Annotated in this window: 52 protein-coding genes (2 of these 52 running past the window's edge); 12 read left to right on the forward strand and 40 right to left on the reverse strand. The window is 46.3% G+C overall.

All coding sequences use genetic code 11. The features are described from left to right. From NSU16_RS15640 to NSU16_RS15680, 9 genes are all read right to left on the reverse strand, one after another. A protein-coding gene (locus NSU16_RS15640; RefSeq protein WP_010331703.1) for a YuzF family protein crosses the window boundary here: on the reverse strand, positions 1-202 show its 5' portion. The gene continues 35 nt to the left of window position 1, outside the view; 202 of the gene's 237 nt are visible here — the first part of the coding sequence; its start codon is at positions 200-202; the stop codon falls past the left edge of the window. Positions 203-378: 176 nt separating this feature from the next. Next, complete coding sequence (locus NSU16_RS15645) at positions 379-909, reverse strand: HD domain-containing protein (RefSeq protein ID WP_010331704.1); 531 nt, start codon at positions 907-909, stop codon at positions 379-381. Between the two features lie 197 nt (positions 910-1,106). Beyond that, positions 1,107-1,838: a (S)-benzoin forming benzil reductase gene (locus tag NSU16_RS15650; RefSeq protein ID WP_229149099.1), complete on the reverse strand. Its 732-nt coding sequence runs from the start codon at positions 1,836-1,838 to the stop codon at positions 1,107-1,109. A 63-nt stretch (positions 1,839-1,901) separates the two neighbouring features. Then, positions 1,902-2,354, reverse strand: a complete 453-nt coding sequence (gene essA, locus NSU16_RS15655) for a type VII secretion protein EssA (protein ID WP_229149100.1) — start codon at positions 2,352-2,354, stop codon at positions 1,902-1,904. 31 nt (positions 2,355-2,385) lie between these two features. Beyond that, positions 2,386-5,613: a type VII secretion protein EsaA gene (esaA, locus tag NSU16_RS15660; RefSeq protein ID WP_339191432.1), complete on the reverse strand. Its 3,228-nt coding sequence runs from the start codon at positions 5,611-5,613 to the stop codon at positions 2,386-2,388. After that, positions 5,610-10,097 (reverse strand): type VII secretion protein EssC, encoded by a 4,488-nt coding sequence (gene essC, locus NSU16_RS15665; protein WP_339191434.1) that lies wholly within the window; start codon positions 10,095-10,097, stop codon positions 5,610-5,612. The genes esaA and essC overlap by 4 nt, the downstream gene beginning before the upstream one ends. 60 nt (positions 10,098-10,157) lie before the next feature. After that, the gene (gene essB, locus NSU16_RS15670) at positions 10,158-11,513 is read right to left on the reverse strand and encodes a type VII secretion protein EssB (protein WP_339191435.1); all 1,356 of its coding nucleotides are present in this window, start codon (positions 11,511-11,513) and stop codon (positions 10,158-10,160) included. 14 nt (positions 11,514-11,527) lie between these two features. After that, positions 11,528-11,767, reverse strand: a complete 240-nt coding sequence (gene yukD, locus NSU16_RS15675) for an ESX secretion system protein YukD (protein ID WP_010331710.1) — start codon at positions 11,765-11,767, stop codon at positions 11,528-11,530. 69 nt (positions 11,768-11,836) lie between these two features. After that, positions 11,837-12,130: a WXG100 family type VII secretion target gene (locus NSU16_RS15680; RefSeq protein ID WP_003220661.1), complete on the reverse strand. Its 294-nt coding sequence runs from the start codon at positions 12,128-12,130 to the stop codon at positions 11,837-11,839. A 498-nt stretch (positions 12,131-12,628) separates the two neighbouring features. Between NSU16_RS15680 and NSU16_RS15685 the strand changes: the two genes are divergently transcribed. The 3 genes from NSU16_RS15685 (at position 12,629) to NSU16_RS15695 (ending at position 15,881) form a co-directional block, all read left to right on the forward strand. Then, complete coding sequence (locus tag NSU16_RS15685; RefSeq protein WP_029441141.1) at positions 12,629-13,852, forward strand: PucR family transcriptional regulator; 1,224 nt, start codon at positions 12,629-12,631, stop codon at positions 13,850-13,852. Positions 13,853-13,953: 101 nt separating this feature from the next. After that, positions 13,954-15,090, forward strand: coding sequence for an alanine dehydrogenase (ald, locus tag NSU16_RS15690; protein ID WP_010331712.1), 1,137 nt, complete (start codon positions 13,954-13,956; stop codon positions 15,088-15,090). 113 nt (positions 15,091-15,203) lie between these two features. Continuing rightward, positions 15,204-15,881, forward strand: coding sequence for a YukJ family protein (locus NSU16_RS15695; RefSeq protein WP_268447263.1), 678 nt, complete (start codon positions 15,204-15,206; stop codon positions 15,879-15,881). Between the two features lie 51 nt (positions 15,882-15,932). Here the strand turns inward: NSU16_RS15695 and NSU16_RS15700 are convergent, their stop codons facing one another. From NSU16_RS15700 to NSU16_RS15735, 8 genes are all read right to left on the reverse strand, one after another. Then, positions 15,933-16,142 (reverse strand): MbtH family protein, encoded by a 210-nt coding sequence (locus NSU16_RS15700; RefSeq protein ID WP_044158967.1) that lies wholly within the window; start codon positions 16,140-16,142, stop codon positions 15,933-15,935. Positions 16,143-16,155: 13 nt separating this feature from the next. Then, a complete protein-coding gene (locus NSU16_RS15705) occupies positions 16,156-23,295 on the reverse strand; it encodes an amino acid adenylation domain-containing protein (protein ID WP_339191437.1) in 7,140 nt (2,379 codons plus the stop codon). An 18-nt stretch (positions 23,296-23,313) separates the two neighbouring features. Beyond that, positions 23,314-24,249, reverse strand: a complete 936-nt coding sequence (locus NSU16_RS15710) for an isochorismatase (protein WP_339191439.1) — start codon at positions 24,247-24,249, stop codon at positions 23,314-23,316. Between the two features lie 25 nt (positions 24,250-24,274). After that, complete coding sequence (locus NSU16_RS15715; RefSeq protein ID WP_326218271.1) at positions 24,275-25,894, reverse strand: (2,3-dihydroxybenzoyl)adenylate synthase; 1,620 nt, start codon at positions 25,892-25,894, stop codon at positions 24,275-24,277. A 28-nt stretch (positions 25,895-25,922) separates the two neighbouring features. Then, entirely contained in the window at positions 25,923-27,119 is a 1,197-nt protein-coding gene (gene dhbC / locus NSU16_RS15720) for an isochorismate synthase DhbC (protein ID WP_339191440.1), read from the reverse strand. 25 nt (positions 27,120-27,144) lie between these two features. Then, on the reverse strand, positions 27,145-27,930 hold the full coding sequence (locus NSU16_RS15725) for a 2,3-dihydro-2,3-dihydroxybenzoate dehydrogenase (protein ID WP_339192702.1): 786 nt from the start codon (positions 27,928-27,930) through the stop codon (positions 27,145-27,147). A gap of 187 nt (positions 27,931-28,117) precedes the next feature. Then, the gene (gene besA, locus NSU16_RS15730) at positions 28,118-28,987 is read right to left on the reverse strand and encodes a ferri-bacillibactin esterase BesA (RefSeq protein ID WP_168748655.1); all 870 of its coding nucleotides are present in this window, start codon (positions 28,985-28,987) and stop codon (positions 28,118-28,120) included. A 212-nt stretch (positions 28,988-29,199) separates the two neighbouring features. After that, the gene (locus tag NSU16_RS15735; protein WP_268447257.1) at positions 29,200-29,796 is read right to left on the reverse strand and encodes a sulfite oxidase-like oxidoreductase; all 597 of its coding nucleotides are present in this window, start codon (positions 29,794-29,796) and stop codon (positions 29,200-29,202) included. 100 nt (positions 29,797-29,896) lie between these two features. Between NSU16_RS15735 and NSU16_RS15740 the strand changes: the two genes are divergently transcribed. Then, positions 29,897-30,499: a biotin transporter BioY gene (locus NSU16_RS15740; RefSeq protein WP_339191444.1), complete on the forward strand. Its 603-nt coding sequence runs from the start codon at positions 29,897-29,899 to the stop codon at positions 30,497-30,499. Positions 30,500-30,570: 71 nt separating this feature from the next. Here the strand turns inward: NSU16_RS15740 and NSU16_RS15745 are convergent, their stop codons facing one another. Beyond that, positions 30,571-31,899 carry a Na+/H+ antiporter family protein gene (locus NSU16_RS15745; protein ID WP_268471529.1) on the reverse strand — a complete coding sequence of 443 codons (1,329 nt, stop codon included), beginning with the start codon at positions 31,897-31,899 and terminating at the stop codon, positions 30,571-30,573. 144 nt (positions 31,900-32,043) lie between these two features. Beyond that, the gene (locus NSU16_RS15750) at positions 32,044-33,546 is read right to left on the reverse strand and encodes a leucyl aminopeptidase (RefSeq protein WP_339191446.1); all 1,503 of its coding nucleotides are present in this window, start codon (positions 33,544-33,546) and stop codon (positions 32,044-32,046) included. Between the two features lie 155 nt (positions 33,547-33,701). Here NSU16_RS15750 and NSU16_RS15755 point away from each other — a divergent pair, with 155 nt between their 5' ends. Next, positions 33,702-34,178 carry a divergent PAP2 family protein gene (locus NSU16_RS15755; protein WP_044158979.1) on the forward strand — a complete coding sequence of 159 codons (477 nt, stop codon included), beginning with the start codon at positions 33,702-33,704 and terminating at the stop codon, positions 34,176-34,178. A gap of 33 nt (positions 34,179-34,211) precedes the next feature. On the opposite strand, the gene NSU16_RS15760 is transcribed toward NSU16_RS15755, so the two are convergent. The 4 genes from NSU16_RS15760 to NSU16_RS15775 all read right to left on the reverse strand — a co-directional run bounded on the left by NSU16_RS15760 (position 34,212) and on the right by NSU16_RS15775 (position 36,884). Further along, the gene (locus NSU16_RS15760) at positions 34,212-34,871 is read right to left on the reverse strand and encodes a 3D domain-containing protein (RefSeq protein WP_081720740.1); all 660 of its coding nucleotides are present in this window, start codon (positions 34,869-34,871) and stop codon (positions 34,212-34,214) included. A 103-nt stretch (positions 34,872-34,974) separates the two neighbouring features. Further along, complete coding sequence (locus NSU16_RS15765; RefSeq protein WP_010331727.1) at positions 34,975-35,295, reverse strand: YuiB family protein; 321 nt, start codon at positions 35,293-35,295, stop codon at positions 34,975-34,977. Positions 35,296-35,345: 50 nt separating this feature from the next. Then, entirely contained in the window at positions 35,346-35,489 is a 144-nt protein-coding gene (locus NSU16_RS15770; protein WP_024122716.1) for a YuiA family protein, read from the reverse strand. Between the two features lie 174 nt (positions 35,490-35,663). Beyond that, complete coding sequence (locus NSU16_RS15775; protein ID WP_339191447.1) at positions 35,664-36,884, reverse strand: NAD(P)/FAD-dependent oxidoreductase; 1,221 nt, start codon at positions 36,882-36,884, stop codon at positions 35,664-35,666. Between the two features lie 330 nt (positions 36,885-37,214). Between NSU16_RS15775 and yumC the strand changes: the two genes are divergently transcribed. Then, a complete protein-coding gene (gene yumC, locus NSU16_RS15780) occupies positions 37,215-38,213 on the forward strand; it encodes a ferredoxin--NADP reductase 2 (RefSeq protein WP_010331730.1) in 999 nt (332 codons plus the stop codon). A gap of 40 nt (positions 38,214-38,253) precedes the next feature. Here yumC and NSU16_RS15785 read toward each other — a convergent pair whose 3' ends face one another. Then, positions 38,254-38,394, reverse strand: a complete 141-nt coding sequence (locus NSU16_RS15785; RefSeq protein WP_010331731.1) for a hypothetical protein — start codon at positions 38,392-38,394, stop codon at positions 38,254-38,256. Between the two features lie 277 nt (positions 38,395-38,671). Between NSU16_RS15785 and guaC the strand changes: the two genes are divergently transcribed. Continuing rightward, the gene (gene guaC / locus NSU16_RS15790; RefSeq protein ID WP_268448416.1) at positions 38,672-39,652 is read left to right on the forward strand and encodes a GMP reductase; all 981 of its coding nucleotides are present in this window, start codon (positions 38,672-38,674) and stop codon (positions 39,650-39,652) included. Positions 39,653-39,700: 48 nt separating this feature from the next. Here the strand turns inward: guaC and NSU16_RS15795 are convergent, their stop codons facing one another. The 4 genes from NSU16_RS15795 to NSU16_RS15810 form a co-directional block, all read right to left on the reverse strand. Beyond that, a complete protein-coding gene (locus NSU16_RS15795; protein ID WP_010331733.1) occupies positions 39,701-40,063 on the reverse strand; it encodes an iron-sulfur cluster assembly accessory protein in 363 nt (120 codons plus the stop codon). Positions 40,064-40,141: 78 nt separating this feature from the next. Further along, positions 40,142-40,996, reverse strand: coding sequence for a diaminopimelate epimerase (gene dapF / locus NSU16_RS15800; protein ID WP_229149119.1), 855 nt, complete (start codon positions 40,994-40,996; stop codon positions 40,142-40,144). Between the two features lie 122 nt (positions 40,997-41,118). After that, a complete protein-coding gene (locus NSU16_RS15805) occupies positions 41,119-42,333 on the reverse strand; it encodes a NupC/NupG family nucleoside CNT transporter (RefSeq protein WP_010331735.1) in 1,215 nt (404 codons plus the stop codon). A gap of 136 nt (positions 42,334-42,469) precedes the next feature. Further along, positions 42,470-42,706, reverse strand: coding sequence for a YuzB family protein (locus NSU16_RS15810; RefSeq protein ID WP_010331736.1), 237 nt, complete (start codon positions 42,704-42,706; stop codon positions 42,470-42,472). Positions 42,707-42,969: 263 nt separating this feature from the next. On the opposite strand from NSU16_RS15810, the gene NSU16_RS15815 reads away from it, so the two are divergent. Then, complete coding sequence (locus NSU16_RS15815; protein WP_010331737.1) at positions 42,970-44,037, forward strand: NAD(P)/FAD-dependent oxidoreductase; 1,068 nt, start codon at positions 42,970-42,972, stop codon at positions 44,035-44,037. A 20-nt stretch (positions 44,038-44,057) separates the two neighbouring features. Here NSU16_RS15815 and NSU16_RS15820 read toward each other — a convergent pair whose 3' ends face one another. After that, positions 44,058-44,384 (reverse strand): YuzD family protein, encoded by a 327-nt coding sequence (locus NSU16_RS15820; RefSeq protein ID WP_339191450.1) that lies wholly within the window; start codon positions 44,382-44,384, stop codon positions 44,058-44,060. 101 nt (positions 44,385-44,485) lie between these two features. Here NSU16_RS15820 and NSU16_RS15825 point away from each other — a divergent pair, with 101 nt between their 5' ends. Continuing rightward, positions 44,486-44,821: a NifU family protein gene (locus NSU16_RS15825; RefSeq protein WP_173400510.1), complete on the forward strand. Its 336-nt coding sequence runs from the start codon at positions 44,486-44,488 to the stop codon at positions 44,819-44,821. 39 nt (positions 44,822-44,860) lie between these two features. Here NSU16_RS15825 and NSU16_RS15830 read toward each other — a convergent pair whose 3' ends face one another. The 5 genes from NSU16_RS15830 to yutH all read right to left on the reverse strand — a co-directional run bounded on the left by NSU16_RS15830 (position 44,861) and on the right by yutH (position 51,450). Continuing rightward, positions 44,861-46,837, reverse strand: a complete 1,977-nt coding sequence (locus NSU16_RS15830; RefSeq protein WP_339191451.1) for a S9 family peptidase — start codon at positions 46,835-46,837, stop codon at positions 44,861-44,863. Between the two features lie 109 nt (positions 46,838-46,946). Then, entirely contained in the window at positions 46,947-47,876 is a 930-nt protein-coding gene (gene thrB / locus NSU16_RS15835) for a homoserine kinase (protein ID WP_229149122.1), read from the reverse strand. Beyond that, a complete protein-coding gene (gene thrC / locus NSU16_RS15840) occupies positions 47,873-48,931 on the reverse strand; it encodes a threonine synthase (protein WP_106019930.1) in 1,059 nt (352 codons plus the stop codon). Before thrC ends, thrB begins: the two co-directional genes overlap by 4 nt. Positions 48,932-48,936: 5 nt before the next feature. Continuing rightward, positions 48,937-50,232 carry a homoserine dehydrogenase gene (locus NSU16_RS15845; RefSeq protein WP_268447252.1) on the reverse strand — a complete coding sequence of 432 codons (1,296 nt, stop codon included), beginning with the start codon at positions 50,230-50,232 and terminating at the stop codon, positions 48,937-48,939. Between the two features lie 204 nt (positions 50,233-50,436). Then, positions 50,437-51,450 (reverse strand): spore coat putative kinase YutH, encoded by a 1,014-nt coding sequence (yutH, locus tag NSU16_RS15850; protein WP_339192703.1) that lies wholly within the window; start codon positions 51,448-51,450, stop codon positions 50,437-50,439. A gap of 153 nt (positions 51,451-51,603) precedes the next feature. Between yutH and NSU16_RS15855 the strand changes: the two genes are divergently transcribed. Continuing rightward, positions 51,604-52,104, forward strand: a complete 501-nt coding sequence (locus NSU16_RS15855; protein ID WP_024122730.1) for a phosphatidylglycerophosphatase A — start codon at positions 51,604-51,606, stop codon at positions 52,102-52,104. Between the two features lie 27 nt (positions 52,105-52,131). Here the strand turns inward: NSU16_RS15855 and nucF are convergent, their stop codons facing one another. From nucF to NSU16_RS15870, 3 genes are read right to left on the reverse strand one after another with little or no spacing between them, the layout of a single operon-like run. After that, entirely contained in the window at positions 52,132-52,902 is a 771-nt protein-coding gene (nucF, locus tag NSU16_RS15860; protein WP_168748664.1) for a 5' nucleotidase NucF, read from the reverse strand. Between the two features lie 28 nt (positions 52,903-52,930). Then, positions 52,931-53,365, reverse strand: a complete 435-nt coding sequence (locus tag NSU16_RS15865) for a DUF86 domain-containing protein (protein ID WP_010331745.1) — start codon at positions 53,363-53,365, stop codon at positions 52,931-52,933. Positions 53,366-53,389: 24 nt separating this feature from the next. Then, positions 53,390-53,665 (reverse strand): YutD family protein, encoded by a 276-nt coding sequence (locus tag NSU16_RS15870; RefSeq protein WP_003228682.1) that lies wholly within the window; start codon positions 53,663-53,665, stop codon positions 53,390-53,392. A gap of 112 nt (positions 53,666-53,777) precedes the next feature. Between NSU16_RS15870 and NSU16_RS15875 the strand changes: the two genes are divergently transcribed. Further along, positions 53,778-54,407, forward strand: coding sequence for a YhcN/YlaJ family sporulation lipoprotein (locus NSU16_RS15875; RefSeq protein WP_268447251.1), 630 nt, complete (start codon positions 53,778-53,780; stop codon positions 54,405-54,407). Positions 54,408-54,422: 15 nt separating this feature from the next. Here the strand turns inward: NSU16_RS15875 and lipA are convergent, their stop codons facing one another. Then, entirely contained in the window at positions 54,423-55,319 is an 897-nt protein-coding gene (lipA, locus tag NSU16_RS15880) for a lipoyl synthase (protein ID WP_339191454.1), read from the reverse strand. A 237-nt stretch (positions 55,320-55,556) separates the two neighbouring features. Here lipA and lytH point away from each other — a divergent pair, with 237 nt between their 5' ends. Then, a complete protein-coding gene (lytH, locus tag NSU16_RS15885) occupies positions 55,557-56,537 on the forward strand; it encodes an L-Ala--D-Glu endopeptidase (RefSeq protein WP_229149126.1) in 981 nt (326 codons plus the stop codon). 27 nt (positions 56,538-56,564) lie between these two features. On the opposite strand, the gene yunB is transcribed toward lytH, so the two are convergent. Together yunB and NSU16_RS15895 are read right to left on the reverse strand one after the other, a co-directional pair. Continuing rightward, positions 56,565-57,332 carry a sporulation protein YunB gene (yunB, locus tag NSU16_RS15890; RefSeq protein WP_010331749.1) on the reverse strand — a complete coding sequence of 256 codons (768 nt, stop codon included), beginning with the start codon at positions 57,330-57,332 and terminating at the stop codon, positions 56,565-56,567. A gap of 71 nt (positions 57,333-57,403) precedes the next feature. After that, positions 57,404-57,671: the 3' portion of a YunC family protein gene (locus NSU16_RS15895; RefSeq protein WP_010331750.1), read on the reverse strand. It continues 38 nt past the right edge of the window; 268 of the gene's 306 nt are visible here — the last part of the coding sequence; the start codon falls outside the window, past its right edge; it ends in the stop codon at positions 57,404-57,406.

The raw sequence follows: 57,671 nt of genomic DNA on the forward strand, positions 1-57,671 counted from the left end.
CCATGTGCTGGATACTGATTAAAAAAACAGAATTTCGGGCTGCTTCAATGATGATATGGTCTGGTTTTACATCAATCAGTCTGCCTCTGACCGTGTCTCGTACTGTTTGAATAATGAATTTTGAGCCGATGAGCTTTTTAATGGTCTGATAGACATAAGGATCGACTAATGAGACCAGTTGCGGACTACCTTGGTTGGCCATACTTCAATCCCCTTTATATGTTTTATCTCAGCTTATGCCACGGGTAAGGATAATGACACAGGCTTACCGGATAACACCAGGGGATGCGGAGACGATTGGGGAGTGTGGGTGTAAGGAAATGGTGATGAAACGGAGACAGCGAAGAAAATAGACGCTGTTCCGAATACAGGCGGGATCTATACAGGCTTTTTGATAGAAGACTGGGCTTGGTCGATTAAGCGGTCCAGCTTTTCTATTTTTTTCAGTGCGATTGCTTCGTCAATTTGTCGGTAATGATGATGGCCGCCAGGTTCTTCATCAAGTTCGTCCGCTTTTTTGACAATCTGCTGCAGCGTATTTTTATCGAGTTCACCTTCAGGCAGATAAGAATCGGTATGAAGCAAAATGGCAAGGGCAATCTCTTTTGCTGCTTTCGGTTCTTCACCAAGACGAATCAAGAGCTTATGCGCCCGTTCCGCCCCTTTAATGGCATGGATGTCATTTCTTCTGTATTTTTCATAATCCCACTTTCCGTCTGTATACCATTCATAATGGCCGATGTCATGCAGCAATGCCGCTTTTGTGGCTAAATCAGGGCTGATGTCAGCCTTTACAGACAGCCTGTATGCATGATAGGCGCAGGCAATCGCATGAGCCACGCCTGAACGCTGTAAATATTTTTGTGCAATTGGATGGGTGAAGACATCCATTAATGTAACCTTTCTCATGGAAACCCCTCCTTTAGATATTTTTAGAATCCTAACATAATTTGAGGAGAAACTCAATTCTTATGTCATATCATTTTCGTTTACTTTTCATGTTTGTTATACCCTAAAAGCAGAGTTTCAGTCAGTATATGCAGCCGGACTCCAGAACGCTTAAGCTATCGCCTTTTTATATAAAAAAAGAGCAGATTCACTCTGCTCTATAAAAACTCTTTTATATCATATATGCGCCCGTTTTCCGCGCCTGTCTCTAATAAAGAAAGCAGCGTGCCGGCAATAAAGGCCGGACTGCGAAGGCTTCCTGTTTCATTCAATTTCCGGAACCGCTCGATGTCGTGAAAATCCTTTTTCGATGATGCACGGATGACGGCCTGCATGTCAGTGTCCATGACACCCGGTGAGAAAGAAATCATGTTCATCGGCCGTTCTTCGTCCTCCTGTTCAAATCCGAATGTTCTCGTAAACATATCAAGTCCGGCTTTTGAGCTGCAATATGCGCTCCACCCCTTGTATGGGTTTTTGGCCGCGCCAGAGGTAATATTGACGATTGTTTTTCTGCCGCTGTACAGAGCAAACTGTTTTGTAAACAGCTGGCTTAGGAGCACGGGCGCGGTCAGATTAAGCTGATAATGGTGCTGCAGCTCTTCTAGAGACGCTTCTCCGGCGCGTTTGATCGGCGTTACCATTCCGGCGTTATTGATCAGTGTGATGGCTGAATAATCAGCTGGATTGATGGATGAAAGCAATGTTTTGAATTGCTGTTCAGCCTCTGTGAGATTGATCAGGTCAATCTGATGCTGTGTCAGTTTCTCATGTGAAACATCTGTTGTTGTTCTGGACAGGGCATGGACTTCATGGCCTTTTTCTAAAGCCTGTAATGCAATGGCTTTCCCCAGTCCTTTTGACGCCCCGGTGATGATATAAAGTTCCATTGGAAACCTCCTCCTTCCGTTCTTATTGTACGGACCGCTTTTAAGCAAAACAAGCGCGGGCGCTTACGCCTTTTTATTATCCTGCACGATAACCTTTGGTATGAGAAAAACAATGCCTGCGATCCCGAGCAGAATCAGCACAATATAGATGATCGGAAGCAGGAGTGAAGATGATTCTTTTTCTTCCATTTCCGTTGATGACGCTTTTGTGATCGGTTTTTCGGAAAATGTAATCCCCAGCTGTTTAGATTGAGCCGCGATGGTGTTGGAGCCCTCGGCATCTGTTGTTGTAAACAAATCCTTTATCAGCTCGGCATCCCGATCCTTCGGTTTTTCAAAGGTGATGTCCTTTTGTTCCTCAGGCAGTTCTGTTTTCTCCTCATAGGAAGAATCTTCATGCAAATAATTCGTATCGATTTCAATGTCTTTCTTCTCATATTGGTTTGGCGCGACATCCGTATTTTCTTCGGTTTCGGCAGCAGCGGCAGAGGGTATGAAAAGGGAAAAGGAGAGCATACATATCATGATCCCCTTTTCCAAGCTGCGATTACGCTTCATACGTTTCATCGCTTTCCGCTGTTTTTTCTGCTATCAAGCGAATGACAAGCGGCAGAGCCGCTGCAATCAACGTAATGATCAGCAGAACCGATATTCCCATTGTAAACAAATGCCCTGTTCCGTACTGGATGTCGATGTATACCTTAGACACCGGATCTTCAAATGTGAAGTTCGGCATAATTAAGTCAATAAGCGGCGCAACATAGAATAAAATCATTGCCGCTGAAGCAACCCATCCAGGAATTGATCCGAATCGGAATGCCGCCCGGATAAAGGCAGAGCTTGCGACCAGCAATAAAATCGTAAATACAGACCACTTAATCGTCTGATCGTCCGGCAGTGAATAAATATTCAAACCGAACAAGCTGATCATCAAGCCGACAAGGATATTCAGAATTCCGAAAAGCGCTCCTTTGACGAGCAGCGGCGCATTCTGATAATACGAGCTGAAATATCCGATTAACAGACTGCTGATCAAAATAATAACCAGGATGACAACCGGCGGCACCGTCTGAATTTTTTCTTCCGGAACCTGACCGCTGATTTTGAGCGGATTTGCCAAGTAATCATATACATAGCCGTTGTTTTGGCCATCTACTAATGTATTGCCCAGAATGCCGTATACGTCACTGCGTACAAGCTTCGTGGAGGCAACATTTTTACCCCAGTTGTTATTTAATGTGTCAGCTTTCGTCTGTACATCATTTACACTTTGCTGCATGTTGGTTGTGTAATCAATAATGCCTGACTGGCGTTCCGATAATGAGCCCATCATGTCTGACATTTGCAGCACTTCCTGGCCGACCGTATCTTGCACGCTCAATGCCATTGTGCCTGACAGACCATCATTATTGAACGTTGCAGATTCCTGCGCTGCACCGGTTACAAGCTGTTCTGACGCTTTAGACGCACTCTCAGAGATTTTCGTCAGTTCATCGAGAACACCGGCTTGAGAATCACGGATATAGCTGCCGTAGTTGTCTGCAAACTCGGTCATGCCATTGATGAAATTGTCGATGTCTTCATCGGTTTGCATCGTGTTGTTTTTGAGATCTTCCCAGCTTGCTGATTCTTCCGGTTTGATGGCTAGGACTGATTTGACGTTGCCCTGCTGGCCGTCAATGGCATAGTTTTTTGCAGTGCTGTCTATCGTTCCGGATAATACAGAGTCATACACAGATAAATATTTATAGTATCTCATTAAAGCGGAGATGCTTTCTGTGTTGATTTCCCCCGGGAATTGAAGCTGATCTTTATTCTCCAGCTCGCGAATCGCTCTGTAAATCCCTTCGAACTCCCTCTTCCGTTTCGCTTCAAGATTTTCAAGTTTATCTTCTAGCTTTTTTACTTGGTCTTTCAAGTCATCAATTTCATCATTAAGACCATCCATTTGCTCTTTTAGTTCTTCTAATTTCTTTTTCAGCTCTTCATTATGGGCAGTTTCTTTTTCTTTGAGCTCTTCTTCAATTTGCTTGATTCGCTCAGACGCTTTGCTGAGCTGTTCTTTCGCTTTTGCGATATCAGAAATGTCGTCATTTCCTGGTTGATCTTCATTTCCGGGCTCTGTTGTGTCTCCGTCGCTTCCGGTTCCGTCTTCATTTGCCAGCTGGATAAATTGAAGGGCTGAGTCAGATGAAGCAGTCTGTTCGGCAGATGTGCCCGTTTCGGTTTGTCCGCTGTCTGACTTACCATTGGAGGCATCTCCGTTCTGCTCCTGACCGTCTGTTCCCTGCTGCTGGTCTTGATCCTGAGTATTGCCGTCCGTTTGCCCGTCATTCCCGGTATCACTGCTGTTATCATCGTTTCCGGTGTCTCCCTGTGTATCATCGGGAATGGTGCTGCCTCCGTCATCTGGATGATCCGGCTTGTCAGTGGACGGCTCGTCTGTTCCCGGTTTTTCAGTTCCCGGGTCCTCCGGTGTCGGATCCTCTTTTTCAGGCTCCTTCAGATTGTCTGAAATATCTTGAATGTCAGCGGCAATGTTTTTCAATTCTTCACGCTGTTTTTCAAGATCGATTTTCAGTTCTTCAGGATTTTCTTCGTTCGGGTCTTTATCTTCATCATCTGAACCATCATCTCCATCAGGCTGCGGGTCAGCTTTCGCAACAGTGAGCGCCTCGCGCGCTTCAACAAGCAGTCCGTATACTTGGTTTAAAGCTGCCTGTCTTGATGCGGTCTGGTATTGGTTAATTAAATCGCTTTGTATCTTCGCCATACCAAGTTCCTGCTGAGGCACTTGGCCTTCCCTGATTTGCTGGGCGGCTGCCAGAACTGTGCTGGTTTGTCCAAGCTGTGTTTTCACTTGGCTGATACCTGTTGACAGGCCGCTCATCTGCTCGCTGAACTGATTGGCCTTTTGCTGTGCTGAAATGGCATCCAATCCTGTCTGGATTTGCTGCTGAGTTGAATCCTGGGCTGCCAATAGCAGCTTCTTTTGATTTTCTTGATATTCTTTGTATCGTTCCACAGTATCAACGAAGTCTTTCAGGGTGTTTTTGGCTTCCTCCGCTGTCGAAGCTTTTTCTTTTGTCGTGCCTTGGGCTTCATTCATTGAATTCTTCAGCTCATCGATTAGGTCTTTCTGGCGTTTGATTTCACCTGCTAAATCGTTAGAGCTTGGTTTGTAGAAATTGTACATGACATTTTGGAATTCAGATTCTTTATTGACGATTTTGTCAAACTCTCCTCTGATATTGTCCACTTTTTGTGAGACAAAGTTCCAATATAAGGCCGACATTTTTTTGTTCATTGTTTTTTGGGCATCTTCAAGCTCACGCTGCACTTTTTCTTTGTTGATCGCATTCAGGTTATCTTGAATGCTGAACTCAAGCGTGGCTTTTTGAGGACGCTCTTTGTCGTAGCTCAAAATATTTTTTGAGAAATCTGAGGGAATGTAGACGATCGCATCGTATTTTTTCGATTTCAGGCCTGTTTCCGCTGCACTTCGGTTCACGACCGTCCAAGAATAATCAGGACGTTCCCCCAGAACGGCAGCTACTTCCTTACCGAACTGGGCGGATTGATCATCTTCATCGTCCGCTTTCACCTCATCACTCAATACGCCTGTGTCTTCATTCACCACTGCGATTTGCCGCGTGGAATTGGCTGCTTTTTTCGTCGGATCTTCCCCGATAAATCGGAAAAACAAAACCGGCAGCAGCAAAATAATGATGACGGCGGATATTAACTTGATTAAGTTTTTTCGTTGTTCTGTCATCTAGCACTCTCCCTTTCAGCAGAACATAAAGGAATTTGAACTTTTTGCTCCTTCCCGTTTTCCACAACATATCCGAAGCCCGGCTGAATCTCCGGCTCCTGTCTTTGGTACGGAAGAGGAATGACATTTTGTTCAGATTTTTTCATCAGCAGGATAGCGTGTCTGATTTGCTTCATCTCAGTCGTCAGGGAATCATAGCCTTTGGAGAACTCACTGTGATTGCCTGCCGGAATAAAGCTGAAGCCAAGATGCGCGTAAGATTTCATAAAGTTCGCCAAACGGTCTTGAATTCTCGTATCAATCGTCTGCTGGAATCTCGTAATTCCGTCAATCATTAGAACCACTTGAGAGAATCGCAAGCTTTGTGCGTCTCCCTGGCGAACGGCTTCTACATACATTGCTTCTCTAGTTTTAAAAATATCTTCTGCTGTTTCAATCCACTGTTCAATATCATCTTTTGTTTCCAGATATGCGACATCTGTTTCTTTTGCATATTTGGATAAACCGCGGTCGATCGAGTCAAACAAACCGATCATTTCCGTTTCATCATCAAGCAGATGCTCGAGCATCACTTTTAAGACGTTTGTTTTTCCTCGCTGTGTCTGCCCTAATATCAGGAAATGCTTGTGCTTAGCCAAGTCAAAGTACACCGGGCTGACGGTTTCTTCATGAAGCCCGATCGGCACAGATAAAGGCTTGCGTTCCAGCTTGAAGCGGAGAGAAAACTCTCTCGTCGACAGGCTTTCCGGCAGCATCGGAATCGGAGCCGGCTGTTGAAGTGAAGCGTAGCGATCCTGAAGAACCTGCACTTCTGCTTTCAGCTCGTTAAACATGCCAATATCATCCTCTGCTTCAACAGGCAGGAACATTTGGGCGAAATAAAGCTCTTCTTTTTGAATGATCACGCGCCCCGGGATCGGCTCAAGGCTGAACTTCGGCCGTCCGTAAATGGAATATCCCTCGGATTGATCCATCAGGTAATGGACAACCTTTGTTTTCAGGTTGTTCAAGAGCGACTGGCGGACAGCATTTACGCGCGTCGCCGTCAGCATGAAGTAAATCCCCAAGCTTTGTCCGTCTCTGGAAAGCTGGACAAATTCCGATTCAAGCTCATGCATCTCATCCTTGACGATATCAAAGTTGTCGATTGTGATGAAAATGAATGGAAGCTCTTCTTCGCTCAGCGCATTGTACATTTTGATATGGCTGATTTCTTTTTCACGGAACAGACGTTTTCGGCGGTCAATTTCCTCTTTGATCCGGATCATGAACTTTTCAATTTTTCTCGACTGATCCATCAGGAAGTAATCCGCCGTGTGCGGCAGCTTCGCTAATGGCAGAAGCGTTCCGTTCCCGAAATCAAAGATATAGACATGAAGCTCTTCAGGCGTGTAGACGTCTGCAAAACTCATCAGGAATGTTGCCGCTGCAATCGATTTCCCATAGCCTGAGGAGCCGAAAATGCCGATATTTCCGTCTTCCATCATTTTATAAGCAATCGGTGCCTGTCTTTGCAGATCAGGTTCATCAACATAAGCAAAGTGGAAATGGCCCTTTTCTTCTGATGGGAAAAGGGTGCGCGGGATACGTTCCGCAAGCGGCGGCAGCCAAGGGCTCGGCAGCTTCTCAATTCCCATTTCCTCTTGAATGCGTTCGATTTCGTCAACCACTGCTTCGATTTCTGATTGAACTTCTTTTTTCGCCATTTCTTCGGTGTCGACCTCAGAAAGCGGGATCAGGCCGGTATCAGTGACAATTGCGATTTCATCCTCTGTTCCGTAAACTTCCTCTAAGTAAGGGGCCCCGCTCCAAGCGGATTGGAACAGCTCGTACACTTCATTGTTTCCGACCTGCAAATAACCGCGTCCGGTAACAGTGATGTTCGCGGCATCGCTGTTTTTCAAAATCTCTTTACTATCGGTGGCATCCTGAACTTTAAGCGCTACTTTAAAGCGCGAGTTACTCCAAATTTGGTCGTCGATGATACCGCCCGGCTTCTGTGTCGCCAAAATCAAATGTACACCGAGGCTTCGGCCGATACGTGCGGCACTGACAAGCTCTCTGATAAAATCAGGCTCTTCGCTTTTCAGCTCTGCAAACTCATCGGAAATTAAGAATAAGTGCGGCATTGCTACTTCTGCTTTCCCCTGCTTGTACAGCTTTGTATAGTCATTGATGTGATTGACTTGATATTGATCAAACAGACGCTGCCTTTTTTTCAGCTCGCTTTTAATCGAAGCAAGCGCACGCATACTGAAGTTTTGGCTGCCTTCAATATTGGTGATTGTGCCGAGCAGGTGGGGAATATTGCGGAACGGCTGCGCCATTCCTCCGCCTTTATAGTCAATTAATAAGAAAGCCGCCTCATGCGGGTGAAAGTGCACAGCAAGTGACAAGATATAGGTCTGGAGAAATTCACTTTTCCCCGAACCTGTTGTCCCCGCGAGCAAACCGTGCGGCCCGTGGGCTTTTTCGTGAAGGTTCAGATGTACAATGTCATCCTTCCCTTTATAGCCGATCGGCACCGACAGCGACTTCGACGATTCACTCGTCAGCCATCTTTGCTGGATTCCGATTTCTTTTACTTCCTTCGCATGGAAAAGCTCTAGGAACGAGACCATTTCCGGAATGGAGTTCGTAATGCCCACCTGGTGGTTCAGCGTGCGAAGCGTGCGTGAAAACCGTTCGTTGTCCTCGCGCTGATGTTGATCGAGCCTGAACGGGATTCTTACCGCTTTTTTCTTTTGTATTAAAATGTCGCCTTCATTTTCGTTGATATAGCGGACAAGGGTCGTAATGTTTTCTGATAAACTTTCCTTTGTGTCCGCAGCGACAATGGTAGAGATACCCAGATGCTCATGCTGTCCTTCCAGATATTCAAGAATGACGTGCTCTGAAATCAGCTGCTGATTTGTAATGACAAAAACAAAATGCGGTTTAAACTGCACTTTTTCTTTGTCCTCTTCCAAGTCACGCTCTCTTATCAATTCGTAAAGAGAAGACAGGAGCTGGTCACGGGTCTGTTCATTATAAATAAAGCCTTTTGCATAAATATGGGGCATTTGAAATTGCGGAAGCCACTTCATCCACTCCCAGTCTTTATACTCTTCTTCATGAAAAATAAAAACGAAACGCAAATCGTGATAGCTGTTAAAGAACGACAGCTGGCCGATCAGCTGGTGAATCTCATTCTTAACAATCTGAGATTTCCCGACAAGGCCCATCGGCCCCTCCGCCAAATCCACCGTAACCGGCGCATTGCGGATGTCCTTATAGACACGCTGCATGTGCTGCGATTTCTCCATAAGGTCATCAATATCACGGTTCGCCAGGTCTCCGCCGCTCATATTGATTTCATAGCTTGCAGGAACTGTTCCGGTCCCGAGCCGAATCTGGAGATAATCCTTGCTTTCGAGTGATTTTTCCCAAATTCGGTCACTGATTTCACTTGTTAAGTATTTCATTTGTTCAAAAGAAGGAAAATGAAAGTCAAGAACCTGCTTTTGCTTTTCAGCAAGTGCCTGAAGCTCTTTTCTCTTATTATCTAAGTAAAGCTTATACACGCGCTCCCGCTTTTCCTCGCGTTTTTTCCGCTGGTTTTTATCCCGGAAATATTGAACGGTCGAGGTAATAAGGGTCATCATAAACATCGCCAAAGAAACGAGTATAAATATGCCGCGCGGCTGGATGATGGCGACAACGCCCATCACAATCAGCATCACAAGCGGCGGCAGGATGACGAGCCACAGCCCTCTATTGGTTTGATCGCTCTCCTGAGAGGGAAAACTGAAGGACACACGGTCATCTGGCAGGTCGTACACCATCCGCGGCGTTCTTCTGTACTGCGGATATTTTTTCTGCATTTCTGTGCTTGGTTTGACCGTTTTGGTTAACACTGTTTCAAGCGGTGTGTAATGAACGATTTCTAAGAGGTCTTGTTCAGTTACTCTCATTAGCGTAAAATTCCAGAATATTTCATCTCCCGGTTTGAGCGGTGCAGCACTTATTACCTTCTCGCCGTTCAAAAACACATTCCCGCTTTCTGGGAGAATCGACCATTTCTTGCCGATATGCAGTAATGAAAATGTGCTTTGCTCCGCAAAAGCAAAATCATTCGCGTTCAAGTAGATATCTGCTTCTGTCTTTTCTGAGGAACATGTCATCTCGTCTCTGTTTCCTGTAAAATAAACGGATTTTTCAGGCTTGCCGGCAATTAAAAACAGACGGATATCCTGCTGGTCCGTTTGAAGAGAAAATGATACATCAGTTTCAAGACTGCCCAGGCAATCATTTCCCAGGAAAACATCGTACTGGCTGCCGGAATCCTTCCTCTGAAGAGAAATTACTCCGCTCTCAAACGGAATGGTACCGATCGTAATGGAATCCTTCACATCTGGCCCTATGGTCACCGGCTGGGACGCAGGGAGGTCAGACAGTTTTAGTTTTTGGACGTTTTGCTGGTAGAAAACCCATAATAGACTCAAATGGCGAACCCCCTAACGGCCGAAATGCGGCGTGCGATGACCTGAACTTCATGTTTCACTTTATTTGTCATCTTTTTTCTCATCTTTCTTTTCTTTCTCTTTTTTCTCTTGTTCTTCTTTTTTCGCTTTTTCCTCGGCTGCAGCCTTTTCTTCTGCCGCTTTCTCTTCAGCTTGCTGCTTTTCTTTGTCTGATTGTTCTTCAGCGGCTTGGCTGGCTGTATCAGTTTCTGCCGTGTCTGTTATCGCTTCTTCTTTTTGTTCTTTCATTTGTTTGGTAATTTGATCGATCTCGCTTTGTACCGTATCCAGTTCTTTTTGCTTTTCATCATCTTTCATACTGTCATCTGCTAATATTTCAGCCTTATATCGAATCAGCCCCAGCCCTATGTACGGGTTATACTCCAGCTTTCTTCCGATACTAACGGCTTCTTTATTCTCGCCTCTCCCTATATCTATCCAATAAAGAAAGTGCTGTGGGTCTGATTGGAGCGTGACCAAATTATTTTCAATTTGTTTCTTTTGAGTGTCGCCTAATTTTTCAACCTCAACATAAGACATTGCAAGCTGATACTGCACTGAATCAGGCAGGCTTTCCGCATCATATTTAGCCAGCGTGCTGATAACCTCACTGTACTGCTTGTTTAAGAAAGCACGGTTGCTTTCCACAATCGCCTGATGCTTTGGCTGCGCGAAAAATAAAGCATACATCGAATAAATCAGAGCCGGCACAAGCAACACAATGAGTCCCAGGCCAATATATCTTTGGATGTTCCATTTCTTTTTCGGGATATGTATGTATGTTTTGGCTTTGGCTTCGAGCTCATCGATATGTGTTTGAATCAGCTCGAGCAGTTCATCATAGGACTTCGCATCCAATATCGCTTTTGTCTCCGGAGAGAATGTCAGCGTTTCATTGAATTTCAAGTAGTCCTCAAATGCAAAAGCGCCGTCAACTGCCAAAGCCGCTGCAGCTTTTAGCTCCTGCCAGACTCTCTCCTCATCATGCTCGTAAGGAGGAATGCTTTCTTTTACGCCGTAATGAAGAAAATATGGGGTCAGCCCTTTATCGAATACAATGTTTTCCGGGGCCACAATCAAATGCAGCCTTGATAACTTGTGCTGCTGTACAGCCTGAACAAGCTGATAGGCAAACTGCCATTTGCTTTTTTTATCTTTAGCTTTTATCAAGCGAAATTCTTTATAGGAGGGAGGAGGTTGGATTGTGATGATCACTTCGTCTTCCGTCACATCGATCTCTTTATGAAAGAATGGATTTACATCCTTGATCACGTTCGCTTCGAGACCGTCCAGAAGCTTTATTTTTTCCCGTTGAAAGGTAAATGTAAAGCCGTCTTCCGTTTTCTGAGCAGCAGCTTCTAATTGGTTTTCTAAATATGATGTTTGTTCACCTGACATTCAACCAGATCCTTTCATAATATTTCAAGCCGGTCTCCGCTTGTAATGCCGCAATCAGATAGCTTGCATTCTCCGGAAAACACCGTATCCTTATTGACCACTCTGATCCAGTGCCCTTCGCGCGGAGGTATGGAAACGCTTTGGGCCTGCCAAGCGATGTCAATGACTTTTTTCACCGGGTGGTAATCTGACAATCTGAGATCGAAGACACTTCCGTTATAATGTTTCAAATCTATCGTAATATCAATATACATGTTTATTCACCCTTACATAGAAAGAGCGCCGTCTTCTGGTGAATCAGGCGCTCCTTCCCTTTCATACTGTTATCCGCGGATTTGATTTGCGATGTCTTGGTCAGTAGACTCAAGAGTATTTGCTGTTTGATCAAGCTGCTGGTTAACATCTTGAAGCAAATCTGACATTTTGATAAATGAAGGTTTGAGCTGCTCGTATTGATCTGCGAACGCTTCGCTAGAAGCACCTTCCCACATGCTTTTTAAATCAGAGATCATTCGGTTTAAACGATCAACCTGATTTAATACTTCTTGGCTTTCAACGCCATATTGCTTCGCCATCGCTCTTAGCTCTTCGGGTGTGACACGAATTAATCCTGCCATATTCCTCATTACCTCCTGTGCCATCAGCCTAAATATGGGCTAATTCACTTATTTTTAGAACGTAATTATTATAAAAACAGTTTTTCGGTACAGTCAAACAAATATGTTTTAATTTTACAAAATGAGTCCAATGGTTTACCTCTCGCCTCTTAAAAATTACATATTTTGTTAAACAAATAGGTTTATTTTCTCAATCCACGTCGCCTTCTTGGAATAATCCAAAAGACCCAAATGATTCTCTAACTCCCAAAAAAAACCTTTCAGAAAATTTGATGCTACAGCACCATCTCTGAAAAGGTTCAGTTTTTCTGAAACACTCATCACAGAACATGTATCTCATTATATTTAAAAAGTGTTTTTTGGCTTTGTACACTTCTATTAAACTGTATTCTTTGTTGTTGATTTTCACAAACAAGAACAATCATAATAAAAGCAAGACGATTTGATGTCAAAGAGAACAAAGAATACAAGGATGGAAAAGTAGGGATAATGATGACCATGCCAAAGGATCCGTTTAAATACAGTTTTGACAGACTGGAAGATGTGGCTGATCATATCAGTGAAGTGCTGCAATGTCCGATCACCATTGAAGATGTGAACCACAAACTGCTAGCCTACAGCACCCACAGCGATTGTACTGACCCTGCCCGGACGTCTACGATCATTGGCAGAAGAGTGCCGGAGAAGGTTATTAATAAATTGTGGAAAGACGGGACGATTCCCGCGCTGCTAAAAACAGACCAGCCGATCAGAGTGAAGGAAATTGACGAAGTCGGACTAAGCAACCGCGTCGCGATTTCGATTTGGAAGAACAACCAGGTGCTGGGGTTTATTTGGGCGCTTGAAATTCAAAAAACATTGTCGGATGATGATCTGCTGACATTAAAAATGGCGGCTAATGCAGTAAGAAATAAGCTGCTTAAGCTCCAAATCAGAAAAACGAAAAATGAGGAACGCAGCCAAGAGTTTTTCTGGAAAATGCTGACTGGACACATCTATCAAGAACAGGACATGACGGATGGGTTTAACAAGCTTGGAATGGTCGTTCCCTCTGAATTTTCCGTGATGATCATCCGGGTAAACGGCGAGCTGACCGAAAAAACAGAACAGCAGCTTCATTATCTGCAGGAAACGACCCAGCAGGTTCATGCTCTGCTGACGACCGTTGATTCCAATGAACTTATCATTTTAACCGCGCCAAAAACGGATCGTCCTTTTCAAGATTTAAAACAGTTCGCTTTCAGCACGCAAAGACAGCTGAGGGAACGTTATAAAATAGAAGATGCTTCTATTGCATTTGGCGGAATATACAACTCGATTTCGTTTGTCTGCCGTTCATATCAGGAAGCACTGTCCGTATTGAAAGCAAAGGAACGGTTTGCTGAAGAAACCAAGCATCTTTTCAGTTTTTCAGAATTAGGCATTTATCAATACTTGGACGTGTTAGATGAGAAACGGAAGCAAACGGGATATTTCAACTACTCCCTTTCAAAACTCGAGCAGTACGACCGGGATCACCAGTCCAATATGGTCGAAACGCTCGAACGTTTTATTGAAGCCGACAGCAATGTGAATACCGCCTCTAAGGTCTTGAATATTCACGTTAATACATTGAATTACCGGCTGAAGCGAATCAGTCAGATCGCTGAGATCGATTTAAAAAATGTGAATCAAAAGTTTACTATATATTTGGATATCAAACTTCGAAACATGGGTTTGTGAAATTTCACAAACCCATGTTTTTTTATTTTCTGTTTCAAACAAAGAATTTTCCAAAAAATCAAGCTACACTAAACATATCACATATACGGGAGGAAATAGATATGATCATTGGGGTTCCTAAAGAGATAAAAAACAATGAAAACCGTGTCGCATTGACGCCTGGGGGCGTTTCACAGCTCGTTTCAAACGGTCACCGCGTGCTAGTTGAATCAGGCGCAGGCCTTGGAAGCGGCTTTGAAAATGAAGCCTATGAGTCAGCAGGAGCGGAAATCATTGCTGATCCGAAACAGGTCTGGGACGCTGAAATGGTCATGAAGGTCAAAGAACCGCTTCCGGAAGAATATGCATACTTCCGAAAAGGGCTTGTACTGTTTACTTACCTCCACTTAGCGGCTGAACCGGAGCTTGCACAGGCACTGAAGGATAAAGGCGTCACAGCGATCGCGTATGAAACGGTAAGTGAGGGACGGGCATTGCCTCTGCTTACACCGATGTCCGAGGTTGCAGGCAGAATGGCAGCGCAGATCGGAGCCCAGTTCCTAGAGAAACCTAAAGGCGGAAAAGGAATCCTCCTTGCCGGAGTACCTGGCGTTGCCCGAGGAAAAGTAACCATTATCGGTGGGGGCGTAGTCGGAACCAATGCGGCAAAAATGGCTGTCGGCCTCGGTGCAGATGTGACGATCATCGACTTAAACGCGGATCGCTTGCGTCAGCTTGATGATATATTCGGCCATCAAATTAAAACGTTAATTTCTAACCCTGTCAATATCGCCGATTCGGTAGCCGAAGCGGACCTTCTCATTTGCGCCGTGTTAATCCCTGGTGCTAAAGCGCCGACGCTTGTCACAGAGGAAATGGTGAAACAAATGAAGCCTGGTTCAGTGATTGTGGATGTTGCAATTGACCAAGGCGGCATCGTTGAAACTGTAGACCACATTACGACACACGATCAGCCGACATATGAAAAACACGGCGTCGTTCACTATGCTGTTGCGAACATGCCGGGCGCTGTGCCTCGCACTTCAACAATTGCGTTAACGAACGTTACGGTTCCATATGCACTGCAAATCGCAAACAAAGGGGCAGCAAAAGCACTCGAAGACAATGCGGCACTAAGAGCGGGATTAAACACAGCAAACGGCCACGTGACTTATGAGGCTGTTGCCAAAGATTTAGGATACGAATATGTCCCTGCCGAGAAAGCCTTACAGGATGAATCATCTGTGGCCGGCGCTTAATTCATATTGAGCTTGCAGAAAAGTTTCTGCAGGCTTTTTTTATCTTTTAAAAAGGAAAAAGGAAATGACGTCTCGAATTAAAACGAAGAACTTGATCATAAAGGAGGATTCATATGGCTGTTCAGCAATATGGCGTGTTAAAAGGCGTTGTCTTAGATATGAAGCGGGAAACAGATGATGACAGTCCTCATTTCCAAGTCAAGATACTAGGTGAAGAGAATACGTATTACAGGTGCGCCATCAATGTCATGTCCAGTTCCGAGGAATCTGAAGTATTGTATTTGGCAGACGATCAGTTTGATTCGAGCTCCATTACCATCCTTCCGAACATGCCGTATGGATATACGAAGATCAATGACGAAAACCGTGAAGTAGCACTGGATTATGTGCGGGGCAATCTTTTTGATTCACGGGAAATGAAGCCTTTGCCTCATGAAATCACGGGGCCTGATAATGATTTAAATGACTTTATTGAAACGTATATGAAGAAAGCGAAAGAAGAGAAAGCGCCGGTTTATATATTCGGGTCAAAATTTGGACCTGAACAGGCGGCAGATAAAATATTCGGCTTTACCCCGACAAACGGTATGCACAACATCCACATGAATCAAGGCAATGCGCTGGATACCCGCTGGAAAAAAGACAACGGCTCTTGGCATGACGGAGGCATTCTGATTCAATTTGCCGATCAGTGGGCCGCTGTGTTTTTAGCGTTTTTATCCCAGTCATGGTGTACGGATGAAAACGGGAACCCTGTCAGAGATTGCGATCATACCCAAACATCTGCGTAAGATAGAAAAAGAGACTGCCTGCTGCAGTCTCTTTTTTTACCGTCAATGCATTTAGACATTTTCGACAGGCTTTAGGCTGTTCGGCCTCATATCGCTCCAATGCGATTGGATGTAGTCCAGACAAGCCTCACGCCCTTTTTGTTCATGAACGACTGTCCAGCCGCTCGGCACATCGATAAAGCCGGGCCACAAGGAATATTGGCCCTCTTCATTGATGAGAACAAGGTATATGCCATCCGCATTTTCAAAAGGATTTGCCATTGCTTTTCCTCCTTCATTGATTCATTTCTTCCAATTTAGCTGCCAGAACCCGGCCAATGACTGCGAGCGGTTCCGGCTGACAGAGATCTTTATGGCGGCAGTCAATGTCGATTTGTTCAATTTGTCCATCAATATAAGGCTTCCACGAATCAGGTTCAATCGGGTCAAACCATTCAGGAATGATAGTTGATCTGAAAAACAGAACATTTCCGCGGAAGGTTTTCGGTGCATATGAACCTAAAATGCCAACAGAATTAACGTACGTATTCTTTAGGTTTAAAATGACCGATTCATCCAGACTGGCTAGTGCGCTGCCATCTCTCCGCAGAATTTCAATAGCTGTTTTAAAATCAAGCGGTTTGTCCCCTAAGCTGTCTGGGTCGTACCCGCCTAACGCGAGAAGGGCAATAAGCGCTTCTTCATCATCCGGTGCCTCTTTTATAGGAAGGAAGTGGTTTGGATAGGCGTCCAGCATAACCAATAGAGAAACGTCTTCCCCTTGCTTTTGCAGCTGTGTTGCCATTGCTTGAACGACATTTCCGCCTAAGGACCAGCCAAGCAAATGGTACGGCCCTTTCGGCTGGATCGTCCGAATCTGTTCTATATAGTCGGCAGCCATGTCATCGAGCGTTTTCGGAAGCGCCTCCTGCTGTCCAATTCCCCGCGCTTGCAGTCCATAGATGGGGTAATCCGTTCCTAATGATGTCATCAATCCTGCATAACACCAGCTAAGTCCCCCCGCCGGATGTACGCAAAACAACGGAAGCCGGTCTCCGCTTGTTCGGAGCGGCAGCAAAACATCAAGAGCGCTTTGGCTTGAACCCATCTCCAGTCTTTCGGCAAGCCCTGCCACAGTCGGCGCTTCAAATAGATTGCCAATGCTGAGTTCAACCCCGAGTGCTTCACGTATGCGGCTCATCAGCTGAACTGCGAGCAGGGAATGTCCGCCCAAATCGAAGAAACGGTCATCAATACCGACACGCGGCAAATGAAGCACTTCCATAAACAAGTCACAAAGGATTTCTTCCTGCGGGGTTCTCGGCCCGCGACCTGTCACCGCAGCAGCAAAATCTGGAGCAGGCAGCGCTTTACGGTCAAGCTTTCCATTCGGCGTCAGCGGCAATTCTTTCATCGTCACAAAGGCTGAAGGCACCATGTAATCCGGCAGTCTCTCGGCAGCATACCTCCGCAGTTCCGCCGTATCAAACGTTTCTTCCGAGGAAGGTATGACATAAGCTGCCAAACGTTTATCTCCCGGCTGATCCTCACGAACGATCACTGCCGCATCTTCCAGCTGTGGATGCTGAACAAGCGCGGCTTCAATTTCTCCCAATTCAATTCGGAAGCCCCGAATTTTCACTTGATGATCGGCACGGCCGACATAATCGAGAGAACCGTCAGCACGCCTGCGGGCTACATCTCCCGTGCGGTACATCCGTGTGCCCGGTGGTCCGAATGGGTCAGCGATGAAGCGTTCCGCCGTTAAACCGGGCCGTCCTAAATAGCCTCGGGCCAATCCGGCTCCTGACACATACAGTTCTCCAGCCACACCCGGCGGAACGGGCTGTAAACGCTCATCCAGCACATACACGCCTAGATCGGGAATTCCGCAGCCGATCAGGCTGTTTGCTCTTATAGCTGCAATATTCCGGTCTAATTCGATATAGCTGACATGCACTGTTGTTTCGGTAATACCATACATATTGATCAGTTTTGGCGCCTGTTCAGGATGGCGATGGTACCAATCCTCTAATCGGCTGAGTTCAAGCGCTTCTCCGCCAAAAACAACATATCTAAGGCTGAGCGCCTGTCCGAGATCAGGCTGCTCCCTTTCCGCCTGCATAAACTGATAGAACGCTGATGGTGTCTGGTTCAAAATGGTCACACCCTCTTTTACCAGCAGACGCAGAAACGCTTCCGGAGATCTGCTGATATCATGAGGCACGATAACAAGCCGCCCGCCGTGCAGCAAAGGTCCCCAAATCTCCCAAACAGAAAAGTCAAACGCGTAGGAATGGAACATTGTCCACACATCGTCTGAACCGAAACGGAACCAGTGATCGGTCGCTCCAAACAACCTCGTCACATTTTGGTGAGGAATCATGACGCCTTTTGGAACGCCTGTTGAACCGGATGTATAAATAACATAAGCCGTGTTGAAAGGTGACAGCGGGCGAATCCTGTCCGTATGATCAGGATTCAAAGGACTATATGTTTTTAGTTTCTCGCATAATTCCGGATCATCCAGCACAATTTTCGGCACATTTTCTGCAGGCGGGATTTGATTTTCCACCTGTGAGCTCGTGATGATAATCGCAGGCCGGGCATCGTTCAGCATAAAAGCGATTCGGTCGGCCGGATAGTCCGGATCAAGCGGCAGGTATGCAGCTCCCGCTTTCAGTACCGCTAACAGTCCAATAGTCATATCCAAAGAGCGAGGCAATGCTAATGCCACAAATTGCTCCGTTCCGACGCCTTTGCTAATCAGCAGCCGGGCAAGCCGGTTCGCCCTTTCATTCAGCTCGGTATAGCTCATCGCCTTATCTTTATACACGACAGCAATGGAATCAGGGCTCGACACAGCTTGTTTCTCAAACAGCTCCGGGAGACACGCTTGCGGAATCTTTTCGGAAACACTTTGCCAATCCGTCGCCGTGATGCTGCGCTCCTCTGATGCTAGAATATCCAGGCTTCCGATTTTCTGGTCAGGAGCAGCCTCGGCAGCCTCAAGCAGCCGCAGAAGGCGATCAGCGAGAGCTTGAACAGTCTCACGTTTAAAAAGATCGGTGCTGTACTCAAGCAATCCTTCCAGTCCATTTGGTGTCCCGTCATCAAGACGGCTTTCACTGATTTCTAACGTTACATCAAATTTGGCAGATCCTACGCTATGAATGCGCAGGCTGCTTTCTGTACCAGGCAGGTTCAGCTCTGCGTCAGGCGTATTCTGGAACGCGAGCATGACTTGGAATAATGGATGCGTCGCCCGGGAGCGAACAGGATTGAGCACCTCTACAAGTCTCTCAAACGGCAGATCCTGATTTTCATAGGCTGCCAGATTCACTTCCCGCACTCTGTCCAGAAGCTCACGGAAACTCGGATCACCAGAGGTGTCTGTTCTGAGCACCAATGTATTGATAAACAGTCCCACAAGATCACCAAGCGCATCGTCATTCCGCCCCGCGATCGGGCTTCCAATCGGAATATCCGTTCCAGCTCCGAGCCTCGTCAGCAAGGCGGCAAGCCCTGATTGAAGCACCATAAACAGACTTACTTTATTGGCACGCGCCAGCTCCAGCAAGCGGCGGTGAAGCTCTGAGTCTATACGGAAATGGATTGTATCTCCCTGATGACTCGGCTCAGCCGGACGTGAATAATCAGTTGGCAGTTCGAGCTGATCGGGCAGGTCTTCCAGTCTCTCTTTCCAGAAAGCTAGCTGACCGGCAATCAAACTGTCTGGATCATGCTCGCTTCCGAGCAGACTTTGCTGCCAGAGCGCATAATCCGCATACTGCACAGCAAGCGGTGTCCATTCGGGGGCTCTCCCGTGACAACGGGCGGTATAAGCAGCAGCCAGATCACGAGTCAGAGGGGTCAATGACCATCCGTCTCCGACAATATGGTGCACGAGCAGCAGGAGCACGTACTCATCGGGACCGATAACAAAGAGCTCGGCACGGAAAGCAGGCTCAGCTGCAAGGTCAAAGCTGTAGCGAGCAGCAGCGGCAAGCCTCTTAGAAAGCTCCTCCTTCTTTATTTCTGTAACATATAAATCAGGACGGGCTTGATCGGCGTCTAAAATATACTGATAAGATGTCCCCTGTGATTCAGGGAAGATGGTCCGAAGGCTTTCATGGCGGCTGATGAGATCATACAGTGCCGCTTGCAGCGCTTCTTGGTTCAGTTCACCTGAAAGACGGACAGCAACCGGGATATTATAAGTAGGACTTGGCCCTTCCAGACAATGGAGGAACCATAGCCGGCGCTGTGCAAAAGAAAGCGGAATGTTCTCGGGACGTTCAGCTCTTTGCAAAGCGGGACGGACACTCTGCGCCTGGTCAAGATGTGCAGCAAGTCCGGCAACTGTCGGTTCGTCAAAGAGCTTGGCGATGCCCAGCTCAGCTCCCATCGTCTCACGAATTCGGCTCATCAAACGGGCGGCAAGGAGAGAATGGCCGCCCAGCTCGAAGAAACTGTCATCAATACCTACGCGTGCAAGACCTAGAACCTCTGCAAACAGATCACACAGTATCTCTTCTTGAGGCGTTCGAGGTCCCCGGTCAGTGACAGATGCGCTAAAATCGGGTGCCGGCAATGCCTTCCGGTCTAGCTTGCCATTAGGTGTTAATGGCAGTTCATCGATCTCCACAAATGCCGCAGGCACCATATAATCAGGCAGACTGGCACCAACATAACGGCGAAGCTCAGCAATATCTAGAGCTGAAGAAACAACCAGATACGCCACTAATCGTCTATCTCCCGGCTGATCCTCTCGAACGACAACCGCAGCCTGTTCAATTTGCGGATGTTTAGCAAGCACGGCATCAATTTCTCCAAGCTCAATGCGGAAACCGCGAATCTTGATTTGATGATCGGCCCGCCCAATGTAATCCAGAGACCCATCCGCACGCCAGCGGGCCTGATCTCCGGTCCGGTACATCCGTGTGCCCGGCGGTCCGTACGGATCAGCAACAAAGCGCTCCGCCGTTAAATCAGGGCGTCCTAAATATCCGCGGGCCAAGCCGGTTCCGGCAATATAGAGCTCCCCAACAATGCCTAGCGGAACGGGCTGCAAACTATTATCGAGCACATATACTTGCGTATTCCAAATCGGCTTTCCGATCGGAGGCACACCCTGTACACCTTTTTCGAGAGAAGCTGCCGCAGACCAAATGGTTGTTTCAGTAGGGCCGTATAAATTAGTTACTGGACAATCAAGTGCCTGCAGGGCCTGCAAAAGTCCGCTCGGAAGTGCCTCTCCCCCGACAAGCACCCTGAGCTCCCGAAGTTTCTCAGGTTCGTTTGTGACCAACGCATGCCACAGGGTCGGCGTGGCCTGCATAATCGTTATATCAAAATATTCAATCATTTTAGCTAATGCCTGCGGCTCGCGGATTGTTTCTTTTTGAGCAACAACAATACTCGCTCCGCTGATAAGCGGGAGGAACAATTCCAAAGCAGAAATATCAAAAGCGACGGTCGTTACAGCCAGCAGCCTGTCTTGTTTATTGAGAGAAAATGTCTCCTGCATAGACAGCAGAAAATTACTTAAACTTTTCAGCGTGACAACAACACCCTTTGGCCTTCCTGTTGATCCTGATGTATAGATGATATACGCCGGATGAATAAGAGATACATGTACATTTGGATTGTCAGCAGAATAACGCTTCACAATTTCTTTTGTCACAGGCTGATCCAGCACAAGCTGCGGTGCCGTTATATCATCAGGCAAAGTGGCTGCTATTTCCTCAGTCGTTATCATGCATGATGGCTTCGCATCCTTCAGCATGTATGAAATTCTGTCGGCTGGAAACTCCGGATCAAGCGGAAGATAAGCAGCGCCAGTCTTTAGTACGGCAAGCATTGCAGCTACCATCTCGGCAGACCGCGGCAGAGCCAAGGCGACAAACTGCTCCGGGCCAAGACCTTTTTCTATCAAAAGATGCGCAAGGCGGTTTGCTTGTTCATTCAGCTCTTGATAGCTTAATTGAATGTGATCGCAAATCAGGGCGATACGTTCAGGCGAACGGTTTGCCTGCTCCTCAAACATATCCGGAAGGCTGAGCAGCTGCTCGGGTTTTGCTGTCTCATTCCATTCGCTTATGACCCGTGCTTTTTCTGCCGGCAAAAGAAATTCCATTTGCCCAATCAGCATGTCCTCACCGGCTGATGCCGTTTGTAAAATCTGTAAGATCCGCTGTTGATGCACCTTTATTTCTGACTCGCTGTACACTTCAGGATTGGCATCCACATCAATTCGCAGCCCGCTTCCGTCTGTCCTGTCATAGACATTTATCGACAAATCATCAACAGGACCGGCTGAAAGATTGTGCGTGGTCCCACGGGCTCCGGCAAAGTCGAGACCGTAATCAAAAGGCATCAAATTAATTTGCGGGCCAAATAATCTATGATTTTCTCCTATTAGTTTTAGATCCCGCCGCAGTTCCTCATGGCGGTATTTATGATGCTGCCGGATACTGCGGATTTCCCGGGAAATTTGCAGCACAAGCTCAGAAAAGCTCATCGAAGGACTCACAGACAGCCTCAGCGGGAGAAGATTCATCACCATAGCCGGAACATTCAAGGATGCCGATCCCATCCGTCCCATCATTGGCAGTCCGAGCACAACATCCTCAGAGCCGGTCATGCGGTGTACATAAGCAGCTGATACCGCAATCACGACTTCATGCCAGCTTCCGGCATAATAGCGCGCCGCTTCTTTCAATGCGTTTACATCTGATGGCGGCAAATAAGCAGTCTGGCGCAGAAAGCTTTTTGAGGTTCTCGGCGCCCGTTCTGCCAAACTGACAACTTCAGGCCTGTCCGCAAAACGATTCAGCCAGAATTGACGATCCTCTTCATATGTATCAGACGAGCGGTACTCTGCGTCCTCCGCCAAAATATCCTGCAAAGAGCCGAAGGAACGATCATCAGCGGACCGCCCTCCTGCAAGTGCCGTATAGGCATGTGCAACCCGCTGGGCGATCAGAGAAAATCCAAAGCCGTCGATCGCTATATGGTGAATGCGCTGATACCAAAAGAAACGCTGAGGCCCGACTTTAAACAAAGCTTCGCGGAACAACAGGTCATGCTGTAAATCGACCGGCTTTGCCAAGTCAGCTTTCATCCAGTTTAAAGCGGTCTTTTCCGGATTAGGTTCAGAGCTGACGTCAATGACTTGGAGCTGTACATCCGGTGATGGATTCATCATCTGCCAAGGCCCGTCCATATCTTCACCAAAGCGGACATGAAGTGATTCCGCTTCTTTTATGACGTGCCGTAAAGCTTCTTCAAAAAGAGAAATATCGATTGGGCCGTTGATTTCTATATATTCGGCTGTATTGTAGATTGGATTGTCCGGATCAAGCTGCTGAGCAAACCAAATACCGCTTTGCGCTCCGGTTAAAGAATATTGAAGATCTTTTGTATCAGGCATCCGTCTTTTTACCTCCTTTTATAAATAGTCCGCGTTTGGCAACACTCTCTCAATGCGGATTGAAAGCAATTTCTGCCATTCTTCTATCGTCGGCCGTTCAGCCAGTTCGACGAATGTCACCTCGGCTCCTTCACGGCGCCATTGTTCCACTAATGTCATGATCCTTACAGAATCTAGTCCCCTATTCAGTAAGTCCTCATTATCTGCAATGTCATCAGGAGATTCTTGGAGAAGCTCAGCAATTTGTGTGCGGATACTCTCGCAGGTAAATCTATCTTTTTCAGCTTTTTCTGACAGCTTCTGAGCCGCAGAAGGCGTATGTTTCAGCTGATCAAGCAAGCTGTCGGTCATCACCGTAAACGCACAGCGCCCAGCCGCATAATCAAGCGCCATTTTATGCTTGTCCTCAGAAAAATCCGCAACTGCATCAGCAACAAAAAATGCTTCGATATCCTCCATAAACGCTTCACATGCTGTAACGAGACAGCCAATATGAGCATAAATCCCAGAGATGATCAGCTGATCACGCCCCTGTTCACGCATGATCTCAAGCAGATTCGTTCTCTTAAATGCGCTGTATCTCCATTTTGTCAATACAAGATCATTGTCTTCCGGCGCAAGCTCGGCCACAATTTTTTCCTCATAAGGGCCGCTGCTTAATCCAGGTCCCCAAAAATCAGTCAGCAATGCCCGGTCCTCCGGGTTTTGACTGCCGGGCTGCGCTGTGTAGACAACAGGTATCCCGAGTTGAACACATTGGTCCTTCAGTTTGCGTATATTTGCTGAAAGCTCTATTACTGGAGACGCTCCAGCTGTAAACGCGTCGACAAAATAGTTCTGCATATCGTGTATTAAGAAGACTGCCCGATTTGGATCAGGCACCCATGATACTTTGTTTGTTGGCATATCAGACGCTGTCGGCATTTGATACGGCTGAATGGCAGGAATAGCCATTTGAACACTCCCTTTCAAATCGTTTCTATTTTTTTGAACCTGCAAGAAGTTTTTCGGCGATCGTTTCGCGAAGCGCCTTTTTGCTTACCTTTCCTACCCCTGTCTGCGGGAAGGACTCAACAAATTCGATCCGGTCTGGAATTTTATATGCTGCAAGCCCGCGTTCTCTTAGAAAAGCTTTGAGCTCTGCGGCTTTCGGCGCTTGATCCCGGGGAATAATGAAAACACATGATCTTTCACCAAGAAATTGGTCTGGCATTGAGACCATTGCCGCATCATGCACAGCCGGATGCGCCAGAAGATGATTTTCAACCTCTTCAGCCGCCACTTTTTCCCCGCCGCGGTTGATTTGATCCTTTGCCCGTCCTTCCACGACAACATAACCGTCGGATGTCAGTCTCACTAGATCGCCAGTGCGGTAAAACCCGTCCTCGGTAAACGAAGCCGCATTGTGCTCATCAGCCTTATAGTATCCCCGGATCGTATACGGTCCCCGTGTCAGCAGGTGCCCCGTTTCACCAGGTTTCACGTCATGGTCCTGATCATCCCACACACGTATTTCATCGTAAGAAGACATCGGCTTACCTTGGGTATTGACAATAACTTCCTCGGGGTCATCAAGCCTTGTATAATTAACGAGCCCTTCTGCCATTCCGAAGACCTGCTGCAAGGTGCAGCCGAATACAGATTTCACTTTGCGCGCGGCTTCAGCGCTGAATTTCGCGCCGCCTACCTGCAGCACTTGAAGGCTTGATAAATCGTCATCTCGTGAGGCAGCAGCGTCCATCCATACCATTGCAAGCGGCGGGACAAGAGCTGTGATTGTCACCTGTTCCCGTTCAATCAAAGGGAACGAGTCGTCAGGACTCGGAGAAGGAGATAAAACCACTTTTCCTCCAGCGTATAATACGCCTAGCACCCCGGGTGAGCTCAGCGGGTAATTGTGCGCCATCGGCAATGCGGCCAAGTACACAGTGCTGTGATCAAGCCAGCAAACCTCCGCACTCATCCGCAGGCTGTATATGTAATCATCGTGGGTTCGCGGTATCAGTTTCGATAAGCCGGTGCTTCCGCCAGAAAGCTGGAGAAACGCCACATCCGAAGATTTTACTTCAGGCAGCTCGCCAGGTTCTGTATGCAATGCCTCAAGCGGCTGGAATTCCTCCGCCTCACCTGCGACAATGACGTGTTTCAAGGACGGCAGCTTGCTTTGAACCTGTCTGGCAAGTGTGCGGTAGTCAAATCCCGAATGAGAATCGGGGATGATATAAGCCTCCGCTTCAGCAAACTCGCAAAAATATGTAATCTCACTGCTTCGATGCGAGGGCAATGCAAAAACCGGGAGCGCTCCCAGCCGAAAAAGCGCAAAGATGACTTCAAAAAACTCCGCGATATTCGGCAGCTGCACGACTACACGATCCATTGGTTTAATACCGAGCTTTTGCAATCCGGCTGCCAGACGGTCAGCCCTTGTGTCAAGCTCTTGATAGCTCCAATGGGTGTCCCCGCATGTAATCGCGATTCGATCGCCATGTTTGGCAGCCCGGTCTCTTAACATGTCTCCAAAAGTCTCACCGGCCCAGCACCCGTTCTCCCGGTACTTTTCCGCAAACTCCATGGGCCACGGCGTAAATCCATTCAGCATGCTGTTTCCCTCCTGCATTTATTTCTGATCATATGTGATTGACACCCATTGCCCGGAGCATTGTCCGAAACTTTGCGGATGTCTCCTGAAGCTCGTCCTCTGCTTTTGATCCAGCTACAACACCGGCACCTGCAAAAAGACGAAGTGAACGTTCTTCAGCCTCTGCACAGCGAATCGTAACGATCCATTCGCCATCGCCTGCATCGTCACACCAGCCTACCATGCCGGTGAAGAAACCGCGGTCAAAAGGTTCAATTTCCCGGATGGCTTCTCTTGCAAGGTCAGTCGGTGTACCGCAGACTGCCGGCGTAGGATGAAGCGCGGCGGCTAGCTCCAGCGAGGTTACAGTCGGGTCAGAAAGCTCTCCTTTAATGACACTGGACAAATGCCACATCGTCTCCGTTTGGATCAGCGAAGGCTTTTCCGGAACGTCCAGCGTCCGGCAAAAAGGCCGCAGCCCGGCGGCAACCGCATCAGCCACAACAGCATGTTCATGAAGATCCTTTGCGGAAGAAAGCAATTCATCGGCCCGGCGCTGGTCCTCAACAGGATCATCACTGCGAGGTCTAGAGCCCGCTAACGGATTGGATACCACCTGAGTTCCCATTCTTGAAACGAGAAGCTCGGGACTTGCACCGAGTAGTGTCCGATGGGAAGATGAATCATCTTGGCCAGATACATCGGCTGCAAAAGTATAACCATGTGTATTATGCCGCGCCAGATGGTGAAGCAGTTCACCCGTTTGTATCGCTTCAGGTGATGTCAGATGCAGCGATCTGGACAGGACGATTTTGCTGAGTGTGCCGTCAGCAATGCTTGCCAATCCTTGTTCTACACCTTTTTTATAGTCCTCCGGTGCAGGAACAGGCTGTATGTGATATGTATGTTCCGGCTGCTGTTCAATCTTGGCATCACCGAATTGAAGCGGTCCCGACCACCGTACCTCCTCCGGAACGACGAGCCGGGGCGGTTTTAAATAATCAAATGGAACAGCTCCCACAACAACCGGACGGCTTTGCCCCAATTGCTTTGCTTTGTTTAGCGCCTCAGCAATGCGGCCGGGTAAGGTTTCTAATTGGTTTTGTCCGTCTGCATCCGGCACGGCTTCACTTATTCCTTTTCCAAGCAGCACACGATGAGGGGAAGCCAAGAAAAAAGCGCCCGGCTGATACTCATGAAGCAAATGCTCCGCCTTCGTTTCAGGCATAACGTTTTGTTCCAACATCTTCATAAACCTCCTTTGAGTTAACTTATACGCCTAAGGTCGCGCCGCCATCTACACATAAATTATGCATCGTAATATGGCCTGCCTGCTCAGAAACCAAAAAGAGCACGGCATCCGCAATATCCGAAGGCTGGGCCAGTTTTTTGAGCGGAATTCCCGTTTTAAATGTATCAAGCGATCCTTTGATGACTTGCTCTGCTCCATTTTCATCAGCCCATAAAGACCACTGCATGTCTGTTTCCGTTGATCCGGGAGAAACAATATTGCAGCGGATGTTATATTCTGCAAGCTCAAGGCCAAGACACTTTGTAAACATCACAGCCGCAGCCTTTGATGAGGCGTATGCCGCAATAGATGTCCTTGGCACACCGGCTGCATTTGATCCTACTGTTACAATCGAACCGGATCTGCGGTTCATCATATATTTGCTGACTGAGCGCGACGCGTTAAAAACACCAGTCGAATTCACTGAGAAAGTGGCCTCCCATTCCTCATCACTGAGAGAATGAATCAGTCCGGGCCGAAGCACACCCGCTACGTTCACCAATATGTCAATCGGGCCCATGTCACGTTCGATTCGAGCCGTGATATCGTCAATCGCCGCACTGTCTCTCACATCCGCCGGAAAGGCTTCGGCACGGCATCCCTCCGCTTTGAGGCTGTTCACGACTTTTTCAAGCTTTTCTGGATTGTAATCAACCGCAGCAATGTGTGCCCCTTGACCGGCAAGCGTCCGCGCTACAGCTTCACCTATTCCTTGGGCGGCCCCTGTAATCAATGCGATCTTGCCTTCTATACCTCTTACCTTCATTTCATCATTTCCTTTCTTCGCTTTTAACGCCAAAAAGGGCATGTTGCGAAAAAGACTGCTTCACCTTACTATTAACCGCAATCTATTGATAATGATTATCATTATCAATTATAAAAATAATCATATCCAAATGTCATCCGACAGTCAAATATAATTTTTGTGACAAATATGGGAGCTGAGGCAATTCTCAGCTCATTGAAATGTGCGGGCCGTCAGGGTGAAGCGCGAAACGCAAAGCCCTGCTGACCAAAACAGGAAGAACTGAAATATGTCCTTCTCCTGAAAACTCGCAAAATTCTGTCCGTACGCCTTTTTCAGCCAAAGCGGACAGCCGCTCGTAAAGCTCCTTTGCGTTATCGTTCATTCGGCATTTATGATGCTTTTCCAATTCTCCTGCCGCTAGCAGAATATTGACAGGCTGCTCGTTTTTCTTTAAACAGGAAGCGAAACGCTCAGCTTCCTTTTCAATAAATGGTTTGTTCCAATGAATGGACGGACTGCCTGCGATATACGTTTGGAATGCATCCGGTTTCGTTAAGAGCACCTGCAAAACGAAGAGCCCGCCAAGAGAGTGGCCAAAGATTGTTTGTCTGTTTCTGTCAATCTCATAATCTTGTTCAATCTCTGGTTTGAGGTCCTCTTCAATAAATCTTAAAAAGTCCCCCGCTCCTCCATGCTCCGGCCATTCTTTGCCGTCAGGCCTTACCGGCAGCTCCGTGTAAGACGTAGGCATTGTAAAATCCCGGTGGCGCGCAGAAGAAAACGGTTCTGTTGTGTCATAGCCAATACCGACAATCACAGCGGGAATTACCCCTGTTTTCTCAGGACGGCGCCCCTGTACCCGAACAGCTTCCGACATTGTACCGAAGATAGAATTGGCGTCGAGCAGATAAATAACCGGATAACCGGAAGGCGGCGGCTCCGTGCTCGGTTTTGAGATAAAGATTTGATAGCCGCGGCTGCCATTGCGTGAAGACATTTTACGCACTTCCGTTCCCGGAATGGTAAATGCGTTGTAGGTCCCGCCTTTAGCCCCATCTGTATTTTTCTCAATCATGCAGTACGACATTCCTCTCTTTAAAACTGGCTGCATTTATGATAATGATTTTCACTATCAACTAGACAACTCAAATAATAGGTTTTCTGGCAAACAAAGTCAACTTTTTCCTTAATAAAAAAAGCACCTTATTTAAATAAGGTACCTGATGACTAGTAATATGGAAATAAAAACCTGTAAGAGATGCTGATTATCCTACATTCACTAGAACCTTAATCCCATGTAAATCTCTGATTCTGCCAAGGGTCGCCTCTCATATGATAGCCGTTCTGCTCCCAAAAACCGGGATGATTTTCTTTCGTAAATTGGATGCCGCGCAGCCACTTAGCGCTTTTCCAGAAATACAAATGAGGAAACACTCCCCGCAGCGGGAAGCCGTGTTCAGGCGTTAAAGGTTCGCCGTTATGCGCATAAGCGAGCAGTGATGTTTCAGCCAAAAAGTCATCGAGCGGCAGATTTGTCGTCCAGCCCTCTTCCGCGTGTAAAATGACATAGCCCGCCTCTTCTTTTACTCCGGCTTTCTCCGCGATATCCCGTGCCCGCACACCCTGCCAAACGTTATCAAGCCGTGACCAGCCTGTTACGCAATGGATGTCATTTTCCGATTCGCACTGAGGAAAGGCTTTTATATCTTCAAAGCTTAAAAGCATCGGATGATCAACCAATCCGTATACTTGCAGATTCCACTTCGTCATATCCTCATAATACGGAACGTTTCCCGTATGAAGCACAGGAAACGAAGTCGTCACATTTTGATTGGGCGGCACTCTTCCTGACTGATCGGCCTGTTTTATTCTTCCGAAATACACGTAAACCCTCCTTTTGTTAACCTAAATGATATTCATGTTGACAATCATTCGGATCTTTATTACTCTATGATTGTGTATGTAAACCTAAGGGGGAACAACGATGAAACAACATAAACTTCGTGCGGGTGATATGGCACTGATCGGCATGTTCGCCGCACTTATGGCTGTCGGCGCCAACATTACATCAGTCGCGCCCTTTTTGCAAGTTGCCGGCATTCCGCTGTCGATGCAGCCGTTTTTCTGCCTCTTGGCGGCTCTGCTTCTCGGCAGCAAACGCGCTGCTATCGCAATGCTTGTATATGCGCTTGTCGGATTGGCCGGGGCACCAGTGTTCGCTCAGTTTTCCGCGGGCTTCGCACCATTTGCAGGTAAAAGCGGCGGCTTCATTATCTCATACATTCCGGCAGCATTTGCAGCTGGATGGTTAGTAGAACGCAAAATCCAGCCAAGTAAGATCCGTTTTCTGATTGCTTCTCTTATCGGAACGGTCATTATGTATATCATCGGCACCACCTATATGTATCTTGCGCTGAAGCTGTGGATTCATACACCGGTGAGCTACAGCACGGTTTGGGGCTTTATGACTTGGTTTATGGTAAAAGACACGGTACTGGCTGTGCTGCTGACGTTTATCGCACCTGCGATCTACCGCTCTATACATAAAGCAACCGGCTTTAACAGACATCACATATCGTCCACTTAAAAACCGTTCCAATGAGCGGTTTTTTAAAATGATAAACGAAAAAGGCTCTCCCGTTAAGGAGAGTCTTTTTTCTATAAGACAAGCGCCGCAATCCAGCCAAAAATAACAAGCGGAATGTTATAAAAGATAAATGTCGGCACACAAGTGTCCCAAATGTGGTGATGCTGTCCGTCCGCACTCAGACCTGAAGTCGGCCCAAGTGTACTGTCGCTGGCAGGTGAACCGGCATCACCAAGCGCGGCAGCCGCTCCGATAATCGCAACCGTTGCCATCGGGCTGAATCCAAGCTGCATACATAGAGGCACAAAGATCGTTGTGATCACCGGAATCGTTGCAAAAGATGAGCCGATTCCCATAGTAATCAGCAATCCGACAATCAGCATCAGCAATGCGCCCATTGACTGGCTGTGCCCAATAATACCAGCTGATGTTTTGACCAATGACTCGACATCTCCAGTTTTTGTCAAGACATTTGAGAATCCGGCTGCAACAAGCATAACAAATCCGATAAAGGCCATTAATACCATACCGTCAGTAATCAATGAATCCGCCTCGTCACGTTTCATTACACCGCTGACAAACAGGATAATCAGGCCGGCCAGCGCCCCCATAATCATCCCTTCTACTCCCAAGGTCTGCGATAAATAAAGCTGGACGCCGAGTGACACTACAATGGCGAGAACCGCGATTCCCAGACTTTTTTTCGTATATGGAGATGGTTTCACACCTGAGATTTCTTTTGTTTCATACACTTTTGGTTTGCGATAAACGATTACTGATAAAATCAAACCGACAACCATGCCTGCAACCGGTATGATCAGCGCGTACGGAATATCGCCAAGCGGAACGTTTAAACCCGCATCAGCCATGTTGTCCTTCAGCATGCCTTGGAAAATCTGGCCGAAGCCGACAGGCAGCAAAATATAAGGAGCCGTTAAGCCGAACGTAATCACACATGCAATCAGCCTGCGGTCCATTTCAAGCTCATTAAAGATTTTCAAAAGCGGCGGTATCAGCACAGGAATAAATGCGATGTGAACCGGTACCACGTTTTGCGAAAAACAAGCTACGATTAAAATAATCAGTACAATGAGCACTTTAGACAGTGCCTTTTTTCGTGTATCTTCTTTATTTCCAATTAATTTCACAGAAGCTTCCACCATAGCATCCGGAAGACCTGTTTTCGTTAAAGCCGCAGCAAACGCACCTAGCATAGCGTAGCTGACTGCAACGGTGGCATTTCCGCCGAGCCCCTCTGTAAAGGCTTTAACCGTTTCACCAAGGCCGAGTCCTCCTGTTAAGCCGCCGGCCAAGGCACCTATGATTAAAGCAATAACTATATTGACACGCAGAAGGCTTAAGACAAGCATAAGCAGTACTGCGATGACGACTGCATTCATGATACCCCTCCAAAAATCCTTTAGTTTGCTAATGTAGTAGATAAATAAAGTACGAACGTATCTTATCATATCATAACACTTTAGTCAACTAAAGATTTTGGAGGAGAAAAACCCTGCCGCGAAATCGCAGCAGGGCTGTATTTGTTATGCTTTTGTGTGTTCTTCCGCTGTAAATCTCTCTGCCAGCGTAGCCAGTGTCCTTGCCATGACGCCGGTTGCACCGGACGGACCGAAGCAGCTTGTTTTACTTGAAGTTGCTGTGCCTGCAATATCAAGATGGACCCAAGGTGTCGTTTCAGCAAACTCACCAAGAAACGTTCCTGCCATAATCGCAAGGCCTTCCCGTCCCGGTGAATTGTTTAAATCCGCCATTTGGCTGTTTTTCACACGTTTTTTATCCTTTTCTGTAATCGGCAGCTGCCAGATGGCCTCACCGCACTCTTCCGCAGCTTCAGCCACCTGCTGATAAAAGCTCTCGTTATTTGTCATGGCGCCAGTTGTTTCTGTGCCCAATGCCACAACAACGCCGCCAGTGAGTGTTGCCACATCAACAAGAACAGACGCGCCATGCTGTTTCGCATATGTAAGGCCGTCTGCAAGCACAAGCCTTCCTTCTGCATCCGTATTAAGGATTTCAATCGTTTTTCCGCTTAATGACACGATGACATCGTCAGGCTTCATCGCCCCGCCTGAAATCATGTTGTCGGTTGACGGAATGACAGCCAGCACATTTTGCTCTGGACGAAGTTCGCCGATCGTTTCCATAGCACCAAGGACCGCTGCCGCTCCTCCCATATCGGATTTCATGCCGACAATTCCTGTTTTGGTTTTAATAGAGTAACCGCCTGTGTCAAAGGTAATTCCTTTTCCGACAAGTCCGATAACATTTTCCCATTCCTTTTTGCCCTGATACTTCAAGACAATCATTTTGGGCGGTTCGGCAGAGCCTTGGTTTACCGCAAGGATTCCGCCCATACCGAGCTCTTCCATATCCGATTTCTCCAATATTTCACACTCAAAATCATATTTCGCCGCAAGCTCGGACGCATATGAAGCCAGGTCAGTTGCTGTCAGCATATTTCCCGGCATATTCACAAGCGTTCTTGCCGAATTTGTGCCCTGCCCGTATGCCTGGCCGACAAGAAGCCCGGCCTGCACTTCTTGTGTATCTTCATCTGTGACGGCATAGATGGATTCAAGCTGTTTATCCGGCTCATTTGATTTGTGCTTATAATCCTGCACCTCATAAGAAGCAAGCAGGCAGCTCTCAGCTAATGCGTGAGCGGCATCCGCTGCGGGCACTTCTTCACAAATAAATGTGTCAAGCAGTACGGCAGCCTCTTGTTTCCTGTCTTTATGAATGGCTTGAAAAACATGGGCAAAGCTTTCCTTCGCCTCTTCAAATGAATAATTCGCCTCCCTTCCCAAACCGACAAAATAAATACGTTTCATACCAGCGGAGGACGGAGGGAATACTTTTGATACTTGATTCCGTTTGGCAGAGACATCACCGTCTTTCAGAAGCTGAGTCAGATGGCCTTCCAGTTTTTCATCAATTTCCTTTGCTTTGCCTGTCAGCTGACTTTTTTGAAAAAGTCCGACCACTAGGGTTTCAGTATGCTCTAATTGTTGAACCGCATAAAACATAAGGCTTACACTCCTAACGTAATGGGTATTTGTAATGAACAATGGTATAATAGGAAATACATTCTTTCCTTACATTTATTTTATCAAACAACAGACGAAGACCTGCTTTTTTCTTTTGTAACACGAAAGATTTTCATATAGAAAGGATGTCGCCTATGGAACTTTTTATGAATTTTCCTTTATTATCAAGCCTTGCTGCCATCATCTTTGCACAAGTCATTAAAGTGCCGATACAATTTATCGTATCCAGAAAACTGGACTGGTCGCTGGTGACAAGTACAGGCGGCATGCCGAGTTCCCATTCCGCGGCTGTGACGGCGCTTTCTACAGGAGTAGCCTTAGAGCATGGATTAGGTTCCTCTCTCTTTGCGGTTTCAGCTATTTTTGCAGTCATTACCATGTTTGACGCAACCGGCGTCAGACGTCATGCCGGCGAGCAGGCAACAGTCATTAATAAGCTTGTGATTGATTTTAACCGTTTTGTGAATGAAGCAAAAGATTTCCCGAAAGCTGAAGAGAAAGAAAAACAAAAAAAGCTGAAAGAGCTTCTCGGCCATCAGCCAATCGAGGTCTTTTTTGGCGGATTGACAGGAATTTTATTAACACTGGCACTGGCATATTTTTTTCTGTAAAAAAAACAACGCTTCAGCCGCAGCTGGAGCGTTTTATTCTTTCACTGTTTTGTATTGATTTCTGAACACCTGCAATGATTTTGTTTCATTAAGCTTTACCAGTTCATCCTCAGTGACTTTTCCGGTGCCCTTCTTAATTACATACACATCTAGGGTTTTTTTGCCCCATTCATTGTAGACATCATGAACGGTTTCAAAGTACAAATCAATGCGGTTTCCCTTGATGGCCGATCCTGTGTCCGCAACGACGCCCAAACCGTAGTTCGGGATGAATAAAATGGTTCCGATCGGAAAAACGGATGGATCGGCGGCAACCGTAGAGTATAAATCTCTTTTCACTTTAACACCTGAATATGTAAGCCCGTATAATGGATCTCCAGGCTTTTTACCCGTCGATTCGACTCCCGCTGTGTAGCCTGTAGCCGTTACTTTCCGTGCCGGATACTCGTCCCAGTCAAAGGCTTCTTCCAATGGTTTGTCTTTTGCTTTGTCTGCAGCGGACATCGTTTTTTCGTGTTTCTGCTGCAATGCTTTTAATGTCAGTCCAGTATTCTTCGAGTGCTTCTCATTATTTTCTTGCACCCATTTTGATAAGTCCTTCGCCTCTACTCCTGATACGGCTAAATATGTCGTGGCAAACGCGAGCAGAAATAAACAGGTCATCAGCAAACGTCTGATCATTTTCAACATTATTCACCTCTCCTCCGAATCATTGTTCCCACATAGCGGGAACAATATTCAAAATGGTGAATGTGCTGAAGGCACAAAAAAAGCTTTCTTTAGAAAGAAAGCGGCATTAAAACATCTGATATCCTCTTTTTCTGAGCATGTTGATCGCTATGCCTGATACAATGGCGCCGGCCAGACCGCTGGCTAAAATCAATACATCTGCAGCAGCTAACGATACGACTCTCTGAAACAGGCCGGCAAAAGATTCGCCTGGTGATTGAATATAGCTGATCAGCTTTTCCTTACTGATAATGAAAAGGCATACAATCGGATAAATCACAGCCATAATCCAGGACATTCTCAGCAGCATGTTTAATAAGAAACCGATTCCAAAAAACAAAACAAAAAATAAAACAATTGAGATGATAACGACTGGCAGACTAATCAAAACCCCACCCCCTGCGTTACTTTTAGTGTACCGCGGGGGCTTTTAAAAAGTCAACGGCTGGAAAATGAATGACTGTCTTTACCTGTCCCCTGACATGAAGGACAAGTTTCTGAACCGCCGAGGATTAATTGAAAATACCCTTTCCCTGAGCAAAACGGGCATGCCTGTGAAGCGGTTGTCGTTGCGGTTTTCATCTTAGCATCACCTTTTTCTTAATTTTCAGATAATAATACCATATCAAGCTGTCAATGATAAAGTCAGATCATGTAACAAATCTTTTGATGTAAGCGGAAACATTTTTATTTTGCTCTTGTTCTCTTTTTATTTTGGCGTTTTTTAATAAAACAAAACCCGCGGAGCGCGGGTTTTTAGAAAAACTTAAATTTGCCTTTTTTCAGTGTGAGTCCGAGTCCGCCGATTAAAAACAGCGAACGGTTATCGATGACTTTTTTCATAAAAGAAGCCGGCGTGCCTTTCAGTTTTCTTCCGTACACGACTCCGACCGCATTATGCTCACCGAGAGAAGCCACCGTTCCTTTTATGTCAGGTTTGAATTCTTCAAGCTCGCCGCCCTTAATGAGTTTTGCAATGTTTTTAGCGACCGTAGTTCCCTGCTGCATCGCGATTTGGGCGGTCGGCGGATAAGGACGGTCAGTGTCTTCATTGATAAACAGCGAGCTGTCGCCGAGAATAAACACGTTGTCATGTCCGGGCGCGCGAAGATCAGGATTGACTTTCACCCGGCCGCGCATATTTTCAAAGCCGGCTTCTTCAACAATCGGATGTCCGCGGACACCTGCTGCCCACACCACTGTTTGCGATTTGATTTGCTCTGGTTCCTCATCTTTTTTGCCGACTGTGACTCCTTCTGCAGTACACTCTTGAACCGCCGTGCCGATTTTAAACTCAACGCCATTCTCCTCAAGATAGTGAACAGCATAATCGACAAGCTCGGGATCAAAGCCCGGCAATACGGTCGGCGCTGCTTCTACACAAATAATGCGTACAAGACTTCTGTCAACGTCATACTCCTTGCAGAGCTCCGGCACACGGGCAGCCAGTTCGCCAAGGAATTCAATACCCGTAAATCCGGCTCCTCCGACAACGATTGTTAACCTGTCCGGCCGTTTTTCAGCTTCAATGTTGTAAGTCGCAAATTGCAGCTCAATATGTTCCCGTAGCACACGAGATGTATTGATATTGGCGATCGGAAACGCAAATTCTTTTAAGCCTTTAATGCCGAACGTTTCAGGTACCGCTCCGAGGCCGATAACTAAATAATCGTACTGCAGCTCCCCATTGGCAAGCATCACTTTCTTCTCGTCTATTTTGATTGCCTTCACGGTATCCTGTACAAAATTGACACGTGACTGGTTGATTACATCTTTTATCTGATAACGGCAGCGGTCATGATGGAGCGTGCCGGCGCTCGCTTCGTGCATCCATGTTGTTTCATAATGATAATTGTGTTTATTCACAAGCGTAATATCAGCATCATTCGGACCGACATGCTTCTTCAGCCTTGTCACTGTCATCAATCCGCCATAACCTGCACCTAAAATCACGATTTTGGGCTTATTCAATGCCATCACATCCACCTTCTCTTTTTTTTGCTGTTAGACGCATATAAAAATCATCATTTGTGTTATCTTCAGCTTATTGGCAGGATTTTATGAAATATATTGAAAAGTTTTTTTGTGAAGTCCACACCCATAGCACTACTATCATGTTTATCCGGCTGGTTCATGAAACATTCAGAAAAAAGATGAATTCATTTTTTTCTTATCGTATCGGCCTGCGGGCATATGATCAAGAATGAATGCGCATACAATGTACCGCGAATTTTTCTGCTGACTCGTCAATTTTAAGAGCAATATGGTATAATTAATAACAATTTTCATTTAGGAGGCAATTTTCGTATGCGAGAGGATACAAAGGTTTATGATATTACCATTATAGGCGGGGGACCGGTCGGCTTATTCACCGCTTTTTACGGAGGCATGAGACAGGCAAGCGTCAAAATTATCGAAAGCCTGCCTCAGCTTGGCGGACAGCTTAGCGCCCTGTACCCTGAGAAATATATATATGACGTAGCAGGATTCCCGAAAATCCGCGCCCAAGAGCTAGTGAACAACTTAAAAGAGCAAATGGCGAAATTCGACCAAACCATTTGTTTAGAGCAGGCGGTTGAATCTGTTGAAAAACAAGCAGACGGCGTGTTTAAGCTTGTGACAAACGAAGAAACCCATTACTCTAAAACGGTCATCATCACTGCAGGGAACGGCGCATTCAAACCAAGAAAGCTCGAGCTTGAAACAGCTGAACAATACGAAGGCAAAAACCTTCACTACTTCGTTGATGATTTACAAAAATTCGCCGGCCGACGCGTTGCGATTCTGGGCGGAGGAGATTCAGCGGTTGACTGGGCACTTATGCTTGAGCCAATTGCAAAAGAAGTTTCCATCGTTCACCGCCGCGATAAATTCCGCGCGCATGAGCACAGTGTGGAAAACCTTCACGCATCTAAGGTGAATGTCCTGACACCATTTGTTCCGGCGGAGCTCATCGGAGAAGACAAAATCGAGCAGCTTGTGCTTGAGGAAGTGAAAGGCGAGCGCAAAGAGATTTTAGAAATCGACGACTTAATCGTCAACTACGGCTTCGTCTCATCTCTTGGACCGATCAAAAACTGGGGACTTGAAATTGAGAAAAACTCCATTGTTGTCAAATCTACAATGGAAACAAACATCGAAGGCTTCTTCGCCGCAGGTGACATTTGCACATACGAAGGAAAAGTCAATCTGATTGCAAGCGGCTTCGGCGAAGCACCGACAGCTGTTAACAACGCGAAAGCTTATATGGATCCAAAAGCTCGCGTACAGCCGCTGCACTCTACAAGTCTTTTTGAAAATAAGTAATAAAAAAAGGAGTTTGTGTCAAGGTGACACAGCTCCTTTTTTATTTGAAGATATTGATATAATTCATCGCAGTTCCAATAACCAGCGCAATCACAAGAGCTGCTACAATCCAGATCGTAGTCATGATAATGCGGTCTTGGATCTTTTGGGACTTCGGTGGTTTTTCTTCACTTTGAGTCATCTCCATTCGCTCCTTTCACATGTCCATGTCATAAAGAAAGCCTGGTGCTGAAGGACCAAGCTTTGCTGAACGTATATAATTTCGTTTTTATCCGCATTCTAAGTCCATTCAATTAAAACTATCATACCCAAACTCACAGTGCATGACAAGCTTCGGCACTTGCACTCACCTGTAAGCGAATAAAACGTTTGACATCCTAAATAAAACAGAGTACATTATACAAGGCGAACATTTGATATATTTTTATTATAAATATTCGTATTTAGGAGTGGATTCTATGGAAAACGTGTTTGATTACGAAGATATTCAGCTAATTCCTGCAAAATGCATTGTGAACAGCCGTTCTGAGTGTGACACATCCGTACGGTTAGGCGGACGTACATTTAAATTGCCCGTCGTTCCTGCCAATATGCAGACGATTATAGATGAGAAACTTGCGGTTTCATTAGCCGAAAACGGCTACTTTTATGTGATGCACCGCTTTGAACCTGAAAAACGGATTGATTTTATAAAGGACATGAACGCACGCGGATTATTCTCTTCTATCAGCGTCGGGGTCAAAGATGAGGAATATGAATTTGTCCGTCACCTGGCAGAACAAAATCTGGCACCTGACTACGTGACCATCGACATCGCTCACGGACATTCCAATGCCGTCATTGAGATGATTCAGCACCTCAAAAAGCATCTTCCGGACAGCTTTGTCATCGCGGGTAATGTCGGAACACCGGAAGCGGTTAGAGAGCTCGAAAATGCCGGAGCGGATGCCACAAAAGTCGGTATTGGACCGGGAAAAGTATGTATAACGAAAATTAAAACCGGCTTCGGCACAGGCGGATGGCAATTAGCCGCGCTGCGCTGGTGCGCAAAAGCCGCCAGCAAACCGATTATTGCTGATGGCGGAATCCGCACCCATGGCGACATCGCAAAATCAATCCGATTCGGCGCCACCATGGTCATGATCGGCTCACTATTTGCCGGACACGAGGAATCACCGGGACAAACCATTGAAAAAGACGGAAAGCTCTACAAAGAATACTTTGGCTCAGCCTCTGAATATCAAAAAGGCGAAAAGAAAAATGTCGAAGGCAAAAAAATGCACGTGGAGCATAAAGGCGCAATCATGGATACGCTGACTGAAATGGAACAGGATCTTCAATCTTCTATTTCTTATGCTGGCGGAACTAAGCTGGAGGCTATCCGCAATGTGGATTATGTCATTGTGAAGAATTCGATTTTTAATGGAGATAAGTATTAAAAAAAGCCAAGTCAGCGGTTCGCCGCTTGACTTGGCTTTTTTCTATCATTAGCACTCTTCTGGTTTACCTGCATTCGTCGCTGTTCTGAAAGAAGAACCGCAGCCGCATGAGGCGATGGCGTTTGGATTATCGATGGTAAAGCCGCCGCCAAGCATGGATTGCTTAAAGTCTATAATAGTGCCGTTCATGATATCAAGGCTTTCTTTGTCAACGAGAACAGTAATGCCGTGCTCCTCAAACATACTGTCTGCTTCGCTTTTTTCATGCTCAAAGCCCATTCCGTATGAAAGGCCGCTGCAGCCGCCGCCTTTAACGCCGACACGCAGAAACGCGTTTTCTTCTTCATGCTCTTTCATCATATCTTTTATATGCAAAGCTGCTGCTTCTGTAATTGTTACAGGGTTGCTCATTATGGTGAACCTCCTTTTAAAAACCGGATGTTGTCTTATATTATAAACTTGATGGGCCCATTTCTCAAACTAGCTGTTTTATAAAAAATAGACGCCCTCACAAACAGTCTCCGCCGGACCTGTCATCATCACATGGCCATTCTCTTTCCAGTTAATGACCAGATCTCCGCCCGCCAAATGAACCGTAATGTCTTCATTTTGTTTTGATACACCGTTTAAAACAGATGCGACAGCTGCTGCACATGCGCCTGTACCGCATGCCTGTGTGATGCCTGATCCCCGTTCCCACACGCGGAAGTGCAGTTCATGTTCATTCACGGTTTCCACAAACTCGACATTCACACCTTCCGGAAATCTAGGATCTTTCTCAATCACCGGCCCCAGTGTCGTCAGCGGTGCCTGTTCAATATCGGCAATCGGAAAAACAATATGCGGATTGCCCATGGAAACCGCGGTGCCTTTTAGTTCAGCTTCGCCAAATGTCATTGCTTCATTAATGGTTTGCTCCTCACCGCCGCCAAGCATCGGAAGCTCGGCTTTTGTCAGACGAGGTTCACCCATATCGACAGTGACAACATTCACCTTTCCGTTTTCAACTTGAACCTCCGCTTTCACAAGTCCGGAGAGGGTTTCAATCAGAAATGATGTTTCCTCAACCAGCTTATGCTCATACGCGTATTTTGCAACGCAGCGCAGGCCGTTGCCGCAGTTTTTCCCTTCAGATCCGTCATTATTAAAGATCCGCATTTTGACAGGCGCTTGATCTGAAGGGCATATGAGGATCATTCCGTCGGAGCCGATCCCTGTATAAACGGAAGACACCTGAATCGCTATTTCAGACAGTTGTTCTTCCGGCAGTTGTTCTTCAAATTGATTCACGTATATATAGCTGTTTCCAAGGCCGTGCATTTTGGTAAATCGAAATGAGTTCATAGAAGCCTCCAACTTTTTCTCTTTTTCTTAGTATAAAAGCTATTATAAACGGACACAATACAATTATCCCCCGTTTTTCATACATAAAAGCTCCTTGCAATGACGCAAGGAGCTTTTATCTTTTATATGAACATGCCGGCAATAGCCGCGCTCAGCAGATTGGCTAATGTTCCCGCTAGAACCGCCTTCAACCCAAGGCGTGCGATATCTGAGCGGCGGCTTGGCGCTAAACCGCCAAGCGTACCGAGCATAATCGCAATCGAGGAGAAATTTGCGAATCCGCATAACGCAAAGCTGATAATCGTAGCGGTTTTTTTAGAAAACTCGCCGATGTGCGGACCGAAGTTAGAATAAGCGACAAACTCATTCAGCACTAATTTCTGGCCGATAAAGCTTCCAGCATGCAACGCTTCATGCCATGGCACACCAATCAAAAAGGCGATTGGAGAAAACACATAGCCGAGAAGAGATTCTAATGTGACATCTTTTAAACCGAACAATCCGAAAACACCGCCGAGAATACCGTTGACCACGGCGATTAATGCGACAAATGCAAGCAACATCGCACCAACGTTCAGCGCAATTTGCAGACCTGTTGACGCACCTTTTGCAGCCGCGTCAATTACATTGGCCGCTCCTTCGCCTTCATCCATTTTGAAATCGCCTTTTACTGTTTGCGGCGTTTCCGTTTCAGGAATGATTAATTTCCCGAAAACCAGACCCGCGGGAGCAGCCATGAAGCTCGCCGCAAGCAAGTATTCAATCGGAATACCGAGAAGGGCGTAGCCAAACAAAGTTGAACCCGCAACAGCCGATAGACCGCTCGTCATAATTGTAAACAGTTCAGAGCGCGTCAGCCCTGCAATGAGGGGCCTGATCACCAAAGGAGATTCCGATTGCCCTACAAAAATATTAGCAGCAGCCGCAAGAGATTCCGTCTTGCTTGTCCCAAGAAGCTTCGACAACCCGCCGCCAATCACACGGAAAATGAGCTGCATGATTTTTAAATGATATAAAACTGCGATCAGTGCTGAGAAAAAGATGATGACAGGCAGTACACTTAAAGCAAACGCCGGGCTGTCGCCGACTTTTAAAAGCGGCCCAAATATGAAACTGATGCCTTCATTCGCATAATCAATCAAAAGCTGTACACGGCTTGAAAACCATAAAAAAACAGCGCGTCCCGCTTCCCATTTCAACACGATGTATCCAAACGCCACCTGTATACATAAACCAACGATGACGGTTCTTATTCTAATATTGCTTTTCTTTTCTGAAAATAAAAACGCGATGGCGATTATTCCAACTGCGCCAAGCAGTCCCCACAGAACATTCATGAATACACCTACACCTCTTAAAATTTATTTAAAACAAATCTTTTATACGATAACAATAATATTTTTTGATGTCTACACATTTTTTCAGTCCTTTTGTACAGCAAAATAAAAAAGGGCCTGTCACAGGCCCTTTTCTTCAAAACATTGGGTTTTCTTCAATAAATGTATATATATTCTCAACAAGCTCAGCAGGTGTTTCACCCGTAACGACTTCTCCGTTTACTAAAGCGAATAGTGATTCCATACATTTCCCGCAATAGCTTAAACAGCCGTATTCAAGAACATCCAGATTCGGATCTTTCTCTAAAATCGCTCGGGCTTCCTGAGAGCCGTGAGCCAGATTGCTGACACAAAATTCAATCATTGGATTCATGCGATTTCACCTCACATATGAACATTATCGCGAATTTTTCACTATTCGTCAAAGACAACGAACACTTCAAAATTTATTATCGTAACATATCATTCCTTCAATAACGTTTTACTAATTTGCGTTTTAAGGCTAATTTGTAGGTTATTTTGAAACTAATATTGTGATTTTAGATCAAATTCGATATAATTCTAGATGTTATTTTACAAAGTTCGTATTTTCCATCAATGTATCTATCATACTCTTCGGGTTAAAGGGGAATTCAAATGAAAAAATTGGTCTTGATCGGCGGAGGTTACGGAAACATGCGTGTTCTTCATCGCTTATTGCCCAACCAGCTGCCTCATGATGTTTCAATCACGTTAATTGACAGAAATCCTTATCACTGCTTAAAAACAGAATATTATGCCCTTGCCGCAGGCACAATTTCTGACCACCATATCAGAGTGACGTTCCCAGAGCACCCTCGCCTGGATGTCGAGTACGGCGATATTTCATCAATTGATATTGCACAAAAACAAGTGCTGTTCCATGACCGCGAACCGATTTCTTACGATGACGCAGTGATCGGGCTCGGCTGCGAGGATAAATATCATAACGTGCCGGGAGCGCCTGAATTCACCTACAGCATTCAAACCATCGATCAGTCCCGCGAAACCTATCAAAAGCTGAACAACTTAAGCGCCGAAGCGACTGTTGCCATTGTTGGAGCAGGCCTAAGCGGCGTTGAACTTGCAAGTGAGTTAAGAGAAAGCCGTGACGATCTGAACATTATTTTGTTTGACCGCGGAGATCTCATTTTATCAAGCTTTCCCGAACGTTTGAGCAAATATGTGCAAAAATGGTTCGAAGAGCACGGTGTCCGCATTATTAACAGGGCAAATATCACAAGAGTAGAAGAAGGCGTTGTATATAACCACGATGACGCAATTTCCGCAGACGCCATCGTATGGACAGCCGGCATACAGCCGAATAAAGTCGTCAGAGACTTGGATGTGGAAAAGGACGCACAAGGCCGTGTCGTGTTAACGCCTCATCACAATGTCCCGGGTGATGAACATCTGTACGTTGTCGGAGATTGTGCCAGCCTTCCTCACGCACCGAGTGCCCAGCTGGCAGAAGCTCAAGCAGAACAGATTGTCCAAATATTGCAAAAACGCTGGAATGGTGAAGCCCTTCCTGAATCAATGCCTCAATTTAAGCTGAAAGGCGTTTTAGGTTCACTCGGGAAAAAAGCCGGCTTCGGACTTGTTGCTGACCGGCCGCTGATCGGCCGTGTTCCGCGTTTGCTGAAATCCGGCTTGCTGTGGATGTACAAACACCATAACGGATAATAGCAGAACCGCTGATGAAGTCAGCGGTTTTCTGTGTAACCGTATCTCTCCAATTCCTCATATACATCCTTCAACTTTGGATTGCCTTCTCCGACAATTTTATTCTCTACGAGGACGAGCGGATAAAAATATTCGTCATTTCTGATTTTTTCCGCAAGCTGTTTTACGTTTTCGACATCTGGCGGCTCGTAAATGTCGATGTATTGCATTTCAAAAGGCTGATTCGGATATTTTCTTTTCAGCGCAGCCTCAAGCCATTCATATGTATCTTTAGCTGTCGGCATATTGACACAGCTTGCACAAACGGTTTCTGCCCCGTATACGCTGAGCATGACTGTTTTTGTCATTGATAAGTGCCCCCATTTCTCTGTGTTACATTCTTTCTATTAAGTATACAGAGACAAAAGACGTTTTTATAGAAAAAAACCGTTTTTGTGTTCAAGTCTGAATGTGCTATAATAATGGGAGCAATTCTGCAAACCAAACAATAGATTTTTATTGTTACACTGAATATAATGGTTTTATGACGATGAAAGGAGCGAATGTCATGACTGAAGTTGAAATGAAAGAACAGGTGCAGGAAGTACTGGACAAACTTCGTCCGTTTTTACTTCGTGACGGCGGTGACTGTGAGCTTGTAGACGTTGATGAAGGTATTGTTAAGCTTCGTCTTCTAGGCGCGTGCGGCAGCTGCCCAAGTTCAACAATTACGCTAAAAGCCGGAATTGAACGCGCTCTTCTTGAAGAAGTGCCGGGTGTAATTGAAGTAGAACAAGTCTTTTAATAAAGCAGCCAGGCTGATATTTGATCAGCCTGGCTTTTTTTATGAGAGATATTGGTCAAACCATGAGCTTATATAGGTCAGGCGCTTGATCCGCTGTCCCGGGTGTCCGCTGCGTGACAGATTATGCGTCGCTTTCGGAAAACGAACCAGCACAGTTTCCTTGTCCATTTTTTTCAAGGCAATAAAAAGCTGTTCAGCCTGTTCAATCGGACACCGGTCATCACGTTCGCCATGGAGAATTAAAAGAGGCGTCTCCACGTTTGCCGCATATTTTAAAGGGGAACGGTCCCACAGCTTTTCTGTATCGGTAAACATGTCATGCTCAAGCTGCCAGTCCGTGAAAAAATAGCCGATATCACTAACGCCGTGAAAGCTGAGCCAGTTTGAAATCGAACGCTGAGTGACAGCTGCTTTAAAACGATTTGTCTGCCCCACGATCCAGTTGGTCATAAAGCCTCCGTAGCTTCCGCCTGTGACCCCTATCCGCTCGGCATCAATCTGCGGGTCTCTTTTGATCGCCTCATCCACTGCCTGCATCACGTCCTGATAGTCTTTTCCGCCGTAATCCCCTCTGACTGCATTCACAAATTCCTGTCCGTAGCCATGGCTTCCTCTTGGATTTACATAAACCACTGCATATCCTTTCGCCGCCAGCACCTGTAATTCGTGAAAATATGTATGCCCGTACATCATATGCGGACCGCCATGTATATTGAGAATAAGCGGATATTGTTTGCCCTCTGCAGCCTGAGCAGGTTTCATCAGCCAGCCGTTCACCGTCATCCCGTCTTCTGTCACATATTGAATGTCTTCAGGTAACGAAATGAGGTGCTCGTCAACAAACTTGTCATTCGCATCAGTCAGCCGTTTTTCTTCCTGTCCAAGCGGAATGCTGTATAGCTCACTAGGTCTGTCGGGCTTTGTCACACTGGCAATAAAGCTTTGTTCGTCAGGATGCATGGAAAAGCTGTTGATATATTCTTTTTCTAACCGGATCGGGTATACGAGTCCTTCTATAGAAACATAATAGATTCCCGTGCTGCCTTGTTCTGTACCGATGACATAAAACCCTTGACTGTCTTTCGTCCAAACCGGACGCTGTTCAGCACCTCCGATCAATGAATCCCCAATCAGCGCATCAGCTAAGTGAACGTCAAGCATATCAGTGAGACACGACAGGCGGTCTTGTTCTATATCATAAAGCCACGCCTTTTCGAGCGTAGCATTCCGATATTCCTGTTCATGTCCAAGCAAAGCAAGATACCTTCCGTCCGGTGAAAATGAGCTTGGTCCGAATGAGCCGCGATGAGAGGTAATCAGCTTGAGATCTTCAGTCTCCAGCGACAACATGCAAACATCATGAGGTTTTCTGGCATCATCCGTTTCAGTCATATTAGCCGAAAAAACGAGAGATTTGCCGTCAGGAGAAAAAGTCGGGTCAAAGTGATCAGCTTTTTCGTTAGTCAGCTGTTTGACCTCACCAGACTTCACGCTGACAAGCACAAGCTGTGCATACGCGCCTCTCGTCAGCCCTTTTCCGTCCCGTTTATAGGCTAAACCATGCACTTCAATCGGTTCAAAGCTGTCGGGTTCCGTTTTCTCTTGATCATAAACACTTTCACCATCTCCAAGACTGACCGTGACAAGCACTGACTCGCCATCCGGAGACCATACCGGCTGAGAGACGCCATACGGAATATCAGTCAGTTTTTTTGCCTCACCGCCTTCAGCACTCATCATATAAAGCTGAGACACATCGCCATCACGGTCAGAAACAAATGCAATCTGGCGTCCGTCTGGAGACCATCTAGGATCAGTGCTTCGCTTTTCTCCGTATGTCCAAGAAGCGGACGTCCCGCTATCCGCATCATATACCCATATATTTGATGTATATGAATCTTTCTCTTTGTTTGCTTGTGACTTGACATAAGCCGCACGCTTGCCGTCCGGGGCATATTGAGGGTCCGTCACCGAGACAATGGCTGTCATATCTTCGGCGGTCATCAGCTTTTTCATATCAATCTCCTCCTTTTTACATGTATTTCGTTTTTCTAAATAAAAATCCCTTTATATCATGAAGAAAAAAAGCGTTCCTCTGCTGACGCTGAGGAACGCTTAGAATGCTCTATACACTTTTCATTTGATAGAAAGGATTTCGCTCTATTATACTTCCCTCTTTCGGAACGGTCAAAGCGTCGACTTCACAATGCGGGAAGTGAAGTGCGAGCTGCTCTTTCAGCGCGTCCCCTTTTCCTTTTTCGGTCATGACGAGAATCGTCGGGCCCGCTCCGCTGAGAGCAGTTCCATAAGCGCCTTTCATCTCGGCAACATGCTCCACTTTAGACAACTCTGGGACTAGCATCGCCCGATACGGCTGATGGAACATATCTTTTCTCATGATTTTTCCGACGAGCGGCCAATCCTTTGACATGATCGCCGCGATGAGAATGTTGCTGACAGCACTGGCTTTTACAGCGTCCGCGTAGAGAAACTCTGTCGGAAGCACGTCTCGCGCGTCTCTTGTCAGCACCTCGTAAAAAGGAATGACAACCACAACATCAATGTCGGCATCCGGCACGCGGATCATTTGTGTCTCGTCGTCTTCATGCAGCCCGATCACAAGCCCGCCGACGAGAGAAGCGCCTGCATTGTCCGGATGTCCTTCTTCAAGGCTGGCTAAATGCAGCTTGTCCGCTTCGGAGAGCTTTAATCCGCATAATTCGTCAGCCAGTTCTATAGCCGCCACTATGGCCGCAGCGCTGCTGCCAAGACCGCGTGCAAGCGGGATGTCGCTCCACACTTTCACATGTACAGGAGGCATTTCTTTTCCGTACATATCTGCCGTCCGTTTAGCCACTTGATAGATCATATTATCTGTACCCGCCGGAATTCCGGCGACTGTTTCTGTTTCAGCTTCAAAAGACCATTGATCGCTTTCAAAGACGGTCAGCTTTAAATATCTGCTGAGCGCCATTCCGACTGAATCAAAGCCGGGGCCTAGGTTAGCTGTGCTTCCGGGAACAGTGACAGAGAACAGCATGTCGGCATCATTCATACACGAGCCGCTCCTTTTAAGTATTCGAGGATGCTGTCTTCATCAGTCGGCAGGGTGACCGGCTTCATTTCAGAAATGTCGACCGCTGTGTTCGGGTCTTTCAGCCCGTTTCCTGTTAACACAGCCACAACCTTGCTGCCTTTCGGAATTTCTCCGGATTTTACTTGTTTCAGCACACCTGCAATAGATGCGCAGGAGCCCGGTTCTGCAAACACGCCTTCTTCACGGGCAATCAGCTGATACGCATGAAGAATTTCATCGTCAGTGACTTCGTCAATTTTTCCATTGGACTCCTCAGCCGCTTTTACAGCTTTATCCCAGCTTGCTGGGTTTCCGATACGAATCGCTGTTGCCACGGTTTCCGGATTTTCAATGACTTCGTTGCGGACGATCGCAGCTGCCCCTTCCGCTTCAAAACCGCGCATTTTCGGAAGGCCAGTGCCGTTTTTCTCATGATATTCTTTGAAGCCCTTCCAGTACGCTGTGATGTTTCCCGCGTTTCCGACCGGAATCGCCAAAACGTCCGGGGCTTCGCCCAGCTGTTCGCACACTTCGAAGGCAGCTGTTTTTTGGCCTTCAATACGGTAAGGGTTGACCGAGTTGACAAGCGCGATCGGTGATTTTTCGCAAATTGAGCGGACAATTTTAAGCGCATCGTCAAAGTTGCCATCGATTGCAATGATTTCAGCTCCGTACATGACTGCCTGAGCAAGCTTGCCAAACGCGATTTTTCCGTTCGGGATGATGACAATACATTTCATATTGGCGCGGGCTGCATAAGCAGCCGCAGCCGCTGATGTATTTCCGGTTGACGCACACATAATCGTGTCGTTGCCTTCTTCTTTCGCCTTTGCCACCGCCATAACCATCCCGCGGTCTTTAAAAGATCCAGTAGGGTTTACGCCTTCTGTTTTGACATGAAGCTCAATCCCGAGCTGTTCAGAAAGCTTCGGCAAATGAATGAGCGGCGTATTGCCTTCATGTAACGTAAGCGCCGGTGTTTGATCCGTTACAGGTAAAAACTCTTTATATTGATGGATAAGTCCTTTCCACATTAGCTTCAACCGTTCCCTTCTACACGATATGTGCTTTTTACTTCTTGAACGACTTCCAAATCATTTAAGTTTTGCAGGATATCACTGAAATCAGCTTCTGATGTATGGTGTGTGACGATGACGATTTCTGCTAGCTCATCATGCCCCTTAATCGGCAGCTGAAGGATTTTTTCAAAGCTGACGCCCCGTTCTGAGAACACAGACGTGATTTTCGAGAATGAGCCTACCTCATCCTTCACGTGAATTCTCAAAAATTGCTGTGCGTAAATGTCGGACGGCGACTTCATGTTTTTCTCGTATTGCGGCGCAACAAAGCTGTTGCCGGTTACGCCGAGACGCATGTTTTTCATGACAGCGACCAGGTCAGACACAACTGATGTGGCTGTCGGCATGCTTCCCGCTCCCGGGCCATAGAACATCGTCTCTCCGACAGCTTCGCCATATACGTAGACGGCGTTAAATTCATTATGCACGGCAGAAAGCGGATGGTGGTCTGGAAGCAGTGTCGGCTGAACGCTGACTTCAATTTTGCTGCCGTCACGCTGGGCAATCCCGATCAGCTTCATTGTGTAGCCGAGACGTTTGCTGAAGCTGATATCCTCGTCTGTAATCTGGGAGATCCCCTTCACTTTGACATCTTCCAGATCGACGTTCATTGAGAAGCCAAGACGCGCCAATATTGCCATTTTCCGCGCGGCGTCAAGCCCTTCAACATCTGAAGTCGGGTCAGCTTCGGCAAACCCCAGATCCTGCGCTTCCTTAAGCACATCCTCGTAAGGGCTTTTCTCCTTAATCATTTTTGTTAAGATAAAGTTCGTTGTTCCGTTTACGATTCCCATCATTTTAGTAATCCTGTCTGATGAGAGGCCTTCCTCTAATGTGCGAAGAATTGGAATTCCGCCGGCAACGCTGGCTTCGAAGTAAATGTCACAGCCATTTTCCTTTGCTTCTGCGAGCAGTTCAGAACCGTACACGGCCATTAAATCTTTGTTTGCCGTGACAACGTGTTTTTTCGATCTCAAAGCGTCGAGCAAATATTGCTTTGTCTGCTCAACACCGCCGATCACCTCGATGATGACATCAACATCGGGATCATCAATCACATCATATACTTCTGTCGTGAGCACTTCCTTCGGCAAATCTACTTCTCTTTTTTTCTCTAAATCTTTTACAAGCACTTTTTTTATCGTAATGGGACAGCCAACCTGATGCATCAGCTTATCCTGATGGTCTTGAATAATTTTAACGACACCGCTTCCGACGGTACCTAAGCCCAAAAGCCCTACACGAATTGCTTTCAAAAAAACTCCACCCTTCTTCAGATTGTCCTCTCAAGAGATACAATTGTTAACTCAACACAGACATATAAGTTACAAATATTATATAAGCCCACTCCTGTTTTGACAAGACAACAATCTGCTGAATTTCGTGAATGTAAACGCTTAATCAATTGATATGACAAGATTCTTTATTTTCTAATTATTTTTGTCAGATTTTCTCCTTCCTTACAAGCCGCCCTTTCCGAGCCAGCTGACAGGGGGAACAAATAAGTTCTGCGCTCTCATGTTCATAAACTCCTGGGCGGCATTCAGAAATTGTTCATAGCCCGAATCACTGAGAATGTAGTCGAGCTGCTCTTCATAATAGTGCTTTTCCGACTCTGAAGAAATATAGTAGCCTTCCACGATTTCATAATAATGAAGGGGAAAAAGGAGACGGCTGTACAAAAGACGCTTCGAAAATGAAGACAGCGGTGTGATTTGCTCGTATTCCTGCAAAAAGCGAAAGCCCTGCCGGTTAAAATCATCACGGTGATGCAAAAATGAGTGTCTCATATATTCTGCTAAATCGCGTGCAGCGTGGTCAAATACCCAGTCAGCCGGAATCCTGATAAGGGATTCAGGAGACCACGTATTTCTTTCCATCCGCTGATGGCATATCGTTCCTGAATCAGTTGCTTGCGGTTTGTCATCGAGCTCAGTATCGACTAAATATTGAATCGCGTTTTCTGACAGCCCTAAATAGTATGGAAACGATTCAATCATTTTTTTATCAAAAGGCTCGTGCGGAGGGGTATGAACCTTTCGCTGCCAAAACGCTTCAAGCTGATCAATGCGTTTTCCCCACAGGTCTTTCCACTGCCCGATTCTCCCTGCCTCCTTCACTTCATACGGGTATCCTCTGCCCTTTCGATGAAACTCCGCCAGTTCTGTCCCTATGGAAAATGCACGATTTAAAAAAGGAGGAGCCGCCTTCAGCAGGGCGTACGTTTTTCCCTCATGTTCAAAGGTCAGTTCACCTTCTTTTGTAAAGATAAAAACGGAAACGTATGGGTCACTTTGTTCTTGTAAATACTGACTCATGTAATAAAGCTCCGCCAGCTCCGCAGCTGAAAAATGGGAAACGGGAACAATCAAAAAGAAGGAATTCGGTGTTTGAAAGCATTGATACGTATGCTGATACATGGAAAGCTGCCTGATATGAATGCCGTATTTTTCTTTTATTGTGCCTTTCACAATGATCACCTGCCTGTTGAATTAGGGCTCATCACATCGTAGTCATACACAGCCGGAATTATGAATACATATTTTAATCCGACGAAGGAGCAAGAAAAAGTCGTAAACATCTCATACGTTTTGTATAAACTAGTAAAAAAAGATTGGGTGAAGTTGATGTCAGATAAAGAACAAATCAGTCAGATGGAAGCTAAAGCAAGAGAACGGATGAAGGAGCGCGGCGTTGAGGTATCCGATATTGCCGAGCTTGTCTTTTTTCTGCAGAAAAAATATCATCCGGATTTAACCATGGATGAATGCACGTTGAATGTGAATCGGGTCCTCGCAAAACGCGAGGTGCAAAACGCGATTTTAACGGGCATTGAATTGGACGTTCTTGCTGAGCAGAAAAAACTGTCTGAACCGCTGCAAACGATGCTGGAGATAGATGAAAGCCTATATGGAGTAGATGAAGTTCTGGCATTTTCCATCGTGAATATTTACGGGTCCATCGGGTTTACAAACTATGGCTACATTGACAAAGAAAAACCCGGTATCCTCGGCCGTTTGAATGATAAATCAACCGGCGAATGCCATACATTTCTTGATGACATTGTCGGCGCCATTTCCGCTGCGGCCTCCAGCAGGCTAGCACACCGCGCACGGCATACAGAATAAAGGGCACCCTTTTGGGGCGCCCTTTTTTTATATATGTTGAATCCACTCAGTCAGAGAATCAATAGCGTGAGTCGGTTTTTCCATATCGTCTGTCATATGCTCTCTTTTCGTTACGCCTGTGTGGACAAGCAGTGTATCCATCCCTGCATTCATGCCTGCCATAATGTCAGTCGCGTAGTTGTCACCGACCATAAGTGTTTCGGATACGTCAGTGCCAAGAACACGCATCGCCTGCTCCATGATGATGGATTCCGGCTTGCCGATAAATACCGGCTGCACGCCTGTGGATACGGTTAACACAGAGGTCAGTGAACCATTGCCCGGCAGGAGGCCTCTTTCAGTCGGTATAGCAATGTCACCGTTTGTGGAAATAAACCGGGCGCCATTTCTGATTGCGAGGCAGCCAATGGCAAGTTTTTCGTATGTAATCCCGCGGTCAATTCCGACAACAACAAAGTCCGCATCTTCCTCTGCAAAGGTCAGGCCGTTTTCTTCAATCGCCTGGCGAATTCCTTCTTCCCCGATCACATACACAGACGCGTCTTTTTTCTGCTGGGCGATATGCTGGGCAGTCGCCATGCTTGTCGTAAAGACCTGCTCCTCTGTTGCCGGAATGTCAAAAGAGACTAGCTTGTCCGCCACCTGCTTCGGTGTACGGGAAGAGTTGTTTGTCACAAAAAGATAAGGAATGCCGCGGTCTTTCAGCGTTCTGACAAATTCACACGCTTCCTCAATTTTTTCTGTGCCGTTGTACATCGTTCCGTCTAAATCAATTAAATACCCTTTATATGTTTTCATCTTTAACACTCCTGTGGCTTTCCTGTCGTTATTTAAACGCGGAAACAGGGCCCAGCTCTGTTTCCAAGTAGATTCTGATTCGTTTCGGAAAGGCTTGAAGGACCGCTAGATGCGCGGTGATCAGCTTGTAAAGCTCTGCGCTGTCAGCGAGCTGATATTGCTGAACCAATGTTTTTCGGTACGCAATCAATTGCTTCAGCTGTGCTCCCTCTTCTTCCGTTACGACTTTTTCATCAACCAGTATGTCCATGATATCATCATAGCTGCCCGGGTCCCGCATTATAAAACCGTCGATCATGTCATTTCCTGTATCTAGAATGCATTCGATTAACAGGTGGCCGATGCGTTCAAGCGCGAGCCCCTCGATCTCGGACTTCCAGTCTGTTTGCGAATGAAACAGCGCCAGCTGACGCTCAAAGAATCCGAGTGTATGCTCTATCTTGTTTCTGTCAACAAAATACATGACAGCATCCCCTTTGTGAAATAGTTATTTTCTGATCCGTTTTAAGACAAAATACGCACAGCCGAAATTACAGTATTCGTAAATGTATTCGTCCAATGTGCTGATTTTCGTTTCAAAGGTCGCCTTTTGATTCTGGTCATCAAAGAAGCCCTTGAGCCTGAGCTGGCCGTATCCCCAGTCTCCCACAATGTAATCGTATTTATTTAAAATATCGGAATAACGAGCTTTAAAAGCCTCTTCGTTGAAGCCGTCTTTGAAATTGTGCACCAACTCAAATTCGGCATTTTGAATAAGAATCATGATCTCACCTCTTTTTCACTCATTCCTATCATAATTCATTGCCCCTTCCCCATCAATTGCTAAAGAATAATTCGTGTGATTTGGCTACCCTACATATAAGGAGGGATTACAAATGAAACGAACTGCTGTCAGCCTCTTCCTGATGACCGGGCTTTTATCCGGATGCGGAGGCGCAGGATTCAATAACGCTGAGCAGAATGTCCAGCATCAAAATGAAACCAAGCCCATTCATGTATCTGACCGCGATGAGGCTTTTAATAGGCATGATAAGAATGAACAATTTGGTTATGTTCGTTATCAAAAAGAACAAATTGACGGCGAACAGCAGGAGACACCGGCGCCAGACCGTGAAGAAACCGCTCACATCATATCAAGCTTAACGGTTCAGCTCCCTCATATTCAAGATGCCGCAGTGCTCGTAACTGACCAAGAAGCGCTTGTCGTGTACAAAACCGATTCAAGAAACCGTGAACTGACAGCTGATCAAGTGAAAAAAACGGCTGTTTCGGTGATTCCGCGTTACTATCATGTGTACATTTCTGACAATCCGAATCACATGCAGGCCATCAAAAATTACAGCAATCTGGGCTCCGGTTCAAGAGATGTCAGAGACATCATGTCAGGGACGATACAAGAAATGAAAAACTCCCCGCAAGGAAGCCCTGTCTCGGAAAACGAAAACGCCAATGGAGAAACACGCCAGGACAAGGAAGCGAATAGGAATGACAAAAACGCCAGATGATCTGGCGTTTTGGCATTATGCTTGCGCTTGGCGTGTTTTTGATGCTTCGTTAACCTGTTCATCCGCATGGTAGGAGGAACGGACAAGCGGACCGGCTTCACAGTGACTGAAGCCTTTTTGCATCGCGATTTCCTTCAATTCTGCAAATTCATCAGGATGATAATATTTTTGGACTTTTAAGTGCTTCTTCGACGGCTGCAGGTATTGGCCGATTGCCATAATATCAACATTGTTTGCCAAGAGGTCGTCCATCACTTCAATAATTTCTTCTTTCGTTTCACCGAGTCCGATCATGATGCTTGATTTTGTGGGAATGTCTGGCTGCATTTCTTTCGCGCGGCGCAAAAATTCCAATGAACGGTCGTATGTCGCACGCGCGCGGACTCTTGGCGTCAGGCGGCGAACCGTTTCGATATTGTGATTCAGGATGTCAGGGCGCGTATCCATTAACGTTTTTAAGTTATCATAGTTTCCGCCCATATCTGACGGAAGCACCTCAATAGTCGTAAATGGGCTTTTTCTGCGGATTGCACGGACAGTTTCCGCGAAGATACCCGCACCGCCGTCTTTTTGGTCATCACGCGCAACAGCTGTGATAACCGCGTGTTTCAGATTCATCAGAGCGACGGAATCTGCTACGCGTTCCGGCTCTTGCAGGTCAAGCTCAGTCGGAAGGCCCGTTTTGACAGCGCAGAAACGGCACGCTCTCGTACAAACAGATCCTAAAATCATAAATGTGGCTGTACGTCTCACTGCCCAGCATTCATGAATATTCGGACATTTTGCTTCTTCACATACGGTGTGCAGATTGTTTTCCCGCATGAGTTTTTTGAGCCCTGTATAATTTTCATTTGTATTTAATTTGATTTTGAGCCATTCGGGCTTTCTGAGGTGTTCGTCTTTCTTTGCCATTTCCCATCATCTCCAATATCCAATATACTCAATTTCTGACACGAAACATTCTGAAAACGAGATAGGTGCAGTTCTTTCATTTCTGCAACAAAAATAATGTTTTTCTAACTAAAGAAAGTCTTTTCTTTAGACACTTTAACATAGGAAAAATTTCTCGACAAGGGAAGATGATTACTGACATTTTCTCGCCGGGTTGCCGCAAACTATGTGTATTCAATATTGAAAGGAGATTATTTTGTGAAAGTTGTGTTATCTGCCCTTCTTCTCCTTTTGTTTGCATTTGAACCTTTTGCGTCTGGAAAAGAGCTTTCAGATCCGGTGCTTTCTAAACGGATGGAATTATATCATAAAGTCGAAGCTGTGACGCAGATTCCTTGGTATGCGCTAGCCGCTGTTGATCAATACGAGGAGAATGTGCGGAGCAACAGAAAGGATCTGCCTGACAAAACGGGAATCATCAGCATCTATGTACCGGATGAAATCTGGAGCGGACCAGAAAACCCGAATCCGAAAGACGATGCACCGTTAAGCATAAAAGTGTTTGACGGAATCGGAATGGACGGTGACGGCGATGGGAAAGCCGAAGTCAGCAATGACGAAGACATTTTGTATACATTCGCACAATATCTGCTGTCGTACGGCACAGATGAGGAAAATATCCGCATCGGGCTCTGGAATTACTACCGCCGTGATCAAACAGTGGGAATCATATCCGAGTTCATGAAGCTGTTTAAGGCTTACGGTCATATTGATTTGGGCGAGCATGCGTTTCCGCTTCCAATCAGAACGGATTACAGCTATCGCAGCACGTGGGGGGACGCCCGCGGCTTTGGAGGAAGGCGGATTCATGAAGGAACGGATATCTTTGCCCATTATGGCCTTCCTGTAAAATCCACCTGTTACGGCGTCATTGAAATGAAAGGCTGGAACCGCTTTGGAGGATGGAGAATCGGCATCAGAGATATTAACAATACGTATCATTATTTCGCCCACCTCAATGGGTTTGCGAAAGGCATTAAACCAGGGCAGATCGTTGAGCCCGGCCAAGTGATCGGGTCAGTCGGCAGCTCAGGATACGGCCCGCCCGGCACAGCCGGAAAATTTCCGCCGCACCTGCACTATGGCATGTATAAGGATAATGGAAAAACGGAATGGTCGTTTGATCCTTATCCTCATTTGAGAGCGTGGGAGCGCTATGAGTACAAGAAAAAGAAATGACGAAAGCCGCCTCATGAAAAGGCGGCTTTATTTTTTGTTTTTTTCATTTTTTGAATCATGGCTTTCTTCTTCTTTGCTGCTTGGAAGCTGGACAGAAGGCGTAACACCTGAACCGCCGCTTCCGTTATAAAATTGCGGGACTTCGCCCTGCACTGCTTTAATTGATACAGGAACATTATTGGTGACCACGGCCGTTTTGCTTGCGAACGGGATGATGACCTTCACTTTAATTTCTACAAAGATGCTGATATCAATCAGTGCGTTATTAATGCCGTATGGCTTTATTTTTGTTTTGACGTCCGTAAAGGCGTCACCGATCAAATTGAACCGGACCGGAATTTTCGGGCCGAGGTTTCCAAGAAGGCTGTTTCCTGTCACCTGTCCCAATGGGATGTTGATCATAATATTTTCACTGGCACCGCTGTGTCCCGTGTGGGTTTCCATCTCTTTCAAATGAGACTGAAGCTGCTTTGTCACCTTTGTTTTCACACTGTTTATAACCTGTGTATTAAAATCGATTGTCGTTAAATTTCCGTTTTCATCAGAATTCATTTGAAACATATCTTTCATATTTTCGCTGTCAGACATATAATCCTCAATGGAATCCTGAATCACCTCTGTTGCCACACGCTTCGTTTCCATTTCACCGATGCTCATTAATACCGGTTTAATAGAGCCATTGATCATCCAAAGGCTGACTGTTGTCGATATAATAAAAAATACGAGTGACAGCAACAGCACGTACCGGAAAGGCAAAGGTCCTCTCTTGCGAAGAGGGCCGCGATATCTTGGCAAGAAAATCCCCCCTTACATATCACAATGTATGCTTGTAAGGGGGGACATAGTAATAGCCGGGCCAATTTATTTTATTTCACCATTTTTAAAAGCGCTTCTCTGCCGCTCATGCCGGCATGAATGCCAAGATCCTCTGCGGCATAGGTGACGGATTCTAAAGGGGCGTCTAACAGCTGGTCAATTGTTCGTACACCAACCGCCCGTCCCGCCACAATTCCACGCTCCTTTAATTTTTCATTCAGCAGCGCCACATCAAGCGCGCCGCACATAATATATCCGTGATCATTGGAGACTGCCATGAAATTTGTTTTTGGAAGTTTTACTGTCACAGCTGTAAAA

Origin of the sequence: Bacillus sp. FSL K6-1003 (genome assembly GCF_037964945.1) — a bacterium.
GTDB classification, from domain to species: domain Bacteria; phylum Bacillota; class Bacilli; order Bacillales; family Bacillaceae; genus Bacillus; species Bacillus mojavensis.

Bases quoted from the DNA above. Each gene is read 5' to 3' on its own strand.
- NSU16_RS15645 (WP_010331704.1), bottom strand. From the start codon at position 909: ATGAGAAAGGTTACATTAATGGATGTCTTCACCCATCCAATTGCACAA.
- NSU16_RS15650 (WP_229149099.1), bottom strand. From the start codon at position 1,838: ATGGAACTTTATATCATCACCGGGGCGTCAAAAGGACTGGGGAAAGCC.
- essA (WP_229149100.1), bottom strand. From the start codon at position 2,354: ATGCTCTCCTTTTCCCTTTTCATACCCTCTGCCGCTGCTGCCGAAACC.
- esaA (WP_339191432.1), bottom strand. From the start codon at position 5,613: ATGACAGAACAACGAAAAAACTTAATCAAGTTAATATCCGCCGTCATC.
- essB (WP_339191435.1), bottom strand. From the start codon at position 11,513: ATGTCAGGTGAACAAACATCATATTTAGAAAACCAATTAGAAGCTGCT.
- yukD (WP_010331710.1), bottom strand. From the start codon at position 11,767: ATGTATATTGATATTACGATAGATTTGAAACATTATAACGGAAGTGTC.
- NSU16_RS15680 (WP_003220661.1), bottom strand. From the start codon at position 12,130: ATGGCAGGATTAATTCGTGTCACACCCGAAGAGCTAAGAGCGATGGCG.
- NSU16_RS15685 (WP_029441141.1), top strand. From the start codon at position 12,629: ATGCCAAAGGATCCGTTTAAATACAGTTTTGACAGACTGGAAGATGTG.
- ald (WP_010331712.1), top strand. From the start codon at position 13,954: ATGATCATTGGGGTTCCTAAAGAGATAAAAAACAATGAAAACCGTGTC.
- NSU16_RS15695 (WP_268447263.1), top strand. From the start codon at position 15,204: ATGGCTGTTCAGCAATATGGCGTGTTAAAAGGCGTTGTCTTAGATATG.
- NSU16_RS15700 (WP_044158967.1), bottom strand. From the start codon at position 16,142: ATGGCAAATCCTTTTGAAAATGCGGATGGCATATACCTTGTTCTCATC.
- NSU16_RS15705 (WP_339191437.1), bottom strand. From the start codon at position 23,295: ATGCCTGATACAAAAGATCTTCAATATTCTTTAACCGGAGCGCAAAGC.
- NSU16_RS15710 (WP_339191439.1), bottom strand. From the start codon at position 24,249: ATGGCTATTCCTGCCATTCAGCCGTATCAAATGCCGACAGCGTCTGAT.
- NSU16_RS15715 (WP_326218271.1), bottom strand. From the start codon at position 25,894: ATGCTGAATGGATTTACGCCGTGGCCCATGGAGTTTGCGGAAAAGTAC.
- dhbC (WP_339191440.1), bottom strand. From the start codon at position 27,119: ATGTTGGAACAAAACGTTATGCCTGAAACGAAGGCGGAGCATTTGCTT.
- NSU16_RS15725 (WP_339192702.1), bottom strand. From the start codon at position 27,930: ATGAAGGTAAGAGGTATAGAAGGCAAGATCGCATTGATTACAGGGGCC.
- besA (WP_168748655.1), bottom strand. From the start codon at position 28,987: ATGATTGAGAAAAATACAGATGGGGCTAAAGGCGGGACCTACAACGCA.
- NSU16_RS15740 (WP_339191444.1), top strand. From the start codon at position 29,897: ATGAAACAACATAAACTTCGTGCGGGTGATATGGCACTGATCGGCATG.
- NSU16_RS15745 (WP_268471529.1), bottom strand. From the start codon at position 31,899: ATGAATGCAGTCGTCATCGCAGTACTGCTTATGCTTGTCTTAAGCCTT.
- NSU16_RS15750 (WP_339191446.1), bottom strand. From the start codon at position 33,546: ATGTTTTATGCGGTTCAACAATTAGAGCATACTGAAACCCTAGTGGTC.
- NSU16_RS15755 (WP_044158979.1), top strand. From the start codon at position 33,702: ATGGAACTTTTTATGAATTTTCCTTTATTATCAAGCCTTGCTGCCATC.
- NSU16_RS15770 (WP_024122716.1), bottom strand. From the start codon at position 35,489: ATGAAAACCGCAACGACAACCGCTTCACAGGCATGCCCGTTTTGCTCA.
- NSU16_RS15775 (WP_339191447.1), bottom strand. From the start codon at position 36,884: ATGGCATTGAATAAGCCCAAAATCGTGATTTTAGGTGCAGGTTATGGC.
- yumC (WP_010331730.1), top strand. From the start codon at position 37,215: ATGCGAGAGGATACAAAGGTTTATGATATTACCATTATAGGCGGGGGA.
- NSU16_RS15785 (WP_010331731.1), bottom strand. From the start codon at position 38,394: ATGACTCAAAGTGAAGAAAAACCACCGAAGTCCCAAAAGATCCAAGAC.
- guaC (WP_268448416.1), top strand. From the start codon at position 38,672: ATGGAAAACGTGTTTGATTACGAAGATATTCAGCTAATTCCTGCAAAA.
- NSU16_RS15795 (WP_010331733.1), bottom strand. From the start codon at position 40,063: ATGAGCAACCCTGTAACAATTACAGAAGCAGCAGCTTTGCATATAAAA.
- dapF (WP_229149119.1), bottom strand. From the start codon at position 40,996: ATGAACTCATTTCGATTTACCAAAATGCACGGCCTTGGAAACAGCTAT.
- NSU16_RS15805 (WP_010331735.1), bottom strand. From the start codon at position 42,333: ATGAATGTTCTGTGGGGACTGCTTGGCGCAGTTGGAATAATCGCCATC.
- NSU16_RS15810 (WP_010331736.1), bottom strand. From the start codon at position 42,706: ATGAATCCAATGATTGAATTTTGTGTCAGCAATCTGGCTCACGGCTCT.
- NSU16_RS15815 (WP_010331737.1), top strand. From the start codon at position 42,970: ATGAAAAAATTGGTCTTGATCGGCGGAGGTTACGGAAACATGCGTGTT.
- NSU16_RS15820 (WP_339191450.1), bottom strand. From the start codon at position 44,384: ATGACAAAAACAGTCATGCTCAGCGTATACGGGGCAGAAACCGTTTGT.
- NSU16_RS15825 (WP_173400510.1), top strand. From the start codon at position 44,486: ATGTGCTATAATAATGGGAGCAATTCTGCAAACCAAACAATAGATTTT.
- NSU16_RS15830 (WP_339191451.1), bottom strand. From the start codon at position 46,837: ATGAAAAAGCTGATGACCGCCGAAGATATGACAGCCATTGTCTCGGTG.
- thrB (WP_229149122.1), bottom strand. From the start codon at position 47,876: ATGAATGATGCCGACATGCTGTTCTCTGTCACTGTTCCCGGAAGCACA.
- thrC (WP_106019930.1), bottom strand. From the start codon at position 48,931: ATGTGGAAAGGACTTATCCATCAATATAAAGAGTTTTTACCTGTAACG.
- NSU16_RS15855 (WP_024122730.1), top strand. From the start codon at position 51,604: ATGTCAGATAAAGAACAAATCAGTCAGATGGAAGCTAAAGCAAGAGAA.
- nucF (WP_168748664.1), bottom strand. From the start codon at position 52,902: ATGAAAACATATAAAGGGTATTTAATTGATTTAGACGGAACGATGTAC.
- NSU16_RS15865 (WP_010331745.1), bottom strand. From the start codon at position 53,365: ATGTATTTTGTTGACAGAAACAAGATAGAGCATACACTCGGATTCTTT.
- NSU16_RS15870 (WP_003228682.1), bottom strand. From the start codon at position 53,665: ATGATTCTTATTCAAAATGCCGAATTTGAGTTGGTGCACAATTTCAAA.
- NSU16_RS15875 (WP_268447251.1), top strand. From the start codon at position 53,778: ATGAAACGAACTGCTGTCAGCCTCTTCCTGATGACCGGGCTTTTATCC.
- lipA (WP_339191454.1), bottom strand. From the start codon at position 55,319: ATGGCAAAGAAAGACGAACACCTCAGAAAGCCCGAATGGCTCAAAATC.